At 68.9% G+C, this 57,671-nt stretch carries 50 protein-coding genes (1 of these 50 only partly in view); 18 read left to right on the top strand and 32 right to left on the bottom strand.

The window, feature by feature from the left end:
• Positions 1 to 61: 61 nt before the first annotated feature.
• Positions 62 to 1,030, bottom strand: a complete 969-nt coding sequence (locus tag I1A62_RS35490) for a HAMP domain-containing sensor histidine kinase (RefSeq protein WP_219456907.1) — start codon at positions 1,028 to 1,030, stop codon at positions 62 to 64.
• Between the two features lie 23 nt (positions 1,031 to 1,053).
• On the bottom strand, positions 1,054 to 1,740 hold the full coding sequence (locus I1A62_RS35485) for a response regulator transcription factor (RefSeq protein WP_124395013.1): 687 nt from the start codon (positions 1,738 to 1,740) through the stop codon (positions 1,054 to 1,056).
• A 106-nt stretch (positions 1,741 to 1,846) separates the two neighbouring features.
• Between I1A62_RS35485 and I1A62_RS35480 the strand changes: the two genes are divergently transcribed.
• Positions 1,847 to 2,566 carry a hypothetical protein gene (locus I1A62_RS35480; protein WP_257890615.1) on the top strand — a complete coding sequence of 240 codons (720 nt, stop codon included), beginning with the start codon at positions 1,847 to 1,849 and terminating at the stop codon, positions 2,564 to 2,566.
• A gap of 21 nt (positions 2,567 to 2,587) precedes the next feature.
• Entirely contained in the window at positions 2,588 to 2,857 is a 270-nt protein-coding gene (locus I1A62_RS35475) for a hypothetical protein (protein WP_219456906.1), read from the top strand.
• Here the strand turns inward: I1A62_RS35475 and I1A62_RS35470 are convergent.
• Complete coding sequence (locus I1A62_RS35470) at positions 2,854 to 5,151, bottom strand: ATP-dependent DNA ligase (RefSeq protein ID WP_219456905.1); 2,298 nt, start codon at positions 5,149 to 5,151, stop codon at positions 2,854 to 2,856. The genes I1A62_RS35475 and I1A62_RS35470 overlap by 4 nt on opposite strands.
• Before the next feature lie 64 nt (positions 5,152 to 5,215).
• Between I1A62_RS35470 and I1A62_RS35465 the strand changes: the two genes are divergently transcribed.
• The gene (locus tag I1A62_RS35465) at positions 5,216 to 6,130 is read left to right on the top strand and encodes a transporter substrate-binding domain-containing protein (RefSeq protein ID WP_219456904.1); all 915 of its coding nucleotides are present in this window, start codon (positions 5,216 to 5,218) and stop codon (positions 6,128 to 6,130) included.
• Here the strand turns inward: I1A62_RS35465 and I1A62_RS35460 are convergent, their stop codons facing one another.
• From I1A62_RS35460 to I1A62_RS35395, 14 genes are all read right to left on the bottom strand, one after another.
• A complete protein-coding gene (locus I1A62_RS35460) occupies positions 6,131 to 6,562 on the bottom strand; it encodes an SRPBCC family protein (RefSeq protein ID WP_219456903.1) in 432 nt (143 codons plus the stop codon).
• Between the two features lie 71 nt (positions 6,563 to 6,633).
• The gene (locus I1A62_RS35455; protein WP_219456902.1) at positions 6,634 to 8,268 is read right to left on the bottom strand and encodes a cation acetate symporter; all 1,635 of its coding nucleotides are present in this window, start codon (positions 8,266 to 8,268) and stop codon (positions 6,634 to 6,636) included.
• The gene (locus I1A62_RS35450) at positions 8,265 to 8,627 is read right to left on the bottom strand and encodes a DUF485 domain-containing protein (protein WP_087556872.1); all 363 of its coding nucleotides are present in this window, start codon (positions 8,625 to 8,627) and stop codon (positions 8,265 to 8,267) included. Before I1A62_RS35450 ends, I1A62_RS35455 begins: the two co-directional genes overlap by 4 nt.
• Before the next feature lie 184 nt (positions 8,628 to 8,811).
• Entirely contained in the window at positions 8,812 to 10,569 is a 1,758-nt protein-coding gene (locus I1A62_RS35445) for a cation acetate symporter (protein ID WP_219456901.1), read from the bottom strand.
• Between the two features lie 7 nt (positions 10,570 to 10,576).
• Positions 10,577 to 10,936, bottom strand: a complete 360-nt coding sequence (locus tag I1A62_RS35440; protein ID WP_072944889.1) for a cofactor assembly of complex C subunit B — start codon at positions 10,934 to 10,936, stop codon at positions 10,577 to 10,579.
• Positions 10,933 to 11,727, bottom strand: a complete 795-nt coding sequence (locus tag I1A62_RS35435) for a LytTR family DNA-binding domain-containing protein (RefSeq protein WP_219456900.1) — start codon at positions 11,725 to 11,727, stop codon at positions 10,933 to 10,935. Before I1A62_RS35435 ends, I1A62_RS35440 begins: the two co-directional genes overlap by 4 nt.
• Before the next feature lie 33 nt (positions 11,728 to 11,760).
• Positions 11,761 to 12,969, bottom strand: coding sequence for a histidine kinase (locus tag I1A62_RS35430; RefSeq protein WP_219456899.1), 1,209 nt, complete (start codon positions 12,967 to 12,969; stop codon positions 11,761 to 11,763).
• Positions 12,966 to 13,331, bottom strand: coding sequence for an MmcQ/YjbR family DNA-binding protein (locus I1A62_RS35425; RefSeq protein ID WP_124395004.1), 366 nt, complete (start codon positions 13,329 to 13,331; stop codon positions 12,966 to 12,968). The genes I1A62_RS35430 and I1A62_RS35425 overlap by 4 nt, the downstream gene beginning before the upstream one ends.
• On the bottom strand, positions 13,328 to 14,455 hold the full coding sequence (locus I1A62_RS35420; protein ID WP_257890614.1) for a lipase family protein: 1,128 nt from the start codon (positions 14,453 to 14,455) through the stop codon (positions 13,328 to 13,330). Before I1A62_RS35420 ends, I1A62_RS35425 begins: the two co-directional genes overlap by 4 nt.
• A gap of 133 nt (positions 14,456 to 14,588) precedes the next feature.
• Positions 14,589 to 16,205, bottom strand: a complete 1,617-nt coding sequence (locus tag I1A62_RS35415) for a Na+/H+ antiporter (RefSeq protein ID WP_124395002.1) — start codon at positions 16,203 to 16,205, stop codon at positions 14,589 to 14,591.
• A gap of 105 nt (positions 16,206 to 16,310) precedes the next feature.
• Complete coding sequence (locus I1A62_RS35410; RefSeq protein ID WP_124395001.1) at positions 16,311 to 16,502, bottom strand: antitoxin; 192 nt, start codon at positions 16,500 to 16,502, stop codon at positions 16,311 to 16,313.
• Between the two features lie 124 nt (positions 16,503 to 16,626).
• Positions 16,627 to 19,077, bottom strand: coding sequence for an HAD-IC family P-type ATPase (locus I1A62_RS35405; RefSeq protein ID WP_219456898.1), 2,451 nt, complete (start codon positions 19,075 to 19,077; stop codon positions 16,627 to 16,629).
• 50 nt (positions 19,078 to 19,127) lie between these two features.
• On the bottom strand, positions 19,128 to 20,243 hold the full coding sequence (locus tag I1A62_RS35400) for an MBL fold metallo-hydrolase (RefSeq protein WP_225858397.1): 1,116 nt from the start codon (positions 20,241 to 20,243) through the stop codon (positions 19,128 to 19,130).
• 44 nt (positions 20,244 to 20,287) lie between these two features.
• Positions 20,288 to 21,019, bottom strand: a complete 732-nt coding sequence (locus tag I1A62_RS35395; RefSeq protein WP_005244016.1) for an enoyl-CoA hydratase — start codon at positions 21,017 to 21,019, stop codon at positions 20,288 to 20,290.
• A 144-nt stretch (positions 21,020 to 21,163) separates the two neighbouring features.
• Here I1A62_RS35395 and I1A62_RS35390 point away from each other — a divergent pair, with 144 nt between their 5' ends.
• Entirely contained in the window at positions 21,164 to 22,261 is a 1,098-nt protein-coding gene (locus I1A62_RS35390) for an NAD(P)-binding domain-containing protein (RefSeq protein ID WP_219456897.1), read from the top strand.
• Here the strand turns inward: I1A62_RS35390 and I1A62_RS35385 are convergent.
• Positions 22,254 to 23,354 carry a lipase family protein gene (locus I1A62_RS35385; RefSeq protein ID WP_219456896.1) on the bottom strand — a complete coding sequence of 367 codons (1,101 nt, stop codon included), beginning with the start codon at positions 23,352 to 23,354 and terminating at the stop codon, positions 22,254 to 22,256. The genes I1A62_RS35390 and I1A62_RS35385 overlap by 8 nt on opposite strands.
• 114 nt (positions 23,355 to 23,468) lie before the next feature.
• Between I1A62_RS35385 and I1A62_RS35380 the strand changes: the two genes are divergently transcribed.
• Complete coding sequence (locus I1A62_RS35380) at positions 23,469 to 24,962, top strand: phospholipase D-like domain-containing protein (protein WP_219456894.1); 1,494 nt, start codon at positions 23,469 to 23,471, stop codon at positions 24,960 to 24,962.
• Here the strand turns inward: I1A62_RS35380 and I1A62_RS35375 are convergent.
• A complete protein-coding gene (locus I1A62_RS35375; protein WP_219456893.1) occupies positions 24,935 to 25,609 on the bottom strand; it encodes a hemerythrin domain-containing protein in 675 nt (224 codons plus the stop codon). The genes I1A62_RS35380 and I1A62_RS35375 overlap by 28 nt on opposite strands.
• Positions 25,610 to 25,675: 66 nt before the next feature.
• Between I1A62_RS35375 and I1A62_RS35370 the strand changes: the two genes are divergently transcribed.
• Both I1A62_RS35370 and I1A62_RS35365 read left to right on the top strand, forming a co-directional pair.
• A complete protein-coding gene (locus tag I1A62_RS35370) occupies positions 25,676 to 28,960 on the top strand; it encodes a BTAD domain-containing putative transcriptional regulator (RefSeq protein WP_219456891.1) in 3,285 nt (1,094 codons plus the stop codon).
• Positions 28,961 to 29,016: 56 nt separating this feature from the next.
• Entirely contained in the window at positions 29,017 to 31,134 is a 2,118-nt protein-coding gene (locus tag I1A62_RS35365; protein ID WP_219456890.1) for an MMPL family transporter, read from the top strand.
• Here the strand turns inward: I1A62_RS35365 and I1A62_RS35360 are convergent.
• On the bottom strand, positions 31,094 to 31,465 hold the full coding sequence (locus I1A62_RS35360; protein ID WP_124394993.1) for a tail fiber domain-containing protein: 372 nt from the start codon (positions 31,463 to 31,465) through the stop codon (positions 31,094 to 31,096). The genes I1A62_RS35365 and I1A62_RS35360 overlap by 41 nt on opposite strands.
• Before the next feature lie 4 nt (positions 31,466 to 31,469).
• Positions 31,470 to 31,598, bottom strand: a complete 129-nt coding sequence (locus I1A62_RS46670; RefSeq protein ID WP_009478066.1) for a hypothetical protein — start codon at positions 31,596 to 31,598, stop codon at positions 31,470 to 31,472.
• 151 nt (positions 31,599 to 31,749) lie between these two features.
• Between I1A62_RS46670 and I1A62_RS35355 the strand changes: the two genes are divergently transcribed.
• A complete protein-coding gene (locus I1A62_RS35355; RefSeq protein ID WP_124394992.1) occupies positions 31,750 to 32,190 on the top strand; it encodes a cupin domain-containing protein in 441 nt (146 codons plus the stop codon).
• Here I1A62_RS35355 and I1A62_RS35350 read toward each other — a convergent pair.
• Complete coding sequence (locus I1A62_RS35350; protein ID WP_124395060.1) at positions 32,187 to 33,032, bottom strand: aldo/keto reductase; 846 nt, start codon at positions 33,030 to 33,032, stop codon at positions 32,187 to 32,189. The genes I1A62_RS35355 and I1A62_RS35350 overlap by 4 nt on opposite strands.
• Positions 33,033 to 33,170: 138 nt before the next feature.
• On the opposite strand from I1A62_RS35350, the gene I1A62_RS35345 reads away from it, so the two are divergent.
• On the top strand, positions 33,171 to 33,764 hold the full coding sequence (locus tag I1A62_RS35345) for a class I SAM-dependent methyltransferase (RefSeq protein ID WP_124394991.1): 594 nt from the start codon (positions 33,171 to 33,173) through the stop codon (positions 33,762 to 33,764).
• 68 nt (positions 33,765 to 33,832) lie between these two features.
• Positions 33,833 to 35,473 (top strand): ABC-F family ATP-binding cassette domain-containing protein, encoded by a 1,641-nt coding sequence (locus tag I1A62_RS35340; protein ID WP_219456888.1) that lies wholly within the window; start codon positions 33,833 to 33,835, stop codon positions 35,471 to 35,473.
• On the opposite strand, the gene fdxA is transcribed toward I1A62_RS35340, so the two are convergent.
• Entirely contained in the window at positions 35,474 to 35,800 is a 327-nt protein-coding gene (fdxA, locus tag I1A62_RS35335; protein ID WP_005244047.1) for a ferredoxin, read from the bottom strand.
• A 145-nt stretch (positions 35,801 to 35,945) separates the two neighbouring features.
• Between fdxA and I1A62_RS35330 the strand changes: the two genes are divergently transcribed.
• From I1A62_RS35330 to I1A62_RS35310, 5 genes are all read left to right on the top strand, one after another.
• A complete protein-coding gene (locus I1A62_RS35330; RefSeq protein ID WP_124394989.1) occupies positions 35,946 to 36,251 on the top strand; it encodes a helix-turn-helix transcriptional regulator in 306 nt (101 codons plus the stop codon).
• A complete protein-coding gene (locus tag I1A62_RS35325; protein WP_124394988.1) occupies positions 36,244 to 36,798 on the top strand; it encodes a hypothetical protein in 555 nt (184 codons plus the stop codon). Before I1A62_RS35330 ends, I1A62_RS35325 begins: the two co-directional genes overlap by 8 nt.
• Before the next feature lie 29 nt (positions 36,799 to 36,827).
• Positions 36,828 to 37,724, top strand: a complete 897-nt coding sequence (locus I1A62_RS35320) for an ABC transporter ATP-binding protein (protein ID WP_124394987.1) — start codon at positions 36,828 to 36,830, stop codon at positions 37,722 to 37,724.
• Positions 37,721 to 38,914: an ABC transporter permease gene (locus I1A62_RS35315; protein ID WP_124394986.1), complete on the top strand. Its 1,194-nt coding sequence runs from the start codon at positions 37,721 to 37,723 to the stop codon at positions 38,912 to 38,914. The genes I1A62_RS35320 and I1A62_RS35315 overlap by 4 nt, the downstream gene beginning before the upstream one ends.
• Positions 38,915 to 39,003: 89 nt before the next feature.
• Positions 39,004 to 42,186 (top strand): multicopper oxidase family protein, encoded by a 3,183-nt coding sequence (locus tag I1A62_RS35310; RefSeq protein ID WP_219461611.1) that lies wholly within the window; start codon positions 39,004 to 39,006, stop codon positions 42,184 to 42,186.
• A 9-nt stretch (positions 42,187 to 42,195) separates the two neighbouring features.
• On the opposite strand, the gene I1A62_RS35305 is transcribed toward I1A62_RS35310, so the two are convergent.
• From I1A62_RS35305 to I1A62_RS35290, 4 genes are read right to left on the bottom strand one after another with little or no spacing between them, the layout of a single operon-like run.
• Positions 42,196 to 42,663, bottom strand: a complete 468-nt coding sequence (locus I1A62_RS35305; RefSeq protein WP_124394985.1) for an SRPBCC family protein — start codon at positions 42,661 to 42,663, stop codon at positions 42,196 to 42,198.
• Positions 42,664 to 42,685: 22 nt separating this feature from the next.
• Complete coding sequence (locus I1A62_RS35300; protein ID WP_219456886.1) at positions 42,686 to 43,660, bottom strand: antibiotic biosynthesis monooxygenase; 975 nt, start codon at positions 43,658 to 43,660, stop codon at positions 42,686 to 42,688.
• A 17-nt stretch (positions 43,661 to 43,677) separates the two neighbouring features.
• The gene (locus I1A62_RS35295) at positions 43,678 to 46,395 is read right to left on the bottom strand and encodes a molybdopterin-dependent oxidoreductase (protein WP_219456884.1); all 2,718 of its coding nucleotides are present in this window, start codon (positions 46,393 to 46,395) and stop codon (positions 43,678 to 43,680) included.
• Positions 46,392 to 47,219 carry an FAD binding domain-containing protein gene (locus I1A62_RS35290; protein WP_219461608.1) on the bottom strand — a complete coding sequence of 276 codons (828 nt, stop codon included), beginning with the start codon at positions 47,217 to 47,219 and terminating at the stop codon, positions 46,392 to 46,394. The genes I1A62_RS35295 and I1A62_RS35290 overlap by 4 nt, the downstream gene beginning before the upstream one ends.
• Positions 47,220 to 47,398: 179 nt before the next feature.
• On the opposite strand from I1A62_RS35290, the gene I1A62_RS35285 reads away from it, so the two are divergent.
• Positions 47,399 to 48,892, top strand: a complete 1,494-nt coding sequence (locus tag I1A62_RS35285; RefSeq protein ID WP_219456882.1) for a carboxyl transferase domain-containing protein — start codon at positions 47,399 to 47,401, stop codon at positions 48,890 to 48,892.
• On the opposite strand, the gene asnB is transcribed toward I1A62_RS35285, so the two are convergent.
• From asnB to I1A62_RS35260, 5 genes are all read right to left on the bottom strand, one after another.
• A complete protein-coding gene (asnB, locus tag I1A62_RS35280; RefSeq protein ID WP_219456881.1) occupies positions 48,889 to 50,730 on the bottom strand; it encodes an asparagine synthase (glutamine-hydrolyzing) in 1,842 nt (613 codons plus the stop codon). The two genes, I1A62_RS35285 and asnB, sit on opposite strands and share 4 nt — an antisense overlap.
• A 173-nt stretch (positions 50,731 to 50,903) precedes the next feature.
• On the bottom strand, positions 50,904 to 52,244 hold the full coding sequence (locus tag I1A62_RS35275; RefSeq protein ID WP_219461606.1) for a DUF222 domain-containing protein: 1,341 nt from the start codon (positions 52,242 to 52,244) through the stop codon (positions 50,904 to 50,906).
• 58 nt (positions 52,245 to 52,302) lie between these two features.
• Positions 52,303 to 53,445, bottom strand: a complete 1,143-nt coding sequence (locus tag I1A62_RS35270) for an RNA-guided endonuclease TnpB family protein (protein WP_219456879.1) — start codon at positions 53,443 to 53,445, stop codon at positions 52,303 to 52,305.
• A 188-nt stretch (positions 53,446 to 53,633) separates the two neighbouring features.
• Entirely contained in the window at positions 53,634 to 54,794 is a 1,161-nt protein-coding gene (locus tag I1A62_RS35265; RefSeq protein WP_219456877.1) for an ISL3 family transposase, read from the bottom strand.
• A gap of 222 nt (positions 54,795 to 55,016) precedes the next feature.
• Positions 55,017 to 55,691 (bottom strand): GPP34 family phosphoprotein, encoded by a 675-nt coding sequence (locus tag I1A62_RS35260; protein ID WP_124394976.1) that lies wholly within the window; start codon positions 55,689 to 55,691, stop codon positions 55,017 to 55,019.
• 146 nt (positions 55,692 to 55,837) lie between these two features.
• Here I1A62_RS35260 and I1A62_RS35255 point away from each other — a divergent pair, with 146 nt between their 5' ends.
• Positions 55,838 to 56,875: an alpha/beta hydrolase family protein gene (locus tag I1A62_RS35255; protein ID WP_219456875.1), complete on the top strand. Its 1,038-nt coding sequence runs from the start codon at positions 55,838 to 55,840 to the stop codon at positions 56,873 to 56,875.
• A gap of 142 nt (positions 56,876 to 57,017) precedes the next feature.
• On the top strand, positions 57,018 to 57,671 hold the start of the coding sequence (locus I1A62_RS35250; protein WP_219456873.1) for a propionyl-CoA synthetase. The gene runs 1,281 nt beyond the window's last position; the window shows 654 of its 1,935 coding nt (coding positions 1-654); its start codon is at positions 57,018 to 57,020; its stop codon lies off the right edge, out of view.

Here is a 57,671-nt window from a genome sequence, read left to right as displayed (position 1 = left end):
TCGCTGCCGGATGAAGGCAGGCGTCATCGCGGGACGTCGTGTCCCGGTTGTGAAGCTGTGGTCAGGCGGCGGGCAGACTCACCCGGATGCAGCAACCCTCGACCGTGTCGAGAACCTCGATGTGGCCGTCGTGGAGATCCACCGCCCAACGGGCGATGGCGAGGCCGAGGCCCGTCCCGCCGTCGGTGGAGCCGCCGCGGGTGAACCGCTCGAACACCCGGGACCGCTCGCCGGGTGCGATACCGGGCCCGTCGTCCTCCACCTCGAGGACCACGCCGCCGGCATCCGGCCGGGCACGGACCACCACCTCGGTGCGGGCGGGGCCGTGCCGGAAAGCATTGTCCACCAGGTTCGCCACCACCTGGTGCAGTCGGGCGGTGTCCGCGTCGGCGCGCAGGTGCGGCGGCTGAACGTCGACGGTCACCCGCCGGGGGTCCTCCGACTGCCGCACCACGTCGTCGAGGAACTCGCGGACCGGAAAGATCTCCCGCTCGAGTTGCACCGCACCGCCTTCCACCCTCGACAGGTCCAGCAACTCGGCGACGAGGCGGCCGAGCCGCTCGGTCTGATCGAGCGCGACCCGCATCCGGGCGGGGTCGGGCGCCTCCACCCCGTCGACGACGTTCTCGAGCAGTGCCTGCAGAGCGGAGATCGGGGTGCGCAGTTCGTGCGAGACGTTGCCGATCAGTTCGCGTCGATACCGGTCGGCGGCCTCGAGATCCTCCGCCATCTGGTTGAACGCGCGGGCCAGTTCCCCGATCTCGTCGCGCGACGTCGACCGCACCCGGCGCGAATAGTCGCCGGTCGCCATCGCCCGGGCGGCGGCCGTCATCGACCGCAGCGGAGACGTCATGCCGTGCGCGAGGATCTGCGTCACGGCCAGCGACACCAGCAACGCCAGGACGAGCGCGTACCGGAACGGCCAGCGAGCAGTCACCCAGAACATCAGCGACGCGAAGAACAGCGCCGCCACGACGAGAAGACCCGTCTTCACCTTGAACGATCGCAGCGGATCGAGAGGTCGGGGCATCCTGTCCAGGATCCGGCCCGCGGTCACCGCTGCACGTCCAGTGCGTAGCCGACACCGTGCACGGTGCGGATCAGGTCGCCGCCGAGTTTCCGGCGCAGCGCCTTCACATGACTGTCGACGGTCCGGCTACCTGCCCCGTCGCCCCACCCCCACACCTCGGCGAGGAGCGCTTCCCGGGCAATCGCCGCCCGCGGACGAGAGGCGAAATATGCGAGCAGGTCGAATTCGGTTCGTGTCAGGTGAATTTCGTCGGCTCCGCGCCGGACGCGACGCTCGACGAGGTCCACCTCGAGGTCGCCGACCGCTAGTCCGCCCGGTTCGGCAGGCGCGGTCTCGTGGGCGCGATCGGCCCGTCGCAGCAGCGCGTGCACCCGCGCCACCAGCACCCGCATGCTGAACGGTTTGCTCAGGTAGTCGTCGGCGCCCACGCCGAGACCGATCAGCATGTCCGTCTCGTCGGCGCGCGCGGTGAGCATCAGCACCGGAACGGGCCGCGACGCCTGGACGCGCCGGCAGACCTCGAGACCGTCGAAACCCGGCAGCATCACGTCCAGCACCAGCACGTCGGGCGACGAGGCCTCGCACACCGCGACCGCGGCAGGACCGTCCGACGCCGTCACGACGTCGAAGCCCTCCGCACGCAACCGCGCCGCGACCGCCTCGCAGATCGTCGCCTCGTCGTCGACGACGAGCACTCTTCGCTGGCTCATTCCCCGACTGTATTGCGCGCACGTGCGGATCCCGGGCAGAGCCTGTGAAGATTCTGTGCAGGTTTGCCGGCGTATCCACCGCGGGGTGGTGGATCAGCACCCTGGGGTGCCTGTCGAACGCCTCGGCCGCGGCGCAAGGTTGATCTATCAGCCCAGCTGGGAACCGCGAACTCACCGGAGGCACCCCATCGTCCACACCGCAACCCGCATCGCGATCGGCGCAACCGCCGCCCTCACGTTCTCCCTCGCCGGAGCCGCAGCGATCGTTCTTGCCGGTGGACACACCGAGGGGGCTCCCACCCCGAGCCAGGAAAGGAGCATCTCGCAGCAACCGGCGCCGGCACTCGCGACGCCCCCGAGCCGGATCGTCGTCGCGGACCCCGGCCATTCGGTGGAATCCGTGAATCCGGTGGAACCGTGGAACCCCGTCGAACCGGTCAATCCTGTCGAACCCGTCAATCCTGTCGAACCCGGGAACCCCGCGTACCCCGGCTACTCGACCGAGACCGAAGCGGCCGCACCGGGACCGGAGGTCGTGCCGCCGGCACCGCCCGTCTACCAGGAGCCGGTCGTGGTTCACCCGCCCGTCGTCGCCGATCCTCCCGTCGTAGAAGATCCGCCGGTCGTCGCCGATCCGCCCGTGGTGGACCCCGTTCTCCCGCCGAAGGGTCCGTTCGACGGACCGGGCCAGGTCGAACCGGGCGTGCTCGATCCCGAAACCAATCCGTTCCCCGTCGGTGGCGGCCCGAAGCCCGCCCCGCCCGTGGTCCCGCAGGCACCCGGCGGAGTCGGCCCCGTCGGCGGCGGAACCGTCGTCAGTCCCTGATCACCGGAGGTTGTTCACACCATGTCCCCCATCAAGACCCGCATCGCGATCGGCGCAGGCGCGGCGTTCGTCCTCTCCGTCGTCGGCGCGGCCGGGATCGCCGTGGCCGGCGGGACCGCGCCTCCGGTCGCCGACGTGAATGTCACCGAACAGCAGCGTGACGTGGACACGGAGTCCACACCCCTCCCGGTCTTCACTCCCCCGGCGCTGAACACCCCCACGCAGGAATCGCCCGGATCATTCGACACCGCGGCGGTGGACCCCTTCAACCCGGCGCCCTGGCGGTATTAGGACTCCACCTCGACGTCTTCGGGTGACTTGTCGTCCCTGAGCCCACGCCAGCTGGGGTGCCGCAGTCTTCGCGAGCCGGTCCAATCCATGAACCGCACCTCCGCGACGAGGGTGGGGGTCACCCACACGGCCCCCTTGCGGTCGGCGGTGGGCAGGTCTTCGACGAACGGGCTGGTGTCGGTTTCGAGCGGTCCCAGAATGGATGCGAGTTCCTGCAGATCCCGTTCGGTGAACCCGGTTCCGACGCGTCCGATGTAGCGCAGGCCGTCGTTCTCGGGGACGCCGAGCAGCACCGAACCGATGCCGCTGGACCGCCCGCCCTGACCGCGGCGCCACCCGCCGATCACGGCTTCCTGTGTGCGCCAGTTCTTCACCTTGATCCAGCTCGACCCCCGCTTGCCCGGCAGGTACACGGATTCGCGGCGTTTGGCCACCACACCTTCCCACCCCTTGCCGCGGCTCTCGTCCAGGGCTTCCTGCGCGGACCCGTGCAGTTGCGGCGGCACGTCCAGGCCGTCCACCTTGGCCGCCAGCGCCTCGAGGACGCGTCGCCGATCGGTGTACTTCTTGCGCAGCAACGACACTCCGTCGAGGTACAGCACGTCGAACGCGAGGAAGTGCGGCTCGTTGCCTTGTTGCAGCAGACCGAAGTTCGCGACACCCCGCTCGTCGAACGCGACCACTTCGCCGTCGAGGACCACCTCGTGGTCTTCGAGAGAATCTGCCAGCCAACCCAATTGCGCGTAGTCCCCGGTCTTGTCGTTGCCCGCGCGGCTCGTCATCCTCAGCTCGCCGCCACTGACCTCGGCGATCACCCTGATGCCGTCCCACTTCCCCTCGAAAGCCCACTCGCCGGCGTCGAGGCCGTCGAGGGTGCCGGGGCTCGCGAGCATCGGCGACAACCCGCGCGGCAGTTCCGACGACCGCGACCCGCCCGGCGTCTGGTCCTTCATCAGGTGCATCAGCCACTGGTCGCCCTTCGTGCGGATCAGCGCGAACCGGCCGTCCACCTGCTCACCGTGCAACTGGATGATCACCTCGTCGTCCCGCCACTTCTCGGTGTCGTACGTGCCCGTGTCCCAGATGGTCATCTGACCGCCCCCGTACTCGCCCTTCGGGATGCTCCCGGAGAACGTGAGGTATTCGAGCGGATGGTCCTCGGTGTGCACGGCCAGGCGATTCTCCCCCGTCGTCGTCGGCACGTTCTTCGGCACCGCCCACGACACGAGAACCCCGTCCCGTTCCAGTCGCAGGTCGTAGTGGAGCCGCCGCGCGTGATGTTCCTGGATGACGAAGCTGTTTCCGTTCCCCGGCTGCACCGTGTGCGGCATCGGCTCGGGTGTCCGTCCGGGATCACGCTTGCGGCGGTACTCGGCGAGGGCGGCGGCGTCCTCGAGCGGCGGATCGAGTCCGGCGAGCAGATCGCCGTCCGACTCCCACCGTTCGAGCACTTCCTCGAACCTCAGCTGTCGGAGGTCGGGGTCGTCGAGTTCGTCCCAGCTGCGCGGCGCCGCGACGTACGGCTGGGAGCGCCCGCGCAGCGAATACGGGGCGATGGTGGTCTTGGACGGATTGTTCTGGCTCCAGTCGACGAACACCTTGCCGGCGCGCACGGCCTTGGCCATGGTGGCGGTGACGAGGTCGGGGCGCAGTTTCTCCAGTCCCGTCGCCACCTGCTTCGCGACGGTCGACGCGCCCGAACCGTCCAGCTTCCGGTCGAGCGGCACGTACAGGTGAATACCCTTGCTGCCGCTGGTGACCGGGTACGCGGTCCAGCCGAGGTTCGCGACCAGGTCGCGCACGGCCCGTGCCGCCTCCGCGCATTGGGCGAGACCCACACCGGGTCCGGGGTCGAGGTCGAAGACGATGCGGGTCGCCGGACCCCGATGCAACCCGTCGAACCGCCACTGCGGCACGTGCAGTTCGAGTGCGGCCTGCTGTCCCGCCCACACGAGGGCCGCAACCGAGTTCAGAAGCGGGTAGTGCACGGAACGATCCGAGTGCTCGAGTGCGCGGCGCTCCAGCCACCCCGGTGCGGAGGCCGCGAGGTTCTTCTCGAAGAACGGCTCGCTGTCCACCCCGTTGGGCCAGCGTTTTCGGGTGGCGGGACGGTCCACGACGTGCGGCAGCATGGCCGGCGCGATCCGCGAGTAGTAGTCGATCACCTCGCCCTTCGCGGTGCCCGACTCCGGGTAGAGGACCTTGCCGAGGTTGGTCAGGGACAGGCGATGCCCGTCGACCGTCAGTTGCCGAGTTCCCGCTGTGGCCACGCGTTCCTCCCTCCGCCAATACATACATATTGTGCGCCGCGCGGCCGCTTCGCTGGCCGGATCGCCACCCGCCAGGCAAGATAGCGGGGTGCACCGAGGTCCCAAGACAGCCGCCGCCGCTATATCCGCTGCACTGACATTGCTCGCCGGATCCTGCTCCACCGACACAACGGCGCAGGTCGACTCGCAGGCCGAGGCGTCGACGATTCCCGAAGCGTTCACCAAACTTCCGTCCACCCGGGCGGTCGGCGACTGCGCCCCCGGCAGCGGCGTCACCGCACAGAACGGCGTCGTCACCGTCGCCACCGACAGCCCGTCGTACCGGCCGTGGTTCGTCGACGGCGACCCGTCCAACGGCAAGGGCTACGAGGGCGCCGTGGCGCGGGAAGTGGTCGAAAAGCTGGGATACGGTCCGGACCAGGTGCACTTCGAGACCGTCGACTTCAACGACGCACTGGCGGCCGGCGAGAAGGATTTCGACTTCGCCATCGACCAGTTCACGATCGTCGACACCCGGCGTGAGACGGTCGATTTCAGTTCGCCGTATTACGCCGTCACGCAGTCGGTGCTGGCGCTGAAGAACTCTCCCGCGGCGCGCGCCAAGTCGCTGGCCGACCTCGCGCCGTTCCGCCTCGGCGCGCAGGTGGGGTCCACGAGTTTCGACGCCATCGCGCAGACGGTGCAGCCCCGCCAGGCACCGGTCAGTTTCGCCACCACCGACGACGCCAAGGCCGCCCTGGCCGCAGGCGACATCGACGCGCTGGTGGTGGACATCCCGACCGGGTTTCAGATCACCGCCAACGAGGTGAAGGACAGCGTCCTCGTCGGGCAGTTCCCGCGCCCGAACGCCGTCACCGAATTCTTCGGTCTCGTGCTGGAGAAGAACAGTCCGCTCACGGCGTGCGTCTCCGCGGCCGTCGATTCCCTCTACGCCGACGGAACGCTGGACGCCCTTGCCGCCGAGTGGATCACCGACACCGGCGGCGCGCACGTCCTCGATTGATCAGGCGTACAACTCGACGAACGTCTGCAGGGACTTCTCGATGTCGCCCTTCAGCGCCTTCGCGACACCCGAGCCGATCGGGCCGAAGAGGGGTGCGCCACCCAGTTCGATGGTGAACGCCACCTCGGAGGCGTCGCCCTTCGCCTTGACGTCGAGCACCAGTCCGAGCTTCACGCCGCCCTTGCCGTCACCCTTCAGAACGATGCGGTGAGGGGCGTCGTACTCCTTGATCGTCCACTTCACGCGATTGCGGAGGCCCTTGACCGTGACGACGGAACTGATCTCGGTTCCGGCACTGAGGGTCTCGGGCAGTTCGCCGCGCCAGCCGTCGTGGACCACGAACCACTTGTCGAAGTCCCGCAGATTCGAGGCCTTGTCCCAGGTGTCCTGTGGGCTGAGGGGAACGTCGGTCTTGACCGTGAGTTTCGCCATTGGGGCAGCCTAACGGCCCGTGAGTACTTGTTAACGGCGGGCGGTTAACAAGTACTCACGAGCCGAAGGCATTAATGGGAGACAGCCTTCTCCACACCGACACCGGTGAGCGAGCGGACCTCCATCTCGGCCTGCTTGGCGGGATCCTCCGCCTTGCCGCGACCGAGGTAGGTGCCGACGATGCCGAGCACGAACGCCAGCGGGATGGAGACGATGCCCGGGTTGGCGAGCGGGAAGAAGTCGAAGTCGGCGGTCGGGAACATCGACGACGGCTTACCGGACACGGCCGGGGAGAACACGATCAGCAGGAGGCAGCTGATGAGGCCGCCGTAGATGCTGAACAGGGCGCCGGTGGTGTTGAACTTCTTCCAGAACAGCGAGTACAGCAGCGTCGGCAGGTTGGCGGAGGCGGCCACCGCGAAGGCGAGCGCCACCAGGAACGCGATGTTCTGGCCCATGGCGAGGATGCCGAGGACGATCGACACGAGGCCGATCACGACGACCGTGATCCGGGAGACCCGAACCTGGGACTCCTCCGACGCATGTCCGCGCTTGATGACGCTGGCGTAAATGTCGTGGGCGAACGACGCGGACGCCGTGATCGCCAGCCCCGCCACCACGGCGAGGATGGTCGCGAACGCCACCGCGGAGATGATCGCGAGGAAGATGGTGCCGCCCAGTTCGAATGCGAGCAGCGGTGCCGCCGCGTTCTCCTTGCCGGGTGCGGCGAGGATGACGTCGGGGCCGACCATCTTGGCGGCGCCGTAGCCGAGGACGAGCGTGAACAGGTAGAACGCGCCGATCAGTCCGATCGCCCAAGTCACCGAGCGGCGGGCTTCCTTGGCGGTGGGGACGGTGTAGAACCGCATCAGCACGTGCGGCAGGCCGGCGGTGCCGAGGACCAGGGCGATGCCGAGCGAGATGAAGTCGAGCTTGCTCATCGAACTGATGCCGTATTTGGCGCCGGGAGCGAGGATGTCGCGACCTGCGATCGCCTCGTTCGTGGAGCCGGCGACCGTCGCCTGGGCGTCGGCGAGCAGCTGGGAGAAGTTGCCGCGCACCGCGAACAGGACGAGGAAGAACATGACGCCTGCGCCCGCGACCAGCAGCACCGCCTTGACCATCTGCACGTAGGTGGTGCCCTTCATGCCACCGACCAGCACGTAGACGATCATCAGCACACCGACGACCGCGACGACGATTGCCTGACCGGCCTTGCCGTCGATGTTCAGCAGCAGCGCGACGAGCCCGCCCGCGCCCGCCATCTGCGCGAGTAGGTAGAACAGCGAGACCACCAGTGTGGACAGCGCCGCCGCCATCCGTACCGGACGCTGCTTGAGCCGGAAGCTCAGCACGTCCGCCATCGTGAACCGGCCGGTGTTGCGCAGCAGTTCCGCGACCAGCAGCAGCGCCACCAGCCAGGCGACGAGGAAGCCGACGGAGTACAGGAAGCCGTCGTAGCCGTACACCGCGATGGCGCCGGCGATGCCCAGGAACGACGCCGCCGACAGGTAGTCGCCCGCGATGGCGAAACCGTTCTGCGGTCCGGAGAACTGGCCGCCGCCGGTGTAGAAGTCCGAGGCCTTCTTCGTGGTGCGGCTCGCGCGGATCACGATGGTCATCGTGATCACGACGAACGCCACGAAGATGGCGATGTTGAGGAGCGGGTTGCCGACGTCGGTGGCTGCGGCGAGTGTGGTGATCACTGGAGCGGTCCTTCCAGCTCTTCGCGGATCGCGGCGGAGCGGGGATCGAGTTCCCGGTTGGCGAATTTGACGTACAGCGCGGTGATCACGAACGTGGTCACGAATTGGCCGAGACCGAGGATGATGCCCAGGTTGACGTTGCCGATCACCTTGGTGGCCATGAACTCGGGTGCGTACGTGGCGAGCAGGACGTAGGCCGCGTACCAGGCGAGGAAGAATGCCGTCATCGGGAAGACGAAACTGCGCAGGCGGTGTCGCAACTCCTGGAACTCCGGGCTCGCCTGCATGTCTACGAAGGCTTGCGCATCAGGGGTGCGCCGCTTCTGCGGTGCGCCCTCACTGAGGTCGGCTGTGGTCACTGCAGACTCCTTGGTCGTGTGAAGTGAACTGAGTGCCGACGTTAGTGAGAGGTGAGTCACAGAAACAGGCTGTGGCGGCTGTCACACGGCGAGCTGCCGGACTGTGCGGCGAGCGGTCACCCGACCGCGACAAGCGGCTCCGCCACCCGTGCGTGAGAAAGGAGTGCAGGGACTCATTAACCACTCACGGGGAGCGGAGCTCCCCCTCGCGGTCGGAGCCCACATCGAGCCGCTCGGGGGCGTGCATACGGGTGAAGATCCGGCTGAGGTCGACGGGGATGTGACGCTTCGTCGCCTTGCTGACCAGCACCATCGTGGCGAAGGCCAATGGAACGCTGACGGCCGCCGGGTAGGCGACCATCGCCGCGGGCCAGCCGTTCCAGACGTCGACGGTGAGGCCGCCGAACACGGACACCCCGGCCGCGCACCCGGCGACGAGTCCGCCCGTCACCATCCCGGCACCGGCCCCGACTGCGGTGAGTCCACGCCACCAGATGCCGAGGACGAGCAGCGGGCAGAGGGTCGACGCCGCGACCGCGAACACCAGCCCCACGGTGCGCGACAGGTCCAGCGACGTCACCGCGAGCGACAGCGCGAGCGGCACAGCCCCGGCGAGGACGGCGGCGATCCGGAAGTCCCGGATCCGGCCGCGCAGCACGTCGGTGCTGAGCACCCCGGCGATGCTGACGAGCAGGCCGGACGACGTGGACAGGAACGCGGCGATCGCCCCGGACGCGACGAGTGCGGCGAGGAGTTGCCCGGCCCACCCGGAGAAGACGGAGCCGGGCAGCAGCAGGACCGCGGCGTCGGATGTGCCGGTGATGAGCAGTTGCGGCACGTACAGCCGCGCGAACACCCCGAGCAGCGTCGGGAACAGGTAGAACACGCCGAGCAACCCGACCACGGCCAGCGACGTCAGGCGGGCGGCCCGGCCGTCGGGGTTGGTGTAGAACCGGACCAGCACGTGCGGCAGCCCGAGGGTGCCTAGGAAGGTGGCGAGGATCAGCGAGTACACCTGGTACATGGGGTGTTCGCCGCCGAATCCCCAGCCGGGGGCGATCCAGTCGGAGTTGTCGGCGGGTGCGCCGGCGACCACGGGTACGGGCGCCCCGGCTTCGAGGGTCATCGTCGTGCCCTCCCCGAGGTGGTGTTCGCCCGGTTCGAGCCGGACGTCACCGGTCGCCTCGACGCCGTCGATGGTCCCCGACCCGCCGACCGTCACCGGTTCGGACACCTGCACGACGACGTCGGTGGTGATGTCGACGGTGGTCTGCTCGCCGACGGTGGGCGGTGCGGCGGCGCCCAGTTCGTGGTGATCGTTGAAGAAGTACACCGACAGCACGAGCGCCGGGATCGCGACCGCGGTGAGTTTCAGCCAGTACTGGAACGCCTGGACGAACGTGATGGACCGCATGCCGCCGCCGACGACGTTGGCGATGACGATGACCCCGACGACGGCGGCCCCGACCCAGCTGGGCACGCCGAGCAGGATGTTCAGGGTCAGTCCTGCACCCTGGAATTGCGGGACGAGGTACAGGGCGCAGACGGCGGCGACGACGAGCATCGCGAGGGTGCGGAGCCGGCGGGACCCGAGCCGGAACTCGGCGAAGTCGGGCACCGTGTAGGCGCCGGACCGTCGCAGCGGTGCGGCGACGAACAGCAGCAGCCCGAGGTAGCCGGCGGTGAACCCGATCGGGTACCAGAGGGCATCCGCGCCGTATTTCGCGATCAGGCCTGCGACGCCGAGAAAGGATGCGGCGGACAGGTACTCGCCGGAGATGGCGGCGGCGTTCCACCGCGGTCCGACGCTGCGGGACGCGACGAGGAAGTCGGAGGTGGTGCGCGCCAACCGCACTCCGTAGATGCCGATGGCCACCGTCGCGACCGCGGCGGCCGCGAGACCTGCCAGGGTCAGCCAGGGAATGGGTTGGTCGGTGGGCACGGGACGCTCAGTCGTCGACCAGGTCGGTGAATTCCTGCTCGTTGCGCTCGGCCTGCCGCACGTAGATCCAGCCCGTGGTCAGGAGCACCGGGTACACGAGCGCGCCGAGGACCACCCACGGCAGCCGGATTCCCAGCACCGACACGTTCGACAACGCCGGGAACAGGAACATCACGAGCGGCACCGCGCACAGCAGGCACGCCGCGAGGAGCGCCAGCCGGATCGCGAGCACGAGTTGGGTGCGGACGAGCCCGCGGATCATCGCGTCCCCGACCGCGGTCTGTTCCTGCACCTCGACGCGGGTGCGGACGATGCGCGCACCGCGACGCTGGGCGAGGACGACCCGCACCCGCTCGGGCGAACTCATCGCGCCGTCCACGTCTGTTTCGGCGCCCGCACCAGCCGGTCCTTGAGCATCCGGGTGTGTCTGCGGCTGACCGGCAGTTCGACCGGCGGGTGGTCGCCGTGCGCGCGAAGGCACACGACCAGTCCGGTCCCGACGGTCCGGATCCCGGTGACCCGCGGCAGCGCGACGAGGTACGAGCGGTGCACCCGCAGGAACCCGGCGTCCGCCCACCGCGTCTCCAGCGCCGAGATGGGGATGCGGACGAGGTGCGAACCGTCCGCGGTGTGCAGGCGCGCGTAGTCGCCGTCCGCTTCGACCCATTCGACGGAGGACCGGTGCACGAGGGTCGTGATGCCGCCGAGTTCGACGGGGATCACCTCGTCGGTGGGGGCGGGAGGCCCGGCGTCGACGCGCCTGCGGCGCCCCTCGACGATGCGGCGCACGGACTCTGCCAGCCGCTCCTCGCGCAGCGGTTTGAGGAGGTAGTCCACGGCGCCGAGGTCGAAGGCGGCGACGGCCCGGTCGTCGTGGGCGGTCACGAACACCACCTGCGGTGGGGACGCGAAGTTCGCGAGGATCCCGGCCAGCTCGAGACCGTCGAGTCCGGGCATGTTGATGTCGAGGAAGACGGCGTCGATGTCGCCGTCCCGGAGGATGCGCAACGCGGTGGTGGCGTCGCCGGCGGTCCGGATGTCGCCGACGGCGTCCTGGGCGCGCAGCAGGAACGCCAGCTCGTCGAGGGCGGGTTTCTCGTCGTCGACGGCCAGCACGGTGAGGGGTCCGTCCGGAGACCTGTCGTCAGTGTGGTTCACAACGACAGCAATCGTCGCACGGACGCTTCCCGCTCACGTCGAGATCCCCCGCCGGAACTTCGGGACGCGCATGCTCACCTTGGTGCCCGCGCCGGGCGCGGTCTCCACCACCAGTCCGTAGTCGTTGCCGAACGCGGCGCGCAGACGGTCGTCGACGTTAGCGAGCCCGACGTGCGCCGCCTCCTTGACCCCGGAGGACTCGGCCACCGCGTCCAGCGACCCCGACCGCAGCAGTTCCGGGTCCATGCCGACGCCGTCGTCCTCGACGCTGATCACGCAGTCGGTGCCCTCGTCGGCGGCGACGATGCTCACGGTGCCGCCGGCCGGTTTGGCGGCGATGCCGTGCCGCACCGCGTTCTCGACCAGCGGTTGCAGCGCGAGGAACGGCAGCACCACGTTCAGCACCTCGGGTGCCACCTGCAATTTCACGGCGAGGGCGTCACCGAACCGGGCACGTTCGAGGGTGAGGTACCGGTCGATGTTCCGCAGTTCGTCGGCCAGCTGGGTGAACTCCCCCGCCGACCGGAACGAGTACCGGGTGAAGTCGGCGAACTCGAGGATCAGTTCCCGGGCGCGGTCGGGGTCGGTGCGGACGAACGACGCCACCGTGTTCAGCGCGTTGTAGATGAAATGGGGGCTGATCTGCGCGCGCAGCGCCCGCACCTCGGCGCGGTCGAGGCGGGCGCGGGACGCGTCGAGGTCGGCGAGTTCGATCTGGCTGCACGCATACCGGGCGACCTCGGTGACGGCGCCGAGCATGCCCGGTCCGGGGTCTTCGGTGGTGACGATGCCGAGCACACCGACCACTCCGGTGGCCTCGATGAGCAGCGGCTGGGCGATCAGCGCCCGGACGGCGTTGTCGCCCGCACCCCGGACGAGGCCGCCGTAGGCGACGAGCACCCGGCGTTCCCCGTCGACCGCGCGGGCCGCCGCGTCGCGGAGTTGTTCGGTCATCGCCTCGTGCGGTCCACTCCAGGCGAGCAGGTCGCCGGCGGCGTCGAAGACGCCCAGCGCCTGCGCCCCGGTCAGCTGACGCAGATGCGGCGCGGCCTCGTCCGCCGACGTCTCGTCGAGGCCCCGCCGCAACGGGCGGGCCGCCAGCGACGCGGTGTGCAGGGTCGTGTGGACGGCCCGCTCGGTGGGGGTCGTCAACTCGCGCCGGGCGCGCAGCCACACGGCGGTGAACGTGACGAGGGGAACGAGGACGAGCAACGCCACCACGGCGACGACGGATCCCGTCATTCGCCGGTGTCCAGTCGGGCGATCAGGGTCTTCGGGGCGACGGCGCGGTACGCGTCCTCGACGATGTCGGCGACGTCGTCCCAGTCCTGCGGGACGTCGAGGTACACCCCGATCCATCCGCGGCCCCCGACGTACGGCGGGACGAAGAACCGGCCGGGGTCGCGGTGCACCCAATCCTGTTGCGCGCCCAGCGGGGCCGCGGCCCAGAACGACACCCGGTCGTCGTGGTGCCGGTCGGCGAGGGTCGCGAACTGCGGTGCCTTGCGGACGAACCACGCCGGTTCGCCGTGACTGACCCGCTCCGTTGCCTCGGGCAGCGCGAGGCACAGCGCCCGCAGCCGCTCGAGATCGGCTTTCTTCACGGCGTTCCCCCCTCGGCGCACGTGTCCGGCGCGGGCACGCCGGCAAAGCGGTCGGCGATCCACTGCACCGCCCCGGGGACCGATCGCCCGTCCGCGTGGCCCTCCCCGGGCCGGGTGTCGAACTCGACGACGTCGCCGAGCGTGCACGCGTTGTCGACGGCCTGCGAAGTCCATTGCGGCAGAATGAGGTTGTCCCGATCCCCCACCACGACGAGCATCGGCCCGCCCGCACCGGTCTTCGGCAGCGCGATGTCCTGCAGCCACCCGCGCATGCGCTCGGCGTCGGCCGCCGTCCGCGGGCCCGTGTCGGCCGGGGTGAGCTGGGTCGCCACCGTCCACTTCTCCTGGAGTTTCGCGGCGACGCAGGACAGCGTGACGTCGGGGCTGGCGGCGAGGGCGCCGCGCATGTAGTCGTCCGGATTCAGCTCCGGGTGGATCACCCGCAGTCCCTCGAGGAGGTACGGCAGAAACATCTTCTGCGGCAACGACAGTGGTTCGACGGTCCCGTCGGCGACGATCCCCGACAGGTCGGCAGCGGGTGACAGGTTCGCCGCGCCGACGAATTCGAGGCCGTCGCCGTAGTCGCCGGCGTGCTCGGCCGCGGACCACGACGCCTGCCCGCCCTGCGACACTCCGATCGCCGCCCAGCGCGTCGACGCGTCCGGCACCACGTTGCGCGCCGCCCGGACCGCGTCGATCAGGTCGTAGGCGGCGGTGTCCGGTTCGAGGTAAGGGTGCGGGCCGTCGGTGCCGAGGCCTTGATAGTCGGTGACGGTCACGACGTAGCCGCGCTGCAGCAGCGGACGGACGAGGTTCGTGGTGCCCAGCAGGGTCGGCGAGGACGAGGGGGCGCACTCGTCGGTGACGCCCGTGGTGCCGTGCCCGACCGTCACGACGGGCCTGCCACCGTCCGGTGCGGGACCGCCGGGAGTGAAGACCGTGCCCACCACCTCCGCGCCGCCGCCGTCGACGCCGGACGTCGACTGGTAGACGACGCGGGTGGCCGTGGCGCCGAGCGCGGTGATCGCCGGATCGATGTCGGGCACCGGCTGCTGACTGATCAACGCGCCCCGCTGGTCGCCCGTCGGCGCCGGGGGAACGGACGGAGAAGCAGGTGCGGCCACCGACGTCGTGGGGGCGGGGCCGGGGAGGCCGCGTCCGTGGCGCAGGCGGTCAGCGTCAGGGGAACGGTCAGAGCCAGGGCACCGGCCAGCGCGACCACGGCGGTTCGCACCGGACGCACACCCACCTCGCACCTCATTCGCGACGTCTCCGCACCCGCTCCTCGGCTGCGGCCTCCTCCACATCGAGGCCTTCCAACACGCTACGCATCACTTCGTCGTCGAGTGTGCCCGCATCGCGGGCGGCGATCAGCGCCTCCCGCTGCGCGCGCAGGGCGGCGCGGCGGTAGTGGTCGAACAGTGCGCCTGCCCGCTGCTTCTCGGCGGCGTCCTCCGCTTCCTCGGCCTGCAGGCGGGCCCGCATCGACCGCCGCACCCGGTCGAGGATGTCGGTGACCGCCGCGCGGTCGACTCCCGCGGGCGGGTTCGCGGCGAATTCGACCAGCGCCCGTTCGCCCGCGTCACGTGAGATCGCGCGGGCCAGCGTCACCTGTTCCTCCTCACGCCTGCGTTCGTCGGGATCCGCAAGATCGAGGGTCCGGATCAGCAGCGGCATGGTGGCGCCCTGGATCAGCAGGGTGCCGACGGCCACGACGAACGCGATCGCCTGGATCACCTCGCGTCCCGGGAACGGCTGCCCGCTCGCGATCACCACGGGCACACCGGACGCGGCGGCGAGCGTGACCACCCCGCGCATTCCCGCCCAGGACACGACGACGCTCTCCCGCCACCCCAGTTCCACCGAGCCGCCCGGCGCTGTGATCGCCAGCCCGAGCCGGCGGCGGAGCCAGTGCAGCAGGATCCACGCCGGCCGTATCGCCATGACCACGGCGAGGACAGCGAAGCCGTAGAAGAAGACGTGGTGCACCGGTAGGCCCTGGTCGCGGACGTCGTCGATGACGAACTTCAGTTGCAGTCCCATGTAGGCGAACACGAACATCTCGAGCAGGAGGTCGACGCTCTCCCACAGCGACCGCTCCTGAATTCGGGTGGCCACGGAGGCGTCGGTGGCCTTGTGCCCCATCAAGAACCCCGCGGCGACCACCGACAGCACACCGGACGCGTGTACCTCCTCGGCGACGAGATACGCGACGAACGGGAGCATCAGCCCCAGCACCGTTTCCAGCGGTGAGTCGTACATGCGATGACGTACCCACTCGACGGTCTTCGCGAGTACCAGTCCGATGAGCACCCCGCCGACCACTTCGTAGCCGAAGAACACCACGGGAGGGACCGGGATCGTCGCCCCGACGACGGCGGAGACGGCGATGGTGAACAGGGTCAGCGCGGTCGCGTCGTTGACGAGTCCCTCGCCGGTGAGGATCGCAATCACCCGGTTCGGCAGGCCGAGCCTGCGGCCGACTGCGACGGCGCTGACCGCGTCCGTCGGCGCGACCACGGCGCCGAGGACCAGCGCCGCGCCGAGCGTGAATTCGGGAACCAGCCAGTTGGCGAAGAACGCAACCCCCACCGCAGTCGCCAGGACGGTGAAGATCCCCAGCCGCAGAATCGGTGCGAGGTGGCGCCGGAACGTGGCCACCGAGAATTTGAGGGCCGCGGAGTACAGCAGCGGCGGCAGCACCACCCCGAGGATGGCCTCCGGGTCCAGTTCGAGGCGCGGCATCCCGGGGATGAACGACGCCACCGACCCGATGGTGACGAGGACGAGCGGCGCCTGCAGATCGCGGCGCTTCGCGAAACTCGTCACGGCGATGGCCGCGATGATGACGAGGAGCACGAGGACGCCGTTCACGACACCGATTCTGCCGCGCCCGCCCGCGATGCGCGGGTCATCGCCGAAGACACGTGCGGGCCCCGGTCCGAGAACCGGGGCCCGCACGGTGTGTCTGGGAAGGGTTCACTCCTTCGGGGGAACAGCCTTCTTCGCCGCGTCGGCGGCCTTGTCGATCTGGTTGCTGTACTTGCCCCCGGTCTTGCTGTCCGCGACGTCGGCGGCCTTGTCGATGGCGCCGTGAACCTTGTCCGCGTTCTGCGAAGCGGCTTCCTTCCCCTTGCCCAGCAGGCCCTTCAGTGTGTCGACGAAACTCATCGTTCTTCCTCCTTGTGCATGCGCACGCAGTGTCCGCGCGAGTTCGATCACCCGCCGTGCACCCAGTCTCACAGCATTGACTCGGCGACGCCAACCGTTCGGATCGTCGCGAGCGGTACTCCGGTCAGTGCACGCCCGGAAGATCTTCCGGGGCCGCGAAGAGGCGGCGGTGCTCACCGTGCAGCCTGCCCGTGACCCACCATCCGATTTCGACGAGAACCACTCCCACGAGCCCGCACACGAGAGCGGAGGTGGTGGCGGCGACGTTGGTCGGATCGAGTTTGAAGAACTCCCGCGTGAACGGCAACGCGAACAGGATGAGGTATCCCGCTACGGATCCGAAGATCAGCACCAGCTTCCACCACACGTACGGCCGGGCGACGACGGCCAGCACCCACAGGGCGATCATGATGAGGGTGATGAGCGCCGACGTGCCTGCCTGAATCTTCTGCGTCTCCGTCTGATTCGGGCCCGCGTACACGAGGAGATACGAAATGAACGTCGTGACACCGATGATCACACCGGACGGCACGGCGAGACGCATCACACGCGGCACGAACCCGGAGCGCGCCCGTTCGTTGTTCGGGGCCAGCGACAGGATGAACGCGGGAATGCCGATGGTGAACCAGGCGGCGATCGTCACGTGCCGCGGCAGGAACGGATACGGCACCGGCTCGAAATGGAAGATCTGCGACAGCACACCGGTGATTCCGATGAGGAACGCCAGCAGCACCGAGTACACGGTCTTGGTGAGGAACAGGTTCGAGACGCGTTCGATGTTGCCGATCACCCGGCGGCCCTCGCCCACCACGTACGGCAGGGTGGCGAATTTGTTGTCCAGCAACACGATCTGCGCGACCGCGCGGGTGGCGGGGCTGCCGGAGCCCATCGACACGCCGATGTCGGCGTCCTTGAGAGCCAGCACGTCGTTGACGCCGTCGCCCGTCATCGCGACGGTGTGACCGCGAGACTGCAGCGCCCCCACCATCTCCCGCTTCTGGTCGGGGCGGACCCGGCCGAACGTCGTGGCCGTTTCCAGGGTCTCGGCGAGGGCGTCCCGGTCGGCGGGCAGTTCGCGGGCGTCGACGGGACGGTCGCCGCCGGGCAGCCCGAGCGATCCGGCCACGGCGCCGACCGACACGGCGTTGTCACCGGAGATGACCTTCACGGTGACGTTCTGGCTCGCGAAGTACTCGAGGGTGCCCCGGGCGTCGGGGCGCACCCGCTGTTCCAGGATCACCAGCGCGCGCGGCGTGATCGCACCCGGCGCCGCGGGGTGGTCGACCGGGACGTCGCAACTGCCGAGCAGGAGCACCCGCAGTCCCGAGGAGCCGACTTCCTCGGCCTGCCGGGCCATGTCGCTGCCGGTGTCGAGCAGCACGTCGGGTGCGCCGAGGACCCAGTTGCCGTGGGCCCCGTAGGACTGGCCGCTCCACTTCTTGGCCGAGGAGAACGGGGCCTCCGCGGTGGCGTCGCCCCAGCCGGGGGCGTCGGGGAAGGCTTCCGCGATCGCGAGGACGCTGGCGTTCGGCCGGGGGTCGGACGCTGCCATCGCGGCAAGTGCCGCCCGGGATGGTTCGGCGTCGGACGGGTCGGTGCAGCGCAGTTCGGACAGCCGCATGCCGTTCTCGGTGAGGGTGCCGGTCTTGTCGGCGCACACCACGTCGACGCGGGCGAGGCCTTCGATGGCGGGCAACTCCTGCACGAGGCACTGCCGCTGACCGAGCCGGATCACCCCGACCGCGAACGCGATCGACGTCATCAGCACCAGGCCCTCGGGCACCATCGGCACCAGCGCGGCCACCATCCCGTTGAGTGCGGGGCGGATCGATTCGCCGCTCGAGAACAACTGGTTGTAGATGATCAGCAGACCCGCCGGAATCATCAGGTAGGTGATGAATTTCAGGATCTTGTCGATGCCGCTGCGCAACTCCGAGTGCACGAGCGTGAACTTGCTGGCCTCGTCCGCGAGTTTCGCGGCGTACGCGTCGCTTCCGACCTTCGTGGCCCGGTAACAGCCGCTGCCCGACGCGACGAAACTGCCCGACAGCACCTGCTGGCCCACGTCCTTGTGCACGGGGTCGGCCTCGCCGGTGAGGAGGGATTCGTCGATGTCGAGGGTCGCCGCCTCCACCACGACCCCGTCGACGACGATCTGGTCGCCGGCACCGAGTTCGATGATGTCGTCGAGTACGACCTCCCGGGGTGCCATCGCGACGGCGAGGCCGTCGCGGCGCACCACCGGTTTGGTCTGGCTGACGATCGCCAGCTTGTCGAGGGTCCGCTTGGCCCGCACTTCCTGGATGATGCCGATCCCGCTGTTGGCGATGATCAGCAGGCCGAACATGCCGTCGACGATCGAACCGGTGGCCAGCACGATGATCAGCAGCACCCCGAGGATCGCGTTGATCCGGGTGAACACGTTGGCGCGCACGATGTCGCGTACCGACCGGCTGGCCCGATCCGGGACGTCGTTGGTCTTGCCGGCCGCCACCCGCTCCGCCACCTGGGCGGCCGTCAGCCCCTCCACGGCGACGACTGCAACGCTGTCGGTGCCCGTTTCGTCGTATGCCATGGTCAAAGGCTACGCAACGGCGGTCGGCTCCGAGGGGATGCGCGCCGGACTCAGCCGAGTGCGGTCCACCACGGGGTCTGGGCGGCCGGTTTCAGTGCGTCGACGCGCTGTCCGGGCATCGGCACGGCCACCGGGGTGCCCGCCTCCTGCGCGGCCGCGAGCAGCCGGACGATCGGCTCGGACCACGTGTGGAACGCGAGGTTGAACGTGGCCCAGTGCACCGGCACCAGCAGTCCACGGGTCGCGTCGCCGGCGTTGAGGTCGGCGTGGGTCTGCACCGCCTCCTCGGGGTTCATGTGGATGTCCGCCCACCTGGTGTCGTAGGCGCCGACGGGCAGCAGTGTGAGGTCGAACGGTCCGTAGCGGCGGCCCAGGTCGGCGAACCGCGTCGTGTATCCGCTGTCGCCGCCGAAGAACACCTTCCGGCTCGGGCCTGCGAGCACCCACGACGCCCATTGGGTGGTGTTGCGCACGAGGCCCCGGCCGGAGAAGTGCCGGGCCTCGGTGCACGTGAGGGTGAGTTCGCCGAGTGTCGTCGACTCGTCCCAGTCGAGTTCCACGATCCGCTCCTCCGGCACCCGCCACTGACGCAGGTGCGCACCGAGCCCGACCGGTACGACGAACGGCGCCTTCTGGGTGGCGGCGAGTTGCTGCACGGTGGCCATGTCGAGGTGGTCGTAGTGGTCGTGCGAGATGACGATCGCGTCGAGGACGGGCAGGTCGGCCAGCGGCACCGGGGTCGGGTGCATGCGGGACGGACCGAGGAGCGCGGACGGCGACACCCGCCGACTCCACACCGGATCGGCCAGCACCCGGTGGCCGTCGACCTCGACGAGCACACTCGAATGGCCGTACCAGGTGACCGCGACGTCGGCGGCCTCGACGGGCGCGAGCGGCGTCGCCAGCGGGATCGGCCTACGTGGGCGTCCCGCCTTGCCCCGCGTGATCAGCGCCTTGAGGATCCCGGTCTCCGAACCGGACAGCATCATGCTGCTCGGATCGGTGTTGTGGAACTGACGGTCGCGGTACCGCGGCGACGTCGCGGCGTACGGGCGCACCTTGGCACGCGACGCACCCATCTGGGACGGAAGCCCCCACGCGGCGCGCGTCAGCCACCCGAGGGCGGCGGTGGCCAGAACAGTCGTCACGGCGTTCTTCGCTTTCACCCCGACAACTGTAACCACGCGTGCGGAAAAGGTGCGGCCGACGGCTACTGACCGCGGAACACCGGGGGACGCTTCTCGGCGCGGGCGGCCCGCGCCTCCTGCGCGTCGTAGCTCTTCCACGCCGCATGCAACGCCGCGAGCTGCTCGGGCGGCGGCGGGCTCTGGGTGCCGTCGTCGTTGAGCACCATCTTGAGGTGTTGCAGCGACAGCGGCGCCAGGCGCGCGATCGAGTGCGCCCACTGCTGCGCGACGGCGAGGTCGCCGCGTTTGTTGGCGAGGCCGTGCGCCAGCGCCTCGTCGGCCCCGACCTCTTCCGCGCCGAGCAGGATCGTTCGTGCCGGTCCGCCGCCGATCAGGGCGGCCAGCCGGTGCACGGTCCAGCGGTCCACGGAGATCCCGAGCTTGGCGGCGGGGATCGCGAAGCGGGCCTCGGGTGCGACCACGCGCAGGTCCGCAGCGAGCGCCAGCTGGCTGCCCGCGCCGATCGCGGGACCGTTGATCGCGGCGATGACGGGGACGGGGACCGAGTCGATGGTGTGCAGCATCTCGAGCAGGGTGTCGGTGAACCCGTCGGCGTACACGTCGCCCGACAGGTCGGCGCCCGCGCAGAACGCGCTGCCCTGCCCTGTGAGGACGATCACCCGCGCGCCGTCGGTGACGGACTTCTCCGTCTCCTCGCGCAGCAGTTCGCAGATCTCGGTGTTCAACGCATTGCGACGGTCGGGTCGTTGCAGTTCGAGGGTGAAGACGTCGCCGTCACGACTCGTCCCGATCATGTCCACTCGCTTTCTTCGTGATTGCTGTCCACTGACGAATTCTCCCCTGCCCACCCGACTGGACGTCTGTCACCCAACCACAGCGGGATCGGCCGGAACACGCGAGCCTCTCCGGTAGTTGTGAGGGTGGAGGTGTGGACCGACATGAACAGTGAAGTGGACGTCGCCGTGATCGGCGCGGGGCAGGCGGGGCTGTCAGCTGCCTACTATCTGCGCAGGTTCGGGGTGGAACCGGAGTCCGGTTTCGTGGTGCTCGATCACGCACCGGGGCCCGGCGGCGCGTGGCAGTTCCGGTGGCCGTCCCTCACGCTGAGCACCGTCAACGGTGTCCACGACCTGCCCGGGCTCGGCTTCGCCGCGACGGTCGGCGTCGACCCGAACGACCCCGAGGCCGCGCTGGTGCACGCGTCGAGCGCGGTTCCCCAGTACTTCGCGACGTACGAGAAACAGTTCGAGTTGCCGGTGCACCGCCCCGTGCACACCCGGGTGGTGTGCGCCCGCGACGAGCGTCTGCGCATCGAGACCGACAGCGGCGTCGTGTCCGCCCGCGGCCTGATCAACGCGACGGGAACGTGGGAACGCCCCTTCATCCCTCGCTATCCCGGCGCGGAGTCGTTCACCGGCCGCCAGGTGCACACCAAGGACTACTCGTCGGCGCAGGACTTCGCGGGACAGCATGTTCTCGTCGTCGGCGGCGGCATCTCGGCGGTGCAGTTGCTGGACGAGATCTCCCGGGTCACCACCACGACGTGGGTGACGCGACGCCCGCCGGAGTTCCGGGACGAGCCGTTCACACAAGAGATCGGCCGGGCCGCCGTCGCTCTCGTCGAGAACCGGGTTCGCCGCGGGCTGCCGCCGGGTTCGGTGGTGTCGGTGACGGGACTGCCCGTGACGCCCGCGATCCGCGCCGCCCGCGAACGCGGGGTGCTGGCGCGGCAACCGATGTTCAGCGAGATCACCGAGGACGGCGTCCGCTGGGCCGACCGGCACGAGATGAAGGTCGATGTGATCCTGTGGTGCACGGGTTTTCGCAGTTCGCTCGATCACCTCGCACCGCTGCGGCTGCGCGAACCGGGCGGCGGCATCACGATGACGGGACGCCTCGCCACCCAGGTGGCGTCGGATCCGCGGATCCATCTCGTGGGCTACGGACCGTCGTCGTCGACGATCGGCGCGAACCGGGCCGGGCAGGCCGCGGCCCGCGAACTCACCCGCCACCTCGGGTTGCCGGCCCCTACCTGATCAGCGAGGCGACGAACGAGGCCTGGCCGGGTACGGCCTGGTACATACTGCCGACGTGGCCACCCGAATACACTCGGTAGTCGAGATTCGTTCCGGCCCCGCGCATCTCGGAGACGAGCTTCTCCGTCAGCGGCAGCGGCACCGACGCGTCGGTGACCCCCTGCACGAGCAGCAGGGGTCGGTCGTATCCCGCGACCGGGACCTCGAGGTATTCGCGCAGCGCGTCCTGCAGCGCGGGCACGTCGAGCGCCCGCGACAGCATCTGCGCCACCGACACGTTGCCGGTCATGGCCGCGAACTGCCGGAACGGCACTTCGGGAGCCGCGTCCACGAACTGCTTCCCGACCGGGGTCAGATAGCTGTCGACGTCCAGTTCCGGGTACGCGTCCCGGACCCCGGCGATCAGGTACGACATGTACACGGTGAGACCGGCGAGGCCCTGCGGCGGAAACGAGGGACCGCTCCAGTTCGACACCATCTCGATGTTCGAGGGCACCCCGTTGGCGACGGCCCCGCGGTAGTCGAGTTCCGGCGCGTACGACGTGGCGACGTGTGCGGCGAACACGGCGGCCTGACCGCCCTGGGACAGTCCGACGGCCATCCACGTGGAGGAGAGGTCGGCGTCGATGTCCCGGGCGGCGCGGACGGAGTCGACGACGCTACGGCCGGCGACCTTCCCGTCGAGGTAGGGCGGCACCCCGGGGGTGCCCAGGCCCACGTAGTCGGTGGCGGCCACGGCGTAGCCGAGTTGCAGCCAGCTGCTCACGTAGTCCGAGGATTGCGGGTCGACGCCCGTCACGGAGGGTGCGTCGGCGTCGGAGTCCCCCACCGTTCCGTGCGCCCACGCGATGACGGGCCATCCCCCGGCGGGCGGCGTCCCGGGCGGCACGAACACCATCCCGGTGCAGGGGGTGATGCCGTGCCGGTCGGTGGTCAGGTACGTCATCCGGTACGCACTTCCGGTTCCGCGGAGCCAGAGTTCGGCAGGCAACTCGGACGAGGCGACGACGGTGCCGGGGGACGATCCGGCCCGCAGAGGATCCGCACCGACAGTGGGTGCCCACAGCACGCTGACCAGTGCGAGCAACGCCACGATGCGCCACCACCTCCGCACCTCTCAACGGTAGCTGCGCGGGGGTGGCGCAGTACTGTGAATCGTCCACTCGCGGGGAAGTGGGACGCACGAGACCGGGAGAGCAGAAGAGACATGAGTGACGACAGCCCGATCCTGACTCCGGGCGACACTTGCTGGCAGGTTGCCCACGCCGATCGTCTCGCGTGCATCGTCGACGCGGCGGACTACTTCCGCCACGCCAAGTCCGCGATGCTGCAGGCGCGCAGGCGCATCATCCTCATCGGCTGGGACTTCGACACGAGGATCCAGTTCGAACCGGACGAGAAGACGCTCGACGGACCCAATCAGCTCGGCAGGTTCCTGGCCTGGCTGACGCGCGAACGTCCGGATCTCGAGATCTACCTGCTCAAATGGAACATCGGGGCGTTCACCGCGATCGGACGCGGGATGACGCCGATCTTCGTGGTCAACTGGGTGACGGACCGCCGCCTGCACTTCGAACTCGACGCCGCCCACCCGATCGGCTCGGCGCACCACCAGAAGATCGTCGTCATCGACGACGCGCTCGCGTTCTGCGGTGGCATCGACATGACCGTCGACCGGTGGGACACCCCCGAACATCGGGACCGCAACCATTACCGGACGCAGCCGAACGGCAAGCGGTACGGGCCGTGGCACGACGCGACGACCGCCGTCGACGGGGACGCGGCGAAGGCCATCGGCGAACTGGCCCGCGCCCGGTGGAAGGCGGCCACGGGGCAGGATCTGGCGGCGGTCGACGAGATCGTGGGACGGACGCCGTGGCCCGAGGGGCTGGAGCCGACGATGCGTTCCGTCGACGTGGGCGTCGCACGCACCCTGCCGGAGCTCGACGACCGGGACGAGGTCCGGGAGATCGAGGCCCTGTATCTGGCGGCGATCGCCGGCGCCGAGCGGTCGCTGTACATCGAGAGTCAGTACCTGGCGTCGCGCACCCTCGCCGAGGCGATCGCCGCGCGATTACGCGAACCGGACGGGCCGGAGATCGTGCTGGTGCTGCCGCGCAACGCCGACGGCTGGCTCGAGCAGAAGGCGATGGACGGCGCCCGCCGCCGGTTGCTGCACCTGCTCTGGCGGGCCGACACCGGGAACCGGCTCGGCGTCTACTACCCCGTCACGGCGGGCGGTGAGCCGATCTACGTCCACGCCAAGGTGCTGGTGATGGACGACCGTCTCCTGCGGGTGGGTTCGTCGAACCTCAACAATCGGTCGATGGGTTTCGACTCGGAATGCGATCTGGCGGTCGAGGTCACCGCGGACACGGCGAACGGTGACGAACTGCGGGAGACCATCCTCGGCATCCGCCGTCAGCTCGTCTGCGAGCACCTCGGTGTCCCGGCCGGGCTGTTCGAGGACACGCTGACCGAGACGTCGTCGCTCCTGGGCACGGTCGAGGCGCTGCGCGGGGGTGGCCGGACCCTGGAGAAGTTCGAGCCGGACACGGTCGAGGACGAGGACAGTCCGCTGGCCGAGAACGAACTGATGGATCCCGAGCGCACCCCGCCGAGCTTCTGGGAACGGACCAGCCGGGGCCGGTTGCGGCGCAGGGTGATCCGGCGTCAGAAGGCGGCCGGTTCGGTGCGGTAGATGCGCCGGTAGTCTTTGCGGAACGCCCGCCGCCCCAGGATCGACCATGCCATCCTGGCGGCGAAGGGCATTTCCGACAGGAACATTCGGCGCTCCTCGGGTGTCGCCCCCTGAAGGATGAAACCGAGGAACACCAGCAGCCGGTCCTTGGGGATCGACGCGCGGCCGCGGTCACCCATCTCCTGCCACTCGGCGAGCGTCATGAACTGCTCCGCCATCGGGAGGATGTGCCGCTCCTCCTCGCCGAGGTGCTCGCCCAGCGCCGCGGACAGCGCGGTCAGCGTCTTCGCCAGCGGTTCGCCGTCCACCGCATCCGCCGTGAACGCGGCGCCCTGCGACTGCGCCAGCGACAGCAGTTCGGAGATGCGTTCGTGCTGCTCCTCCATCCGCAGCACCAGCGCCGCGTCGGTGGGCGCGCGGTCGAGCAGCTTCGGCCACAGCAGGTCGTCCTCACTCGAATGATGGTGGTGGAGGGCGGTGGCGAGTTCCTCGAAGAACGCCACCACCTCCGCGGCCCGGGCGGTGTCGCCGGCGGGAACCCGGCGGACGAGCGCGGGCAGCGCGGCGAACTGGCGGCGGAAGCAGTTGTGGACCACCACCATCTCGCGGGTGTCGGGGCGGGTCGTGTGAGCAGTCGGAGTCGTCATGCGATCAAGGGTCGGATCGGCGTCTTGGAGAGCACTTGGAGGCCACTAGTGCATACGCTTGGCACGATGGTGCGGATTCGAGTACTCGGGACGCTCGAGGCGGAGGACGAATCGGGGGCGGTCGACCTCGGCGGCCCCCGCCAGCGGGCCGTGCTCGCCCTGCTGCTCGTCGCGCGCGGCGACGTGGTTCCGGTGGATCGGCTCGTCGACGACCTCTGGCACGGCGCTCCTCCGGCGCGGGCCGTCGGTGCACTTCAGGCATACATCTCGAATCTGCGGCGGGCGCTGGAGCCGCGCCGCGCGCCGCGGGCGGACTCGACCGTCCTGGTGAGCCGAGCCCCCGGTTATGCGCTCACCCTGCCCTCGTCCGCGGTCGACGCGTGGGAGTTCGAGAGCCTGGTCCGCTCCGCCGCGGGCACCGGGCGGGCCGACCTGGAGCGGGCGCTGGGCCTGTGGCGGGGGCCGGCGTTCGCCGAGGTGGCCGGTGAGCACTGGGCGCTCGCCGAGATCGCCCGGCTCGAGGAACTGCGGGTGGTGGCGCGCGAACGGGTGGTGGCCGCCGCCGTCGCGTCCGGCGACGCCGCGGGCGCGGTACTCGACGCGCAGTCCCTCACCCGGGACCATCCGCTCCGGGAAGAGGGATGGCGGTTGCTCGCCCTGGCGCTGCACCGCAGCGGGCGACAGGCCGACGCCCTGGCCGCGTTGCGGGAGGCCCGCGGCAGGCTGGCGAGCGAACTCGGCCTCGACCCCGGTCCCGGTCTGACCGAACTCGAACACCGGATCCTCACGGGCACCGTCCCGTCCGCACCGGCACCCGCTCCCGCCCCGGTGCCCGTCGACACCGCCCCGGCCCCCTGGTTCCTCGGCCGCGCCGCGGAATTGGCGACCCTGACCGACCTGATGAGCGATCCCGGCACCCCCGTGGTCCTCCTCGGCGGCGACGCCGGATCGGGGAAGTCGTCCCTGCTGCGCCGGTTCCGTCGCACCCTGCACGCCGCGGGGTGGCAGGTGGCGGTGGGCCGCTGCCCCGAGGTGGACGGCGCCCCGCCCGCCTGGGCGTGGGTGGAAATCCTGCGGGCGCTGCGCGAGACGGTCGACCCCGGTGCCGAGGCGGACGCGCTGGCGCCCCTGCTCGCCGACGACCGTTCGCACGCGGCGCGGCCGGACGACCCGAGCGGACGGTTCCTGCTGCACCGTGCCGTCGCCGACTACCTCGGGACCGTCCGCGATCACGGCCCGCTCGCCGTCGTCCTCGACGACGTCCACCGCGCCGACGAGGACACCCTGTCGATCCTCGTGCGGCTCGCCCAGCAGCGGTCGCCGATCCTGCTGGTCCTCGCGTTCCGCCCGGACGAGGTCGACGCGAACCTGGAGAACTGCTTCGCCGACCTCGCGTCGCTGCAACCGACGCGCATCCGCCTCGGCGGACTCGGACCCGACGAGTCGGCGGAGCTGATCCGGCACGTGTCGGGCCGCGACCCCGACCCCGATGTCCTCCGCGCACTCGCCGACCGGACCGGCGGAAATCCGTTCTACCTGCAGGAGAGCGCCCGGCTCCTGGACAGTGAAGGCGAACTGGTGGCCACGTCGGAGGTGCCGGAGGGGGTCCGGGACGTTCTCCGCAGGCGGATCGCCCGCCTCCCCGAACTGACCGTGTCCGTCCTGCGACTGGCCGCGGTGGTGGGCCGCGAATCCGACGTCGACGTCCTCACCCGGGCCGCCGAAGTCGGCGAGGACGCCGTATTCGACGCACTCGAATCGGGCGTGATCGCCGGACTGCTCGGCGAGCCGCGCGCCGGGACCGTCCGCTTCACGCACGCCCTCGTCCGCGACACGCTCTACTCCGACCTCACCCGCCTGCGCAGGAGCCGCTGGCACGCCCGAGTCGGGTCGGCGCTCGAGGAGTTGCGACCGCACGACGTCGCGGCGCTCGCGCACCATTTCACCGAGGCGCTGTCCGCCGCGACCGCACGGCAGGCCCTCGACCACAACGTCGCGGCCGCGGCGCAGGCGGCCGACCGCTACGCCCACGACGCGGAGATCGGCTTCCTGAACGACGCCCTCCGCGCGGCCGACCGGTTGCCGCCCGACGCCGCCGCGGCCGTGGACGAGCGCGTCGACATCCTGACCGAGCTCAGCCGCACCCAACTCGCCGCCGGCATCGGACTGGACGGGGCCCGTTCGCGGAAGCGGGCCCTCGAACTCGCCCGGGACGCGGGCCGCACCGACCTGGCGGTCCGGGTGCTCGCGTTCGTCGACACCCCGACGCCGTGGATCAACCGGCGCTACGGCGAAGTGGACACGGCCGTCGTGGACCTGATCGAGACGCTGCTGCGGGACGAGGAACCGGAGCCGGCGGTGCGGTGCCGGCTGCTGGTCACGCTGGTCCACGAGATCGGGGCGGAGGATCACGAGCGCACCGGGGCCGCGGTCCGGGAGGCCGAGGTCCTCGCCCGCGACCTGGACGATCCGGTGCTTCTCGGGCTGGTGCTCTGCGCCGTCCACGCCGGCACCGGCTCGCCGACCAGCACACTCGGCGACCAGGTCATCGGCGACGAACTGCTCCGGATCGGCGACCGGACGCAGCTACCGGTGTTCACCATGCTCGGCCATCACCTGCTGGCCGAGATCGCGTCCGGCAACGGTGACATCCCGGCGATCGAACATCACATGGGCCTGCAGTCGGAACTGGCGGACCGGTACCGGTTCCAGCAGGCGCAGGCGACCCGCCAGATGAACCGCGCGATGGTCGCGCACCTCACCGGCGACCTGGCCGCGGCGGAACGCCACTACGAGCAGGGCCACGAGTTGATGGTCCGGGCCGGCCTCGACGCGGACAGCGTCTTCGCCCTCGCGGTGTTCACGCTGCGGCTCACCGAGGGCCGGGCCGGCGAATTCGAGGCCGTGATCGCGACGGTCGACAGTGCCGCGACGGACGTGCTCGCCGATCTGCACGCCCTCGCCCTTCTCGGCAACGGCAAACCGGAACAGGCGCGTCAGGTGCGGCGCCACCTCCGCCCCGTCCGCCGCGACTTCTTCCATTCCCTCATGATGTCGCTGCGCGGCATCGTCGTCGCCGGACTTGGCGAGCGGGACGAGGCGGCGGCGGTGCACGCGGAACTGAGCCCCTACAGCGGCCAGATCGGGGGCGGCGACACGGCGGCGTTCGCGGTCGGGCCCGTCGACACCATCCTCGGCGACCTCGAGATGCTCCTCGGCAGGACCGGGGCGGCACGCACGCACTACGCCGCGGCGCTCGCACTGGCCGAACGCTGCGGCTGCCCGGCCTGGATCGACGCCGCCCGCACCCGGGTGACCACCCACCCAAGCGAGTTCCAAGTGGGTCACTAGCGGCCGGGCGCACAGTCGGAAGCGACCGAACCATCCGGCTTTCCTGGAGGCCCCCCATGAGTTCCCTGCTCGCCCGCCTCGGCGCGGCCGCCGCGACCCGTCCCTGGCAGGTGATCGTCGCGTGGCTGACGCTGCTCGTCCTGGTGTTCGCCGCCGCGTCCGCGTTCGGCGGCACCAACCACGACGACTACAACGTGCCCGGTCTGCCGTCGCAGGAGGGGACGAATCTGCTGAGCGAACGGTTCCCGGAGATGTCGGGAGCGGACGCCCGGGTGGTCGTGCACTCCGACACGGGCCCGCTCGCCCCCGGGGTCCTCACCGATCTCGGCAGCAGGCTGGCGGACGTGAACGGGGTGAGTGCCGTGTCGCCGCCCCGCCTGTCCCAGGATTCCGACACGGCGGTGATCAGCCTCAACTACCGCATCCCGGTCACGGACTTCCAGGGCAGCGAGGGCGTCGACGCACTCCAGGCCGCGGTCGCCGGCACCCGGGCGCAGGGACTGGAGGTGGAACTGGGCGGGCAGGTGCCCGAGAACATCTCCAAGCCGTCGGGCACCGCCGAGGCGGTGGGCATGATCCTGGCGCTGATCATCCTGGTGTTCGCGTTCGGTTCCGTGGTGGCCGCGGGACTGCCCCTGGCCGTCGCGCTCGTCGGCGTGGGCATCGGGTCCGGCCTCATCACGATCATGGCCGGATTCACCGGCATCAGCACCATCGCACCGACCATCGCGACGATGGTCGGCATCGGCGTCGGAATCGACTACGCGCTGCTGCTCGTCACCCGGTACACCGAGGGCCTGCGGTCCGGGATGCCGGTCCGGGACGCCGTCGCGGCCGCCAACTCCACGGCCGGGACGTCGGTGATCTTCGCCGGGACCACCGTGCTCGTCTCCCTGTTCGGGTTGCGGCTGTCCGGGCTGCCGATGTACGCGTCGTTCGGCTACGCCACGTTCGCGATGGTCGGCATCGTCATGCTCACCTCCGTCACGCTGGTGCCCGCACTGTGCGGGCTGGCGGGCACGCGGGTGCTCGGCACACGGTCCCGTGCCCGGGCCGAACGTCGCACGACGTCGCCGCTGACCGAACGGTGGGCGATCCGGGTGAGCCGCCGCCCGTGGCTGTGGGCGCTGACGGCGCTCGGCGTGCTGCTGCTCCTGGCCGCGCCGGTGCTGGGCATGCGGACGTGGCCGCAGGACGCGGGCAGCGCACCGGCCGCCAACACGATCCGTCAGGCCTACGACCTGATCGACTCCGAGTTCGGGCCCGGCGCCAACGGGCCGCTGATGGTGGCGGTCGACCTGAACAAGGTTCCGGCAGCCGAGCTTCCGTCGATCGTGCGTGGCCTCGCGGCCGAACCCGGGGTGGCGTCCGTGACGCCCGTCCTGACGAACGCCGATTCGACGGCCGCACTCGTCTCGGTGCAGCCGACCACCGGTCCCAGCGATCCCCGCAGCACCGAACTGCTCGATAGGATCCGGTCCGACGCCGCCGACGGCGTCCACGTCACCGGACTCACCGCCGTGTTCGCCGACATCTCGGCCCGCCTCGCCGAACGGCTGTGGCTGGTGATCGCATTCGTCGTCGCCCTGTCGGTGGTGCTGCTCACGTTCGTGTTCCGCGCGCCGGTGGTCGCGGTGAAGGCGGCCGCCATGAACCTGCTGTCGGTGGCCGCGGCCTACGGCGTCATGGTGATGGTGTTCCAATGGGGTTGGGGTGCACAGCTGCTCGGCCTCCCCCATGCGCTTCCGGTGTCGAGTTGGGTGCCGATCCTCATGTTCACCATCCTGTTCGGGCTGTCGATGGACTACGAGGTGTTCCTGCTCTCCCGGGTCCGTGAACGCTGGCTCGCCACGGGCGACTCGCACCGGAGCGTCGTCGAGGGACTGGCGTCGACGGGCCGGGTGATCACGAGCGCGGCGGCGATCATGGTCGCGGTGTTCGCCGGGTTCGCGCTCGACGGCGACGTCACCGTGAAGATGATGGGCGTCGGCCTCGCGTCCGCGGTCCTCATCGACGCGACGATCGTGCGGATGGTGCTGGTGCCCGCGACGATGTACCTGCTGGGCGACGCCAACTGGTGGCGGCCGGGCGGACGCCGCGCGGCGGCAGCCGGCGGGGACGGGGGCGGTGCGGCTACGCCCGCAGGCGCTCCACTTCCGCTTCGAGCGCGATGACCCGCCGGTACAGGGCCTGGATGCTCGCCATGCACACCCCGTTCGCGTCCACCATGGCGATGCGGCGGTCGTTGGAACCGAGCCCGAACGCGGTCGCGAAATCCTGCGCCATCGGTCCCAGGTGCCGCACCGACTCGTGATCGAAACCGTAGGTCCAGACGCTGACCGGCATCTCGGCGAGGCGGTCGAGCACCTCGCTCGCACTGGCGGGCGGCGCCTGGACGGCAACCCCGCGTTTGCGGGTCAGAACGGAGTGAAACCACGCCAACGGGTGGCGGGTACGGGCCGCTGTTCGCGCCCGCACCCGCCCCCGACCGGTGTCGACCCACACGGAGTCAGTCCGGGAGTTCGCCGACATCGTGCTTGATCGTCGCGTCACTGAGGAGCAGGCCGACCCCGAGGGCCATGACGCCGATTCCGAGTCCGATTGCGGCTCCGCCCAATCCGAGCATGATTCCGAGCATGTTGTCTCCTGTCGTCGATGGTGTACGGGATGTCGTGCCCCCGCTTTGTGAACACCTACGACTCTCGCTGCTCCCGGCCCTCGAGATAAGACACCTCAGGGGTGGTACAACCCCACCCCCGGACACGGCGCCGGGCGGCACAATGGCGGCCATGACGGAATTACCGGAGTGGGCCCGCACGCTCGATCTCGCCCCGCACCCCGAAGGCGGCTGGTACCGCGAGACGTGGCGCAGTGACGTCACCATCCCGGAGGCGAGCCTGCCGGACGACTATCCGGGGCCGCGGTCGGCGGGCACCGCGATCCTGTTCCTGCTCATGCCCGGACAGCAGTCGGCATGGCACAGCGTGCGCAGCGCCGAGATCTGGCTGTACCACCGGGGCAGCCCCCTGCGGCTCGAACTCGGCGGCGACGGAAGCGAACCCGCGGCCCCCGACACGCTCATCCTCGGCGCGGACGTCGCGGCGGGCCAGCAACCGCAACTGCTCGTCCCGCCGCGGCACTGGCAGCGCGCGAAACCCGAGGGCGACCAACCGACCCTCGTCAGTTGCGTCGTCACCCCGGGCTTCGACTTCGCGGACTTCCAGCTCTAGGCGAACGCGTCCGGGTCGGGGCCGATGCGCCCGTCGGCCCGGGTCAGCGAACCGACCGTGTTGATCTCGTCGGGGGTCAGTTCGAAGTCGAAGACGTCGAAGTTGGCGGCGATGCGCTCCGGCGTCACCGACTTGGGGATGACGACGTTGCCGATCTGCAGGTGCCAGCGGATGATCACCTGCGCGGTCGTCTTACCGTGCGCGGCAGCGATCTTCGCGATGGACTCGTCGTCGAGGACGGTGCCCTGCCCCAGCGGGCTCCACGCCTCGGTCGCGATGCCCTTGCCGGTGTGGAAGGCACGCAGGTCGGCCTGGTTGAACCGCGGGTGCAGTTCCACCTGGTTGAGCGCGGGCACCTCGCCCGTCTCGGCGATCAGACGGTCGAGGGTCTCCGGCGTGAAGTTGGAGACACCGATCGACCGCGCACGCCCGTCGGCCTTGATCTTCTGGAAGGCCTTGAACGTGTCCACGTAGCGGTCCGCGGACGGCACCGGCCAGTGGATGAGGTACAGGTCGACGTAGTCGAGGCCGAGCCGGCTCAGGCTGTCGTCGAACGCGCGGAGCGTGGAGTCGTAACCCTGGTCGTCGTTCCACAGCTTGGTGGTGACGAACAACTCGTCACGGGCGATGCCGGAGTCCGCGAGCGCGCGGCCCACTCCCGTCTCGTTCTCGTAGATCTTGGCGGTGTCGATGCTGCGGTACCCGGCCTTCAGCGCCTCGGCGACCGCGGCGTAGCTCTCGTCGTCCGGCACCTGCCACACGCCGAAGCCGAGGGCAGGAATGCTGTTCCCGTCGTTGAGCGTGACCGTAGGTACAGGACTCTGTGCATTGTTGAAACCCATGGGACTGTGCAACCGGGCGCCCCGACCGGATGTTCCCACCGTCTCAGAATGTGGACTTCCGCGTGTCGTTTCGATACCACTGGGTAATCCGACGGCATCGGCGCGCAGGTGGTGACGCGCCCGGTGAAAGGGGCGGACATGGGCCTCGGATACACATTGGCCTATCGGTTCAAGATCACGCCATGGGTGAAAGCGGGCCGGGTCTTCGGGAACCAGATCGAGACGTTGATCGATCCCTTCGACGCACCACCGGGCGAGGTCCTCGACATCGGATGCGGCACCGGTGACCACGCCATCGAAATGGCCCGGCGGGGGTGGCAGGTGACGGGGATCGACACCGTCCAGCTGGCCCTCGACAAGGCGCGGTCCAAGGCACGGAAGGCGGGCGTCGACGTGCGGTTCATGCACGCGGACGCCACCGACCTCGAGCACGCCGTCGGTCGCGGGTACCACCTGGTCCTGGACGTGGGGTGCTACCACGGGCTCAGCGACCACGCGCGGGTCGCGTACGCCGAGAACGTCACGACGGTGACCGAACCGCACGCCACGCTGTTGATGTTCGCGTTCGGGCCGGGACATCGCGGCCCGCTGCCGCGGGGGGTGTCCCGCTCCGACGTGGAGCGCACGTTCGAGAAGTGGAAACTCGTGTCGGACGTCGACGCCGACACGACCGGTATGCCGGGACCGCTCAAGAAGGCCGACCCGCGCTGGTTCCGGCTCGTCAAGCGGTAAACCGCCCGTGAGTACTTGTCAACCGCCCGCGGTTAACAAGTACTCACGGGTCCTGGGACAATCGTCAGGTGACTGCAACACTGCGCATCAGCGGACTGTCGGCTTCGCGCGGTGAGCGCACCCTCTTCTCCGGCCTCGACCTGACCGTCGCCCCCGGCGACGTGACCGGACTGGTCGGGGCGAACGGTGCGGGCAAGTCGACGCTGCTGACCACGCTCGCGGGGGTCGGGTCCGCGGATGTCGAGGGCAGCATCGCGCTCAGCCCTCCCGACGCCGCAGTCGGCTACCTCGCCCAGGAACCGGACCGGATCGCCGGCGAGACCGTGCTCGACTTCCTGGGCCGCAGGACCGGCGTCACCGAGGCCGAGCACACCATGAACACGGCCGCCGAAACGCTCGGCGAGTCGGACGAGGACCTCTACTCCCCCGCGCTGGAACGCTGGCTGGCGCTGGGCGGCGCCGACCTCGCCGAGCGCGCGGAGAAGGTCGTGAGCGAACTGGGGCTGGGGGTGCCGCTCGACGCACACATGACGTCGCTGTCCGGTGGGCAGGCGGCGCGCGCCGGGTTGGCGTCGCTGCTGCTGTCCCGGTACGACGTGCTGCTGCTCGACGAGCCGACCAACGACCTCGACCTGGTGGGGCTCGAGCAGCTCGAGCGCTTCGTCGCCGAGAGCCGGGCGGCCCTGGTGGTGGTGAGTCACGATCGAGAATTCTTGGCGCGCACCGTGACCGGCATCGTCGAACTCGACCTCGCGCAGCAGCAGATCGCGGTCTACGACGGCAGCTACGACTCGTATCTCGCCGAACGGGAGATCGCACGCAGGCATGCCCGGGAGGCGTACGAGGAGTACGCCGGAACCCGTTCGGATCTCGAGGACCGCGCGCAGATGCAGCGGAACTGGATGGAGCACGGGGTCCGGAACGCGCGCCGCAAGGCGAAGGACAACGACAAGATCGGCAAGGGACTGCGCACCGAGTCCACCGAGAAGCAGGCCGCGAAGGCCCGGCAGACGCAACGCCGGATCGAGCGGCTCGAGGTGGTCGAGGAGCCGCGCAAGGAGTGGGAACTGCGGATGGAGATCGCCGCCGCCCCGCGCAGCGGTTCGGTCGTGGCGACGGCGAACGGCGCCACCGTCGCGTGGGGCGGGGACCGCGAATTCACATTCGGCCCGGTCACTACTCAGGTGGACTGGGGTGACCGGATCATCGTCACCGGCGCCAACGGTTCCGGCAAGACGACCCTGCTGAAGGTGCTGCTCGGCAAGATCGCCCTGGACGCGGGCACCGCCTCACTCGGTTCGGGTGTGGCGATCGGCGAGATCGATCAGGCCCGCGGCCTGTTCGAGGGCGCCGAGAAGGTGTCCGACGCGTTCGCGGCGCAGGTCCCGGACTGGCCGGACGCCGACGTGCGAACGCTGCTCGCGAAGTTCGGCCTCAAGGGACACCACGTGCTGCGGCCCGCGGCGTCGCTGTCGCCCGGCGAACGCACCCGCGCCGCCCTCGCCCTGCTGCAGGCGCGGGGCGTGAACCTGCTGGTGCTCGACGAACCCACCAACCACCTGGACCTTCCGGCGATCGAACAGCTCGAGCAGGCGATGGAGAACTTCGACGGCACGCTGCTGCTCGTCACCCACGATCGGCGGATGCTGGATTCGACACGCAGCACCCGCCGCTGGCGGATGGACGGCGGCCGGCTGTCCGAGGAGTAGTCAGTCGCCCTCGGCCATGGGCGGCAGCGCCTTGACGAACGGCGGGTCGTAGTCGACCTTCCCGAGCTTCGCGGCGCCACCGGGCGATCCCAGGTCGTCGAAGAAGTCGGCGTTCGCCTTGGTGTACTCGACCCACTGGTCCGGAACGTCGTCTTCGTAGAAGATCGCTTCGACGGGGCAGACGGGCTCACAGGCGCCGCAGTCGACGCACTCGTCGGGGTGGATGTAGAGCATCCGACCGCCTTCGTAAATGCAGTCGACGGGACATTCTTCGATGCATGCCTTGTCCAGAACGTCGACACAGGGCTCCGCGATGGTATACGTCACGTCTGTAATCCTGTCCTTTCCTGCCGTCCTGCGCGAATCGCCTCCACTCTGCCACTCAATTCCCCAGGGTCAACCTGTCATTTCGGCGCCCACACCCCATTGCCCACGGTTGACAAACTGTTGGGTTTTCACAACACTTTGTTGCATGAGTCCAGTTCGGCGCGGGGACTCCCTGCCCATCTACAACCGCATCGGCGTTCTGCGCGCCGAACGCGGGATGAGCCGGGCTCAGCTGGCGGGACTGATTGACGTCAATCCCCAGACCGTCGGCGCACTCGAACGGGGCGACCACTACCCCAGCCTCGACCTGGCGTTCCGTATCTCGTGGGTGTTCGAACTCCCGGTGGAGGCCATCTTCTCCCGCACCGAGTTCGGGCCCCTGTCCACCGAGCTGTATCGCACCGCCCGACCGCCGTCCACGACAGGAAGCGGGGAGAGTTCCCATGCCTGAGGCCAATCTGATCGAGAGGTACCAGGGGTTCCGGACGCGCAGATTCCTCCAGAACGAAAGCCGCTACCGCACGTGGCTACCGAGGTGGCGGACGCGCAGCCGCCGACGAATCCTGGTGGTCGCCCTCGCGGTGACGTTCGGGTTCATGACCGCCGTCGGGATCGTGTGTCATGTCGACATGACGGTCGGCCCGCTGCTCTGGCTGCCCGCGTGCCTGTTGTTCTTCCCGCTGTGGACGATGCTCCAGATCGTGTCCGGACGGCAGGGGGACGCGCCGCGCGACGCTCTCGACGAGTGGGAGATCCAGCAGCGCAACAGTGCCCGGTCGATCGGACTCACGGTCACCCAATTACTGACGCTCCTTCCGGCGATGTACCTGATCTTCGTCGGCGCGCTGGACGCCGATCACAGCAACGTGCCGTACGCCGCGGGACTGCTCGTCGTCACCGCACTGATGGTCGGGGGTTGCACGCCGGCCATGATCCTCGGCTGGACCCGACCCGACCCCGAACCCGACGACCTGGCCCCGGACGACCTGGCCTCGTAGGAACATCCGCCTCCAGATGGGAAGGACCCATGTCTCAGACCCTCACGATCGACGGCATCTCCAAGCGGTACGGTGACGTCGTCGCACTCGACGACCTGTCCTTCGAGGTCCGCCCCGGTGAGATCTTCGGTTTCGTCGGCAGCAACGGCGCGGGCAAGACCACCACCATGCGCATCGCGCTGGGCGTCCTGTCCGCCGATTCCGGCGAGGTCCGGCTCGGCGGCAAACCGGTCGACCTGGATGTGCGGCGCACCATCGGCTACATGCCGGAGGAACGCGGGCTGTACCCGAAGATGAAGGTGGGCAAGCAACTCGCCTACCTCGCCGAACTGCACGGCATCTCCCGCTCCGCGGCGCGGGACGCCGTCGCACGCTGGACCGAGCGTCTCGGCATCGCGGACCGTGTCGGCGACACCGTCGACGCACTCTCGCTCGGCAATCAGCAACGCGTCCAACTGGCCGCCGCGCTGGTCCACGACCCCGCGGTGCTGGTTCTCGACGAACCCTTCTCCGGGCTCGACCCCGTCGCGGTGGACGTCATGAGCGACGTACTGGTGGAGAAGGCGAACACCGGAGTGCCGGTGATCTTCTCGAGCCATCAGCTCGAACTCGTACAGCGCCTGTGCCACCGCGTCGGCATCATCAGCCACGGCCGGATGCGTGCGGTCGGCACCGTTGACGAACTGCGCGGCGGCGGCAACGCCCAACTGGAAGTCCACGCACCGGAGGCGCCGGTCGGCTGGGCCCATCACCTGGCCGGGGTCACCACGATCAGTCACCTCGACGGCCGCACCCTGCTGTCGCTCGGCGCCCACGTGGACGACCAGCTGGTCCTGCACACGGCCCTGAAAACCGGACCGGTGCACGAGTTCTCGCTGCACAGGCCCACCCTGACCGATCTGTTCCGAGAGGTGGTCACCGCATGAGTGCCCCGCTGAGCCCCGCCCGCGCGATCGGCCTCGTCGCCCGCCGCGAATTCCTCACTCAGGTGGCGAAGAAGAGCTTCGTCATCAGCAACGTGATCATCCTGCTGGCCATCGTGGGTGGCATCGTCGCGTATTCGCTGTTCTCGGGCGGCGACGAGGACCGCGCCACCATCGGACTCGTCGGCGACCAGTCGCTCGCGCCGGTTCTCGTCGCCACCGGTGACGCGACCGGGACACCGGTCGACGTCGTCCCGGTCGCCGGCGAACAGGCCGCGCGGGACCAGGTGGGTAGCGGCGACCTGGACGTCGCGCTGATTCCCGGCACCGGCGGATCGGTCACGGCCGTCACCGAATCCGAGCTGGGTTCCGGACTTCGCACCGTGATCGACGCGGCCGTGATGCAGCAGGCCCAGGCCGGCGCCCTCGCCGCGCAGGGTGTGGACCCCGCGGAACTCGCCGCCGCGACCGGCCGGGCGGTCGTCACCGTCGACGCACTCGACCCGCCCGACCCGGAAAAGGGCCAGCGCGTGGCCCTCTCCGTCGCCGTGGTCGTCCTGCTGTACATGCAGATCATGATGTTCGGCATGTACGTGGCGATGGGTGTGGTCGAGGAGAAGTCGAGCCGCGTCGTGGAACTGCTCCTGTCGACGCTGCGCCCGCTGCAACTGCTGTGGGGCAAGGTGATCGGCATCGGCGCGGTCGGTCTCGTCCAGCTGACCGCCTACGGTGTGGCCGGGGTCGCGGCCGGACTCGCGACGGGCGTGCTCACCGTGACCGGGACTGCGATCGGGGTGCTGGCCGGAACGCTCGGCTGGTTCGTGCTCGGGTTTGCGTTCTTCGCCGTCCTCTACGCGGCGGCCGGGTCGATGGTGTCGCGGCAGGAGGATGTCAACGCCACCGCGTCGCCGCTGATGGTCCTGATCGTCATCATGTTCTTCAGCGCCTTCTCCTCGGTGAGCAACCCGGACGGCACCCTGAGCAACGTGCTCAGCTGGATTCCGCCGTTCTCGGCGATCCTGATGCCGCTGCGCATCGCCGCCGGCGTGGCGTCCCCGGTCCAGGTCGTCGTCACCGTCGCGCTGATGCTCGCGGTGACCGCCGCACTCAGCGTGCTGGCCGCGAAGATCTACCAGCGCTCCATCCTGCGGATCGGCAAGGTCGTGTCCTGGAAGGAGGCGCTCGGAAGGTAGCGAATTCCCGGCGCCCGCCGAAGTTCCCCGGGTAGTCTTCGAACCGTCGATCGATGCTGCTCAGCTGCCGTTCCGGAACGGGGAACACCATGGTCGTCCGCCGCAGGAAGCCGCTCGTCGCCATCGCCGTCGCCGTGGTCGTGTCCATGACGTCGGCGCTGACGGCGTGCACGTCCGACGAGCCGACCAGTACGGCCGGTGGCAACGCCGGGCCCGACGGCTCCCCGGTCGCGTTCGAAGAACCGGTCAAGCTGTCGAGCGAGAACGGCGTGCTCGAGGTCCGGCTGTCGGCCCATCAGGGCACCGTCGACCTCGACACCGTGTCGGAACCGGTGTCCAACTTCCTGGTCTTCGGATACGAGGTTCTGCAGGGTACCAGTTCGAACGGCTCGACCACGGGCGACGACGTCTATCCGGCGCCGACGTTGCGCGTCGACCCCGGCGAGCGCCTGATCATCCACTACGACAACGATTTGCGGGACCTGACGATCGAGGACTTCTACGACCCCGCGTTCACGCCGGCGGGCGGTAACGTCCCGATCTACCCGCCCGCCCTCGAGTCCGCGCCGCTGAACCTGCACACCCACGGTCTGCACGTGAGCCCGGACGGCAACGCCGACAACGTGCTGCTCGACATTCCCGCCGGAATGGGCAACGTCTACGACTACGCGGTGCCGAAGGACATGCCGAACGGAATGTACTGGTACCACAGTCATCGTCACACGCTGACCGCGCAGCAGACGTACGCGGGGCTGGCGGGGCTGCTGGAGATCGGGCGGCCCGACGGCAACCTTCCCCTGGTGACGCAGAACGACGTTCCCATCCGCGACATGGCGCTGCAGTACAACTTCGTCTTCGACCGCAAAGGCGATGGGCACCAGCTGAACGACCCCAACTGGCCGCAGTTCGTGAGCACGCTGAAGCCCCCGGAGGGATCCCAGCTCGCCGACGGCACGTACTCGCCGAGCCTTGCCCCGGTGAACTTCGCCGAGACGTCGGAGGGTGCCCAGTACGTCACCAACTGGTATGCCGGGCCCCTGTCCCCGGCGAATCACCGCGGGCAGAACCAGTTCGTGCCGGGCAATCTGCAGAGTTTCCGCGGTGATTCGACGAACGTCCCCGCCGATCCGTCGCTACCGGACAACGAGCGCGACGTGCAGTACACGATCAACGGACAGTTCCAGCCGGAGCTGAAACTGAAACCGGGCCAGACGGAGATCTGGGTGCTGGCCAACATCAGCGACTTCGCGTACATGCCGCTCCGGCTCACCGAGACCGCGACGGGCAAGCATCCCCAGTTCTCGATCGTCGGCCAGGACGGCAACCCCTTCACCCAGGTGCAGCGGCCGGTCGGCGGTGACGGCACCCGGCTCGTCGTTCCGCCGGCGTCGCGGTACGCGATCGCCGTGACGATGCCGGACACCGGCGACCTAATGCTCGACATGCCGCCGCTGGACGGCGCGAAGCCCGTCACCAATCCCGGTGTGCTCTACACGAACAACGGCACCGACAATCCGCCGGCCGAACTGGGCACGGTGACCGTCGACCCGTCGGTCATCAGCTACGCCGACGGCTTCTTCACCTTCCCCACCCAGACTCTCGTGCACGTCACCCCCGACAGCGGCGAGGGCCGGACCACGCCGTTCGAACCGGGCCAGAACCTCGACGCCTACACGTCGTTCGTGGATACGTCGGTGATGACGCCCGACGTGAAGCGCACCCTCACGGTCTCCGGCGGGTTCGGCAACGAGAAGGCCAGCAACAGCGACCCGAAGGCGTTCACGTACGAGTTCGACGACAACACGTTCCCGAACATCCCGTTGATCCAGCCGCGCCTCGATTCGGTCGAGGAATGGACGATCACGAACCTCAACAACGACGAGCATCCGATGCACATCCACGTCAACGACTTCCAGGTGATGGAGATCGTCGATCCGGTCACGGGCACCAGGACCGGAGTGCAGCCGTGGGGTGAGGACAACGTCAACGTGCCCGCACCCGTCACGGACGCGAACGAGAACGCGCTGGAGCCCGCATCGGTGACGCTGCGCACCAAATTCACCGAGTACACCGGCACTTTCGTGATCCATTGCCACCGCCTCAACCACGAGGACAACGGACTGATGGCTACCGTCAATGTGATCCCCGAGGTGTCGACGTACGCGGTGGCGGTGCCGGGAACGCCGGGCACCCCCGCCACCGTGCAGGTCCACGACGGCAACGGCGACAAGGTGATCGCCGCCGTCACCCCGTTCCCGGCGTTCGAGGGCGCCCCGACGGTGGCGATGGCCGACGTCAACGGCGACATGATTCTCGACCTCGTCGTCGGGACCGGTGCCGGCGTGGCACCGGAGGTCGTCGCGTACGACGGCAACGATGTCGGCTCCGGCCCGTTCACCGCCGAGCTGACCCGGTTCGCCCCGTTCGACGAGGGTTTCCGCGGGGGTGTGAACGTCGCGGGCGCGGACATCGACGGAAACGCGCTGGCCGACAACATCATCGTCGGCACCGGGCCGGGCACCGAAACGCAGGTCAAGGTGTTCTCGTCCACCCTGCCCACGGACAAGGGCGCGGCACCCGAGACCTTCTCGACGTTCACGCCGTACCCAGGCTCGCAGTCCGGGGTCACCGTCGCCACCGGCCTGGTCGACACCGCGTCGGGCCGGGCGAGCATCGTGACTGCCCCGGGGCCGGGAGAAGCGCCTCGCGTGAAGACGTTCCGGTACGACCTGTTCGAGCCCACCGCCGCGGCGGCGGCCGACGGCACCGCGGACGAGCACGCCGGCCACACCGGCGGCCCGCGGACGACGTCGGAGTTCCTGGCCTTCGACGAGAACTACCTCGGCGGTGTGTCCCTCTCGACGGGCTGGGTGGCGGGCGCCGAGGGCGGAGCGAAGAGCATCGTCACCGGCATGCTCGGCGGCGACGGCACGGTCCGGGTGTGGTCGAGCGGGTCACGCCTCGACGGCGAGCCGGGCATGTACCTGGAGAGCCCGAACCATCACTCCGACGGCGCCGTCACCTTCACCCAGATCGCGTCGTTCGCGCCCTTCGCCGGCGGCGCCCCCGGCACCGGCGTGCAGGTGGCCACGACCAGCACCACCACGGGCGCCGACCTGCTCGTCAGCGGCAGCGGGCCGGGCGGCGCCGAGGTGCGCAAGTTCGGGCTGGGGCGCCCGGACCCGCAGGCCACGACGCTGGTGCCGCTACCCCTGGGTGCGCTCCCCGCGCTCCCCGCGGCGCAGGGATCCGTGCCGGTCGGCGGCCGGTAGGAGCCGGTGTCAGGCGGTCCGCTTCTCGACGGCGTCGGCGATGTCGTCGAGGTCCTGCCGGATCATCTTGGTGGTGGCCTTCAGCGCGAACGACCCGAACACCTTCATCAGGAATCGCGAAAAGGCGCCCATGCCGGTTGCTTCCGCCGAGAAATGGAAGGTCAGGGTGGTGCCGGCACCGGCAGGCGTCAGGGTGAACACCGTCGTGTAGTCGGCGCCGCGGGACGACGCCTTCACCACGGTGCGCTTCTCCGGATCGATCTCCGCGACCCACATCTCCTCGGACGACGACTTGCCGAACAGCACCCGGGTCTCACGCCACCGCGTGCCGACCTCGTAGCGCGTCGAGTCCAACCGCTCGACCTTCTCCACGCCGCTCAGAACCGACTCCGCATTGTCCAGATCGGTGAGGACATTCCAGACCGCGCTCGCGGGCGCGTCGATCGTTCGGCTCACTCGGATTTCCGAGGCTGACATGTGGCACCCGTTTCTCTCGGTGTCAGGGCAGGGTCCAGAACAGGGTGGTCACCAGATAGAAGACGACGACCCAGAACACCATAGCTCCGGCGACGACGGCGAGCCCTCGACGGTTCGTCTTCGCTTCGGGAACACCAGGCGCCGGCCGCAGCCAGTGCCCCAGTATCCGGTTCACGTAATACGGCATCGTCACGAAGCTCATGATGAAGCTGGACAGCAGGTTTCCGACGAGCAGGCCGAGCCACAGCGGCATCTTCAGCGGCGACAGCGCGAGGGTGAGGATGACGACCGTCGGATAGAGGCCGACCCACACCGCGATCGACGTCTTGGTCTCGGACGGCGGCGACGCCTCGTGGCCGTTCTCGTCGAACGCGAACCAACTGCCGAAGGAGTTGTCGATGGTGCGCAATTCGAAGTCATGGAACTTCTCCCCCTCCGCGAGCAGTTCCTGCCGTGTCGCCGACGTGAGCCACGTGTCGAGGTCGGCGGCGTTGTCGTAGCGGTACAGCGCGGTCCACTCGTCCTGCACCCCTTCGACGGGGCGGAACAGTTCGCTCCCGCGGAAGCCGTCGAACCTGCTCTCCTCCAGTCGCAGTCGGTCCTGCCACGCGAGGAAGTCGTCGACGTGTTCCGGACGCACGCGGTGCGTCACGACGACCGTCACCAGCGGATCCGCCTCCCGCGCGCCGCCGCCGGTGATGACCTGCTGGGTGGCGGGGCCGTCGAAGTACGGCTGCCCCTGATCCAGTCGGTCCTGCCGGGTGGCGCTGTTGATCCACGCCTGCACGTGGGCGACGGAATCGAATCGGTAGACCACCACCCAGTCGGGTTGCACGGCAGTGGGTGCGGAGATCTCGGCGCCCAGAAAACCGGGGTAGCGGGACGCGGCCGCGTTCATGTCCCGCTGCCAGGCCTCGAAGGCCTCCTCGGAACCGGCACGCACCTTCTGTCCGATGATGACCGTCGCGGCGTCGCCGGTGACCTTCTCGGTGTCCATTGCTTACTCCTCACCGCTCAGGTCGTCGGAACCGATCTGTTCTCGCCGATGCGGCTGTAGATGCGCTCGGGGGTGAGCGGCAACTCGCGGAAACGCACGCCCGTCGCGTCTTCCAGCGCGTTGGCCAGCGCAGGCGCCACCGGGTTGATGCAACACTCCGCCATTCCCTTCGCGCGCATCGGACCGACGGAGTCCGAAGAATCGACCAGCAGCACTTCGGTCCGGGGAATATCGGCGAAGGTGGGGATGCGGTAGTTGCGCAGGTTGGGGTTGGTCATCACACCGTTGTCGTCGACATGGAAGTTCTCGGTCAACACGAATCCGATGCCCTGGGCGACGCCGCCCTCGATCTGGCCGCGCACCTGCACCGGGTTGATGATGACCCCGGCGTCCGTGGCCTGGACGCTGTCGAGGATGCGGATCTCGCCCGTCACCCGGTGGACGGCGATGCGGAAACCGTGAGCGTTGGACACGACGCTGCGCGGCGAACCGTACGCCTTGCGCGCCTCCGTGAACCGGATGCCGCGGGGGCGGGCGGCGTCGAGGAGGTCGGTCAACGGCACCCGTGTGCCGTCGCAGAGCACCGCGTCGTCGTCCATCGAGCAGGACGCGACGTCGACCCCGGTGTGCGCGGCGGCGAACGCCAGGATGCGGGTGCGCAGCGCTTCCGACGCCTGCGACACGGCGTTGCCCGCGACGAATAGGCCCGCACTGGCGAACGCCCCCGTGTCGAAACCCGTGCGGTCGGTGTCGGATTGCACGAGACGCACCCGCGACGGCGTGGTGCCGAGCTGGGTGGCCGCGATCTGCACGTGCGCCGTCGACGTCCCCTCACCGAATTCGACGGTGCCGACGGCGAGTTCGTACACGCCGTCGTCGCCGAGCGTCGCCCACGCCTCCGAGATGTGCTCGGTCGGGGGCGCGGTCTCGTGAAGGCCACACGCGGTGCCCACGCCGACGAGCCAATCCTCGCCCGGCACCTGCCCGTTCCCGGTCCGTCCCAGTGCGGCGTCCACGAGGTCGATGCACTGCCCGAGCCCGTCCTCCCCGAACACGACGTCGTCGGGTCCGTCGTCGATCGCCACGAGTGAGTCGCCGGGTCGGACGATGTTGCGGCGCCGCAACTCGACGGGGTCGATGCCCAGCGCGACCGCCAGCTCGGTGATCGCGGACTCGACCGCGAACGCGGGCTGCGTCATGCCGTACCCGCGCAGCGCCCCGCTGGGCACGGTGTTCGTGTACACGGAGTACGCGTCGAACTTCTTGTTGAGGCACCGGTACGTCGAGATCGCGGCGCCGGCGGCGAACAACGTCTCGCCCCCGTGGTTGCCGTACGCACCCGTGTTCGACACGTTGCGCACCTGGAACGCCGTGAGCGTGCCGTCGGCCCGGGCGCCGAGCTTGACCGTCAGCTTCATCGGGTGCCGCGGCGACGCCGTCGTGAACTCTTCTTCCCGGGTGAACTCGAGGGACACCGGCCTGCGCGTGTCGAGGGTGGCGAGCGCAACCAGATCCTCCGTGATCACCTCCTGCTTGCCGCCGAACGCGCCCCCGACCCGCTCGCAGAACACCCGCAACTGGTCGGGGCGCAGGTCGAACAGGTGAGCCAGCTTGACCTTCGCGATCGACGGCGACTGCGAACTCGTGCGCACGTGCAGGCGGCCGTCCTCCATCCAGGCGATCGACCCGTGCGTCTCGAGATGCGCATGCTGCACCCGCGGCGTGAAGTACGTGCCCTCGTGGATCACGTCGGCCTCGGCGAACCCGGCCTCGACGTCCCCCACCTCACCGTGCAGTTCGAGCAGGATGTTGCGCACCGGGTCCTGGACGAACGGGTCGTCCGAACCGTGCAATTGCGGTGCGCCGTCGGCCATCGCCTCCTCCGGGTCGAACACCGCGGGCAGCACGTCGTATTCGACGACCACCCTGCGGCAGCCCTCCTCCGCGGCGCCGACCGTGTCTGCCACCACCGCGACCACCCGCTGTCCGGCGAACCGGACCGTGTCGTCGAGGATGTACGTGTCGTCGGGGTCGACGAGGTGATCGGTGTGGATCGCGGTCGTGTACAGCTTCCGGGGCACGTCCTTCCACGTGTACACGCGGTGCACTCCGGGGACAGCGAGCGCCGCCGTCCTGTCGATCGACACGATGCGGGCATGGGCGTGCGGCGAATGCAGCACCTTCATGTGCAGCAGGCCCTCGATCTCCGTGTCCATCGTGAATCGGGCGCGGCCCGTGACGACGTCGGTGGCCGCGGGCGCCCCGACGCTGGTGCCGACGGCCCGGCCCGGTTCGGCGACCTCGATCGCGGCGACGCCGTTCACCGCGTCCTCGATCGCGCGGTAGCCGGTGCAGCGGCACAGATTGCCCTTCAACGCGCGGGGCAGGTCGGCTTTCTGCGCGTCGGTGAACGTCGCCGAGGTCATGATCATCCCCGCGGTGCAGAATCCGCACTGGAACCCGGGGGCGTCCCGGAACTGCCGCTGCACCGGATGCAGGTCGTCCGGCGAACCGAGGCCCTCGATGGTGGTCACCTCGCGTCCCTCGGCCCGGAATGCGGGTGTGATGCAGCTGTGCACGGGATCGCCGTCGAGCCACACCGTGCACGCTCCGCAATCGCCTGCGTCGCAACCCTTCTTGACGCCGTGATGGCCGAGCGAACGCACGAACGTCCGCAGGCACTGCCCGGGGTGCGGCTCCTCGTCGAACGTCCTGCCGTTGACGGTGTACGTCATCGCCGACCTCCTGCCGCGAGTTCGATCCGGATCTCCTCGGCGTAATGCTTCGCGAGGTGACGACGGTGGTCGGGGGTGCCGTTGGGGTCGTCGAACCACACGTCCTCGGGTAACGCGTCGATGCTCTGCTGCAGCGTCCCGGCGTCGGGCACGGCGTCGAACGCGAACCGGATCGGACGGGTGGTGCCCGCCGTGATCGTGAGCAGCAGGTCGTCTGCGTCGGTCGACCGGGTTGCGATCATGAACAGTGTCGACCGGCCCAGGTGTGTCAGTGTGAAGCGGCGGTGCGCGTGACGCTTGCGCAGGGCGCCGACCGGGATGTCGATGCGCCGCAGGATCTCACCCGGCGCGAGGATGTTCTCGTGGTTACCCGTGACGAAGTCGGCGGCGTCCACGGTGCGCTCGGACCCGTCGGCCGCCCACAGCGTGTACGTCGCCTCCAGCGCGACGGCCATCGTGATCATCGGACCCGCGGGCAGCGACATGCAGATGTTGCCGCCCACCGTCGCCGAATTCCAGACCTTGAACGACGCCAGGAACGCCTCACAACTCGTTGCGAACAGCGAGCCGGCGAGCCAGTCGCCCGGCGGCGCAAAGGCATACAGGTCACGGACCGTGCACGTCGCCCCGATACCCAGACCCGCATCGCTCGGCACCAGCGAATCCCAGCCGAGCGCCGTCAGATCGACGAGCCTGCGCAGGCCGGGCTGCTGCTCGGAGAACAACCACGTTCCCCCGGCCAGCCACGCGTCGCCGTCCCGCCACTGCGCACCCGGCCGATCGGGTGGTCGCCGCACGACATCGGTGATGGTGTTGAGGTCCATATGACTGCTCCACTCGGGGAAAGTGTCGTCGTTCTCGTACCCGGCCTGCGTCAACTCACCTGACTCTAGACACCGCAGTAGCCGTACCGGCGTTTTTTGCCTTCTTCCACCCGCGCTCGCGACCGTCACCGGTCGTAGCAGACATCCACCGGCCGGGCCCGACCGCTACTCTCAGGTCCATGGCTGCCAAGATCTCCGCCCACGACGTGCTCGAGTTGGTACTGGACGCAGGCAGCTTCGTCTCCTGGGACACCACGCCCGTCGACGCGCGGCCGAACGAAAAGTACCGGTCCGACCTGCAGAAGGCCGCCGAGAAGTCCGGCGTCGACGAATCGGTGATCACCGGCGTCGGCACAGTCCGCGGTCGCCCCGTCGCCGTCATCGCCTGCGAGTTCGCGTTCCTGGCCGGTTCGATCGGTGTGGCCGCTGCCGAGCGAATCGTCTCCGCCATCGAACGCGCCACCCGTGAGGGTCTCCCCCTGCTCGCCTCCCCGACGTCGGGCGGCACCCGAATGCAGGAGGGCACCGTCGCCTTCGTGCAGATGGTGAAGATCGCGGCGGCCGTCGCCACCCACAAGGCCGCCCACCTCCCCTACCTCGTGTATCTGCGGAACCCGACCACCGGCGGCGTGTTCGCGTCCTGGGGTTCCCTCGGACACATCACGGTGGCCGAACCCGGTGCGCTCGTCGGGTTCCTCGGGCCCCGCGTCTACGAGGCGCTGTACGGCGAGAAGTTCCCGGAAGGCGTGCAGACCTCCGAGAACCTGTACCGCAACGGCGTCATCGACGGCGTCGTGCCCGCCACCCGCCTCCGCAGGCTCGTGCACCGTGCGTTGCGGGTGCTGATCGATCCGCCGACGCCACCCGCCGCCACCGAACCGGTGCCGGACGTCGACATCCCCGACGTTCCCGCGTGGCAGTCGGTGATGCTGTCGCGGCGCGCCGACCGGCCCGGCATCCGCCACCTGCTGCGGCACGCGGCCACCGAGCAGGTGCCCCTCAGCGGCACCGGTCAGGGCGAGACCGAGGGGACGGTGCTGTTGTCGCTGGCCCGTTTCCGCGGCGCGCCGTGCGTGCTGCTCGGCCAGGACCGCGCCGGCCAGTCGGCGCTGAACACGATGGGGCCCGCCGCCCTCCGCGAGGCACGCCGCGGCATGCGGTTGGCCGAGGAGTTGCAGATCCCCCTCGTCCTGGTGATCGACACCCTCGGTGCGGCGTTGTCGCAGGAGGCGGAGGAGCGTGGGCTGGCCCCCGAGATCGCGCGCTGCATCTCCGACCTCGTGACGTTGAAGACGCCGACCGTGTCCGTTCTGCTCGGTCAGGGCACCGGCGGCGGGGCGCTGGCGTTCCTGCCCGCCGACCGCGTGCTCGCCGCACAGAACGGGTGGCTGGCCCCGCTGCCTCCCGAAGGTGCCAGCGCCATCGTCCACCGCGACACCACCCACGCACCCGAGATGGCGGCCGCCCAGGGCATCCGTTCCCTCGACCTGCTGCGGGACGGCGTCATCGACGCCATCATTCCCGAGCATCCGGACGCCGCCGACGAGGCCGTCGACTTCTCCAAACGGGTCGGCGAGGCCATCTCCCGGGAACTCCGCGCCCTGACCGGGGTCCCGGAGAGCGAACGCTTCGCGGCCCGGCTCGCCCGCTACCGGAACCTCGGCCTGAACTAGGACAGTTTGACGGTCGGCTTGTACATGTCCATCCACAGTGCGAGGTCGAGGGTGCGCTCGAGTCCGCGACGCGACACCTGAGTGATCTGCGGGGTGTCGACGGACACCGCCCGCGACAGCCAGTCCGCGCTGACCAGGCCGAACACCGGGTGCGACGGGTCACCGAGCAGATCTTTGCCGTGCTGCTGCAATGCCACCGCGTACTTCGGGTCCTGGGTGGACGGGTACGGCGACTTCACCCGGTCGATCACCGACTGCGGAAGCACATCCCTCGTCGCGGCCCGCAACAACGACTTCTCCTTGCCGTCGAACGTCTTCAGCGACCACGGCGTGTTGTACACGTACTCGACCAGCCGGTGATCGCAGAACGGCACCCGCACCTCGAGTCCGACGGCCATGCTCGCGCGGTCCTTGCGGTCGAGCAGGACCCGGACGAACCGCGTCAGATGCAGGTAGCAGATCTTGCGCATCCGCCATTCGAAGTCGGATTCGCCGTCCAGCCGGTCGATCCCGGATATCGCCGCATCGTACGAATCCTGCACGTAGTCGTCGATGTGCAGCCCCGCCGTCACATCCGGGGTGAAAATGTTGCTCTCGTCGCCGAAGTGCTCGGCGAACTGCACGAGCCATGGGAAGGTGTTCGCCTGTTGCGCCTTCGGATCGAAAAACTGCTTGTAGCCGCCGAACACCTCGTCGGCCGACTCGCCGGACAACGCCACGGTGGAGTGCTGACGGATCGCCTTGAACAGCAGATACAGCGAAGCATCCATGTCGCCGAGACCCATCGGAATGTCGCGTGCCCGGATGACCTTCGCGCGCACCGCGGGATCGGCGAGGTCGTCGGAGTCGAGGACGATGTCCTGGTGCGCCGTCCCGGATCTGCGGGCCACGTCGTGCACGTACGGAGTGTCCGGGGTGCCCCGCAGTTCGTCGGCGACGAAATGTTCGGTCTGCCCGACGAAATCGACGGCGAACGTGCGGACCGTCTCCCCCACCTCGGCGAGTTGCTCGGCGGCGATTCCCGTCATCGCCGAGGAGTCGAGACCACCGGACAGCAGCGTGCAGCGCGGCACGTCCGCGACCAGTTGCCTGCGGACGATGTCGTCGAGCAGTTCGCGGACGTGCGCGACGGACGTGTCCCGGTCGTCGGTGTGCGGGCGGGTCTGCAGGGTCCAGTACCGGTGCGTCCGCAATCCGCTGCGTGAGACAGTGACCACCGTGCCCGGCTCCACCTCACGCATGCCCTCCCACACGGCGTGGCCCGGCGTCTTCACGAACGCGAACAGCTCACGGATCCCATCCATCGTGACGGTCGGCTCGACGATCGGATTGGCAAGGATCGCTTTGGGTTCCGAACCGAACAGCACCCCGTCTGGGGTCTCGTAGTAGTAGAACGGCTTGATGCCCATGCGGTCGCGGATCATCACCAGGGTGTCGGTCCGCGAATCCCAGACGGCGAACGCGTACATGCCGTTGAGCCGCTCCGCGACGGCACCGCCCCACTCCAGGTATCCGTGGAGCACCACCTCGGTGTCGGAGTTCGTGACGAACCGGTGGCCGCGCCCGTACAGTTCCTCGCGCAGTTCACCGAAGTTGTACACCTCCCCGGAGTAGACCATCGCCACGGTCCCGCCGGGGGTGTCCACGCTCATCGGCTGATGCCCGCCCGGCAGGTCGATGATCGCGAGCCGTCGATGCCCGAGCGCTGCGTGTTCGACGACCCACGTGCCGCGATCGTCCGGCCCCCGGCAGTTCATCGTCTCGGCCATGGCATCCACGGTGGACTGCTCGACGCGTAGATCGCGGTCGAACGAGATCCATCCGGTGATTCCGCACATTTGTTCCTCCGGCTGTCGCTGGCGCTCTTCCTTCGGCGCATGGTCAGTTGCGAGGCGGTGAACCGAGTCCGAACCGTAGCAATCACATTGACAGTTCTTTACTCTTGCTAACCACCTATATTCCACGGTAACCCTTTTCGGCGCACAGGCGGCGAGCCCGCAATCGTCGCCGGTCAGAACGGTGCGGGTTCGTCGGTCGCGTCGGGGTCGGGTACGCGTTCGCCGGGCGACCGCCGCCGCACCGCTTCCAGGTGTGCCTGCCGTCGGCGGCGCTCGGCCCGGATCCGTGCCGCAGTGTTCTGCGCACGGGTGCGGCGGCGGGTCGTGGGGTCAGCGCCTCGGTCACGCCCGTGTCCGCCGAGGATTCCCGACGACCGCGGCCGGTACCGGTGTCCGGTGGGCGCGACCAACTCGATCCCACCGTCGGCGTTCACCTGCCAGTGACCGGAATGTTTGAGCCGGTGATGGTTTCGACAGTAGGCGGTGATGTTCCCCGCCACCGTCGGACCTCCCGCGGAAGGATCGGAATGGTCGAACGGCCGATGATGATCGAGGTCCGTGTTCCAGGCGGCCACATCGCAGTGCAGCCATTCGCATCCGCCGGCCAGCACCCGCATCCACGTGTCGAGCACGGCGCCGGGACGGTAGGTGGTCGGAGTTTCAGAGTTCGGCGCCTGCACCGGTTCGACGTCCGCGTCGGCGGCGATGTCGCGTGCGTGCGCCGCGTCGACGATTCCGTAGCCGTCGAGGTAGGCCGGTTCGTCACTGCCGCCGAGCGTGGAGTCGAGCATGATCAGGTGTACGAGGGGCTTGCGCGCGGTGGTCGCGATGCGGGAGTCCTGGCCGCAATCGACCCGCCCGCACTCACACTTCACGCATCCGGCACCGTCGACGAGAGCGGACAGTCCATCGGCCCTTCTCTGTTCGTACGTTCGAAGATCTTTCGGGCACACAATGTTTGCCAGTTCGCGCAGACGTGCGTCGAATGCCCGGCCCTGGGCGGCGGGGACGGATCCGAGGATGCGGCACATGCCGTCCTCGGCCGCGCTGACACCGACGAACCTGTCGGCCTGCGCCTTCTCCCGCTTGGCCCGCACCCCTTCCGGATCAAGCCTCGCGATGATGCGGTTGGCCGCGTTGGTCAGCCTGCGGCCGGTCAACCCGGTTCCACCGGTCCGTTGTGGGGCCAGAACTTGTTCGAGGAGTTGATGTTCGACCTCGACAATATGGTCGTCGGTGACGTTTGCCGTCGCGTCCTCGATCAGGCGGACCCGGTACAGGTCGAGGTCGCCGCGCGCCATGGCCTCGCGGGTCGCAGGCAACCGGGTGCGCAGCGACATGCCCAGGCCGATCAGGCGACCCGCCGCCGCTCGCCCCATGGTGAGTGCGGCACCGATCTCGGCCTCGACCACTTCGTGCGCGGTCGACGTCCATGCCCCGTCGGACTCGATCTCGGCAGTGCGGCGCACGAACAGCTCTGCGTTGACTTCCTCTCGGCCGTGAACGACCGAGATTCCCCGCGGGACTCGCGTCCCGAGGGTCCTGTTTCACCGACAGTCGCCTCCCCACACGTCATGTGCGGGGTGGTCTCACACCGTCTCCGCAGGCTGCCACCGCCAGTCCGACGGCCAAAATATTCCTCGCCGCGTTCACATCCCGATCATGGACGGCGCCGCACCGGCACACCCACTCCCGCACATCCAGCGGCATCGCCGACGCGATCACCCCGCACACCGAGCAGGTCTTCGACGACGGACAGAACCGGTCGACCGCCACCACCCGCCGCCCATACCAGGCGGCCTTGTACTCGAGCATCGACCGGAACTCCGACCAACCCGCATCCGAGATCGCCCGAGACAACGACCGATTCTTCACCATGTTCCGCACACTCAGATCCTCGATGGCGATCACTTGATTTTCGCGCACCAATCGAGTGGAAAGTTTGTGCAGATAATCGCGACGCCGATCAGCGATCCGGCCATGGATCTTCGCGACCTTCAGTCGGGCCTTGGCCCGATTACGCGATCCCTTCTCCTTCTTGGCCAGTACCCGTTGCGCCTTCGCCAGCCGCGCACGGTCCCTGCGCTCGTGTCGCGGGTTGGTGATCTTCTCCCCCGTCGAGAGCGTGTACAGGCTGGTGATCCCGGCGTCGAGCCCCACCACCCGATCGGCCGGCTCGAGCTCGCTGATGGTGTCCTCGACGAGGATCGAGATGTGGTACTGCCCGCGAGCATTGCGCGAGACCGTCACCTGCGACGGCACAGCCCCCTCGGGTAACGGCCTCGACCACCGAATATCCAAGGGTTCGGACTGCTTGGCCAACCGGAGCTGCCCGCCCCGGTAGGTGAAGCAGTTCGAGAAGTAGGTAGCCGAATCCTTCGACCGGCCCTTCTTCTTGAACTGCGGGTAGCGGGACTGCCCGCGCCAGAACCTGTCGTAGGCGCCCTGCAACTGCCTCAGCGATTCCTGCAGCGGCCCCTTCGACGGCTCCGCCAACCACGCGGTCTCCGCCTCCCGTTTCCATCCGGTGAGCATCGTCGAGGTGTCCGCGTAGGTGACCCGTCGCTGCTCCTGCGACCAGGCACGGGACCGCTCGGCCAACGCCCGGTTGTAGACATACCGGGTGCACCCGAACGTCCGAGCAAGCTGCTCCGCCTGCACCGCAGTCGGATAGAAACGGTACTTGAACGCCCGCTTCACCACCCTCCCCGCCATGACCCAGACACTAACCCCATGGTCCGACAAAACCAGATCGGCTCACCCTGCCCTGAAGGACCGGGTTTGCGCCGAAAGACTCACGGATCAACTCGACCAGACCCACGTCGGATTCCGCGTCGGCGAGACAGCAGACCGTCTCGCTAATCCCCCGATCCAATACCCCCGTATCGAACATGTGCCCCTCCTTACGTTTGTGTGGGCAGTTTTACCTCGATTCCGCCGAGATTGAGATAGATCATCGCCTTGAGTGATTCCGCTGAATGATGCCCGTAACCGCGGGCATTGATCAGTCTGATCGTCGAGTTGATCCCCTCGATAAGGGCATTGGATATCCCCAACTCGATTGCTGCACAGATTTGCTCGGATTTCTTGTCGATCATGCGCGCCAGTTGTACGAACGCATCGATCCCGCAGGACCGCGCTTCTTCGATCCACCGCCGTAGATACCGTGCAGCGTTCCGGGGCGCGATCTTGCGGTAGAGATCGCGGAACTGCTCCTTCAGACGCCACGCTGTCCCGACCTCGGTGTCGGCTGCGGTCACCGTCCGCAGCAACGACTTGTGTTTCTTGGTGAGCCGATTCTTACCGAGCCGCAACACTGTGCGAGCTTTACGCCATTCCGGGGCTTGCATCGACAAGGTCCGGCGAACAGACGCCGCGTCGGAGAACACACGATCCAATGCTCGGTTCACCCACTGCATCACGTGAAAGGGGTCCACACACTGACGAGCCTGCGGGACGTGATCCTCTGCGGCGGCTCGGAAGGCGGGAGAGCCGTCCATCGACACCACCTGCACCTTGTCGCGCTCTTTCGCCGACTGTTGCTCGAAGAACTCCGAAAACGAGTCTCGGCCTCGGCCCTCGGTGATGTAGACGACCTTGCCGGTGTCGTGATCGCCGACGATGGTGAGGTACTTGTGCGGATGTCGGTAGCAGATTTCGTCGACTCCGATTCGATACAAATTCTCGAGCCTGCGCGAGTCGATCAACGCATCGACTGCCCGTGTGACGATGGAGGTGACCGTCCGCCATGCACAGCGCATCAAGGTCGACACCGAGGTCCGATCGGTGCGGGTGACCAACCACAGCACCATGTCCTCGAAGTCGCGTGTATGCCGTGCTGTCGGACGCGCCCACGGAATGTCCTCGGTCCGGACGCCGCAGGTCGGGCACTCGATCCGTCGGATCGGATACTTCAACCACACCTTGTGGCGGCCGAAGTCGAGATGGCGCCACCGCCGCGGCGCGTGGTCGTAGGCAGCGGCGCTCGTGTAGCCGCATGGGCACTTCACGCGGCGTGCTGCGAGCCTGACGGTGACCTCGACGGAGTCGTCTGTGATCGACACGCACGTGTAGCGGTCCTCCGGGTTGAGGTTGGTGTAGGAACCCCGAAATCTAGAGACCCAACACGTGAGCGTCCCTCATTCCACCGGCAACTCGCCGAACACTGCGTCCAACAACCCACCCTGAACAGTAGAAATGACGCCCACACAAACCTCAGGAGCGCCACATGTGTTCTACACTAGCGAAAACCCATGCGCCCCAAAATACCCCGACAGGACCCGCCTCTAGCCACTCCCTGCCACGATGGCGGGCACGGTGGCGGCGACGATGATGGCAGCGTTGACGGCGTCGACGGATGCACGTACGGCCTTGCCTGCCCAGTCGCCTTCGGCGATGTCTTTCGCCCGCTTCTTCACGGCGCGACGGTCGGCGTCCGGGAACAGCTTCGGGGCGGCGTCGACGGCGGAGAGGAGCGAGACGAGTGCGGCGGTGCGCGGAGTGGGGGTGACCCCGTCGAGGAGCGCGGCCCCCAGTTCGTTCCGCACCGCGCGTTCGTGGCTGCCGTCGACCTCCGGCCACCGGGTGGTGGGGAAGATGCCGAGCACCTTACCCTTCTCCTCGCGGACCCATCCCGCGTCGACGATGCGCTTCGCGAGTTCGTCGCGCAGATTCTTGGTGAGCTTCTCGATCGCTGCTTCCGGTTTCAGCGGCTTCGACCTACCGATGAGATCGACTGCCCGCGCGAGCAGCGGATCCTGCGGCCTCGCGCCGTCCCGGACGACGAGGCGACCCTTCTTGACGTCCTCACCGGGTTCGGCGGGCGTGACGACGTCGCCGAGAGCCAGTTCCAGCAGAACGGCGCCTGCGAGGACGCGCGGCAACCTGGTCCGGTCCACGACGGGTTTGCCCGACGCGTCGTCGAGCAGCAGCAACAGCAGATCTTCGGCGAGCAGCGTCATGCTTCCACGATAGGTCCGGCGGCGACGCGAAGTCCGGTGTCCGTTCAGCCGCCCCGCGGAATGTTTGCCGGTTACCGTGAAGGGGGAATGTTTCCGGGTATCAGCGGACGGTTGTCGGGCACCGCAGTCAAGCACGAGGAGCGGCTATGAGCGCGATCGGACACTGTCGGGCACTCCTGGCGGTCGCCGTCCTTGCTTCGTCTGCCATGTTCGGTCAGGTGGCGACGGCGTCTGCGGACGAGTGGCGGGCCCTTCCCGCCGACAAGCCGGCCTCGGCGGACGGCTCGGCCCTCGACCACGTCGAGGAGATCAACGACCGTCAGCTGAACATGTTCGTCTACTCGGCGGCGATGGATAAGGTGATCCTCCTCGAGGTCATCCGCCCCGCTGACACGAGCGTCCCCCGGCCGACTCTGTACCTGCTCAACGGTGCCGGTGGCGGTGAGGATTCGGCGACGTGGCAGGCGCGGACGGACGTGGTCGACTTCTTCGCCGACAAGAACGTCAACGTCGTCACTCCCGTCGGCGGCGCCTACAGCTACTACACCGACTGGCAGAAGCCCGATCCCGTCCTCGGCGTCAACGAATGGACCACGTTCCTCACCGAGGAGCTTCCGCCGATCGTCGACGCCACGCTCGGAACGACCGGCGCCAACGCCATCGCGGGACTGTCGATGTCGGGCACCTCCGTCCTGAGCCTGGCCGAGGCGGCACCCTCGCTGTACCGGGCGGTCGGCGCGTTCAGCGGGTGCGCCGAGACGAGCACCCAGCCGGGCCGCGACTACGTCACGTTCGTCGTCAGCGTGCGTGGCGGCGACGTCGAGAACATGTGGGGACCGTACGACGACCCGGATTGGGTGGCCAACGACCCCGTCGTCAATGCCGAGAAGCTGCGCGGAATCGACTTGTACATCAGCAATGCCACCGGACTTCCGGGCGTCCACGAGAACCTCAACGGCCCGGACATCAACGGGGACGTCGGCGTGCTGGCCAACCAGGTGATCGTGGGCGGCATCATCGAGGCCGGAACCAACGAGTGCACCCATCGGCTGGCCGACCGGCTGAACTCGCTGGGAATCCCCGCGACGTACGACTTCCGGCCCACCGGCACCCACTCGTGGGGCTACTGGCAGGACGACCTGCACAACTCGTGGCCGATGATCTCCGGCTCCCTGGGCCTCTGACCGGCACACCGCACAACTCCGCCGGGCGACGAAAGGCCACCGTTCGGCGCAGGCCTCGGCACCGGCCGTCCGGACGGTGTCCCGGACACCCGACGTCGCATAGGGTGTTTCGGGTCACAGGACGACGAGAGGACGTGCATCGATGAGCTCCCCCGGAACTGCGCCTTCGAGCGACAACCATGGCCAGAGCTACGCCGAGGTCTACCGCCGGAGCGCCGACAGTCCCGAGGAGTTCTGGCTGGCGGCCGCCGGTGCCGTCGAGTGGGAACAGCCGCCGACGCGAGCACTCGACGATTCCGCTGCCCCGATGTACCGGTGGTTTCCGGACGCGTCGCTGAACACCTGCTTCAACGCCCTGGACCGGCACGTGCGCGACGGCGACGGGGACCGGGCTGCGTTGATCTACGACTCGGCGATGGTCCCCGACGCGTCCCGCACGTACACCTACGCAGAACTTCTCGACGAGGTATCCCGATTCGCCGGCGTCCTGAGGGACCAGGGCGTGGTGGCCGGGGACCGCGTGATCGTCTACATGCCGATGATCCCCGAGGCGGCGATCGCGATGCTGGCCTGCGCCCGCATCGGCGCCGTGCACTCCGTGGTGTTCGGGGGTTTCGCCGCGAAGGAACTCGCGACGCGCATCGACGACGCCGGACCGGTGGTCCTGGTGACGGCGTCGGGCGGCCTCGAGCCCGGGCGCACGGTCGAATACCTCCCGATGGTGGCGAAGGCGCTGGAGTTGTCCGCCACCCCTCCTCACACGGTGATCGTCAAGGACCGGGAGCAGGTCCCCGGG

This window comes from Rhodococcus sp. USK10, from assembly GCF_019378875.1.
In the GTDB taxonomy this organism is placed as follows: Bacteria; Actinomycetota; Actinomycetes; order Mycobacteriales; family Mycobacteriaceae; genus Rhodococcus_F; species Rhodococcus_F pseudokoreensis.
Note: the sequence above shows the minus strand (reverse complement) of the source record. Positions and strands in the feature narration are given on the sequence as shown.

Bases quoted from the DNA above. Each gene is read 5' to 3' on its own strand.
- I1A62_RS35270 (WP_219456879.1), bottom strand. From the start codon at position 53,445: ATGGCGGGGAGGGTGGTGAAGCGGGCGTTCAAGTACCGTTTCTATCCG.
- I1A62_RS35285 (WP_219456882.1), top strand. From the start codon at position 47,399: ATGGCTGCCAAGATCTCCGCCCACGACGTGCTCGAGTTGGTACTGGAC.
- I1A62_RS35310 (WP_219461611.1), top strand. From the start codon at position 39,004: ATGGTCGTCCGCCGCAGGAAGCCGCTCGTCGCCATCGCCGTCGCCGTG.
- I1A62_RS35345 (WP_124394991.1), top strand. From the start codon at position 33,171: ATGGGCCTCGGATACACATTGGCCTATCGGTTCAAGATCACGCCATGG.
- I1A62_RS35350 (WP_124395060.1), bottom strand. From the start codon at position 33,032: ATGGGTTTCAACAATGCACAGAGTCCTGTACCTACGGTCACGCTCAAC.
- I1A62_RS35380 (WP_219456894.1), top strand. From the start codon at position 23,469: ATGAGTGACGACAGCCCGATCCTGACTCCGGGCGACACTTGCTGGCAG.
- I1A62_RS35255 (WP_219456875.1), top strand. From the start codon at position 55,838: ATGAGCGCGATCGGACACTGTCGGGCACTCCTGGCGGTCGCCGTCCTT.
- I1A62_RS35260 (WP_124394976.1), bottom strand. From the start codon at position 55,691: ATGACGCTGCTCGCCGAAGATCTGCTGTTGCTGCTGCTCGACGACGCG.
- I1A62_RS35470 (WP_219456905.1), bottom strand. From the start codon at position 5,151: ATGTATTGGCGGAGGGAGGAACGCGTGGCCACAGCGGGAACTCGGCAA.
- I1A62_RS35475 (WP_219456906.1), top strand. From the start codon at position 2,588: ATGTCCCCCATCAAGACCCGCATCGCGATCGGCGCAGGCGCGGCGTTC.
- I1A62_RS35430 (WP_219456899.1), bottom strand. From the start codon at position 12,969: ATGACGGGATCCGTCGTCGCCGTGGTGGCGTTGCTCGTCCTCGTTCCC.
- I1A62_RS35490 (WP_219456907.1), bottom strand. From the start codon at position 1,030: ATGCCCCGACCTCTCGATCCGCTGCGATCGTTCAAGGTGAAGACGGGT.
- I1A62_RS35405 (WP_219456898.1), bottom strand. From the start codon at position 19,077: ATGGCATACGACGAAACGGGCACCGACAGCGTTGCAGTCGTCGCCGTG.
- I1A62_RS35375 (WP_219456893.1), bottom strand. From the start codon at position 25,609: ATGACGACTCCGACTGCTCACACGACCCGCCCCGACACCCGCGAGATG.
- I1A62_RS35300 (WP_219456886.1), bottom strand. From the start codon at position 43,660: ATGGACACCGAGAAGGTCACCGGCGACGCCGCGACGGTCATCATCGGA.
- I1A62_RS46670 (WP_009478066.1), bottom strand. From the start codon at position 31,598: ATGCTCGGAATCATGCTCGGATTGGGCGGAGCCGCAATCGGACTCGGA.
- I1A62_RS35295 (WP_219456884.1), bottom strand. From the start codon at position 46,395: ATGACGTACACCGTCAACGGCAGGACGTTCGACGAGGAGCCGCACCCC.
- I1A62_RS35325 (WP_124394988.1), top strand. From the start codon at position 36,244: ATGCCTGAGGCCAATCTGATCGAGAGGTACCAGGGGTTCCGGACGCGC.
- I1A62_RS35290 (WP_219461608.1), bottom strand. From the start codon at position 47,219: ATGGACCTCAACACCATCACCGATGTCGTGCGGCGACCACCCGATCGG.
- I1A62_RS35395 (WP_005244016.1), bottom strand. From the start codon at position 21,019: ATGATCGGGACGAGTCGTGACGGCGACGTCTTCACCCTCGAACTGCAA.
- I1A62_RS35305 (WP_124394985.1), bottom strand. From the start codon at position 42,663: ATGTCAGCCTCGGAAATCCGAGTGAGCCGAACGATCGACGCGCCCGCG.
- I1A62_RS35390 (WP_219456897.1), top strand. From the start codon at position 21,164: ATGAACAGTGAAGTGGACGTCGCCGTGATCGGCGCGGGGCAGGCGGGG.
- I1A62_RS35485 (WP_124395013.1), bottom strand. From the start codon at position 1,740: ATGAGCCAGCGAAGAGTGCTCGTCGTCGACGACGAGGCGACGATCTGC.
- I1A62_RS35370 (WP_219456891.1), top strand. From the start codon at position 25,676: ATGGTGCGGATTCGAGTACTCGGGACGCTCGAGGCGGAGGACGAATCG.
- I1A62_RS35460 (WP_219456903.1), bottom strand. From the start codon at position 6,562: ATGGCGAAACTCACGGTCAAGACCGACGTTCCCCTCAGCCCACAGGAC.
- I1A62_RS35365 (WP_219456890.1), top strand. From the start codon at position 29,017: ATGAGTTCCCTGCTCGCCCGCCTCGGCGCGGCCGCCGCGACCCGTCCC.
- I1A62_RS35440 (WP_072944889.1), bottom strand. From the start codon at position 10,936: ATGAGTTCGCCCGAGCGGGTGCGGGTCGTCCTCGCCCAGCGTCGCGGT.
- I1A62_RS35330 (WP_124394989.1), top strand. From the start codon at position 35,946: ATGAGTCCAGTTCGGCGCGGGGACTCCCTGCCCATCTACAACCGCATC.
- I1A62_RS35320 (WP_124394987.1), top strand. From the start codon at position 36,828: ATGTCTCAGACCCTCACGATCGACGGCATCTCCAAGCGGTACGGTGAC.
- I1A62_RS35410 (WP_124395001.1), bottom strand. From the start codon at position 16,502: ATGAGTTTCGTCGACACACTGAAGGGCCTGCTGGGCAAGGGGAAGGAA.
- I1A62_RS35355 (WP_124394992.1), top strand. From the start codon at position 31,750: ATGACGGAATTACCGGAGTGGGCCCGCACGCTCGATCTCGCCCCGCAC.
- I1A62_RS35315 (WP_124394986.1), top strand. From the start codon at position 37,721: ATGAGTGCCCCGCTGAGCCCCGCCCGCGCGATCGGCCTCGTCGCCCGC.
- asnB (WP_219456881.1), bottom strand. From the start codon at position 50,730: ATGTGCGGAATCACCGGATGGATCTCGTTCGACCGCGATCTACGCGTC.